This window comes from Bacteroides sp. AF29-11, from assembly GCF_003602895.1.
GTDB classification, from domain to species: Bacteria; Bacteroidota; Bacteroidia; order Bacteroidales; family Bacteroidaceae; genus Bacteroides; species Bacteroides uniformis.
In genome coordinates this window covers 288,730-346,400 of record NZ_QTLY01000006.1, presented here as the reverse complement: position 1 = coordinate 346,400, position 57,671 = coordinate 288,730, and the positions used below count along the sequence as shown (strand labels likewise).

Here is a 57,671-nt window from a genome sequence, read left to right as displayed (position 1 = left end):
TGAAAGAGAAGTACAGCAAGCCTGGAAATGTCTTTATCGGTGTCGCTCACCGGCTGGACCGCCCCGTGAGCGGTCTTGTTGTTTTTGCCAAGACCAGTAAGGCACTGTCGCGTCTGAACGAGATGTTCAAGAATAGCGAGGTGAAGAAGACTTACTGGGCAGTAGTGAAGAACTTGCCCCGCGAGGAAGAGGGGGAATTGGTGAACTATCTGGTGCGAAATGAGAAACAGAACAAGAGTTATGCATACGACAAGGAGGTGCCGGGCAGCAAGAAAGCGATTTTGCATTACCGGCTCATCGGGCGGTCGCAGAACTATTATCTGTTGGAAATAGATTTGAAAACCGGACGCCATCACCAGATACGTTGTCAGTTGGCAAAGATGGGCTGTCCCATCAAGGGAGATTTGAAGTATGGTTCGCCCCGCTCCAATCCCGACGGCAGCATCTGTCTGCATGCGCGGTATATCCGTTTTGTGCATCCGGTGTCCAAAGAACTGATAGAAGTGGAGGCGCCCGTTCCTCCCGGAAATTTATGGAATGGTTTTGAAACGATTTAATCTTACAGTAATGAAGAAAATCACAGTTTTGTCGGGTTTGCTGCTCCTTGCGGGATTGGCTGCCCAAGCTCAGGAAAGAGTTGCTGAGTATAACGTGCGTCCGGCCGTTACGGTGCGCACTCCCCTCCAGGGCGATAGTATCAACTTCAAGGGAGACAAGTTTACTACCGGCAATCTTCTGAAGACGAAGGTCAGTCTCGACTTCGACGGAGGTCGGTACGAACGTATGGTTGCTGATACGGCTGGATATGTAACTGTGGCAAAGGCGGACAAGGACAATCTGTTCTATCTGTTTGCTACCAATCTGCGTGCGGAGCGTTTCATGAAGGGCAAGCTGAATGTATATTCTCCTGCCCGTTTTGAGGTGTTTGTAAACGGTGAATCCAAGCAAGTCAAGGAGACAGCGGAGGACAGCTTGTCGCAGGTCCGTCCTACGGCTGTCAGTTTGCGTATGGACCCCGAAGCGGATTATGAGATTGTCATCAAGTTGCTTTCAAGCGCGGACGACAAGATGCAGCCGATGCTGAAATGCGAATTTGAAAAGGAAAAGGACTTTGCCGATGTAGCCTGCCGGATGGCACCGGACATGAAGAGACGTTTCTCTTTGTTCAACACCAATTTCGGCTCCCGAGCGAGCAGGGTTTCTCTTTCGCCCAACGGCAAGTATCTGCTGACCCGCTATTCGGACAATTACGACGTGAAGCGTTCCAGGACCCGTTGTGAGCTGACCGAGGTAAAGACCGGCCGGGTGATATTGCCCAATGCCAATGAAAAGATGAACTGGATGCCCAACAGCAACAAGCTCTATTATACGGTTATGGGCGAGGAGCAGAATGACCTGGTTGTGTTCGATCCTGCCACGATGCGTGAGGAAGTGCTGCTGAAGAATGTTCCCGAAGGATATTTCAGCTGGTCTCCTACAGAAGACTATCTTATTTATATGCTCACGGACGAGGGCGAAAAGGTGAGTGGCCCGTTGAAACGTCTCTTGCATCCGGACGACCGTATCCCCAATTCTCGTGACCGCTATTATCTCATGAAATACGATGTGGCGACGGGCCTTTCCGAGCGTCTGACCTACGGTAGTCACAACGTCTATCTGAATGATATTTCCCCGGATGGCAAGAAACTGTTGTGCAGCACTTCCAAGTCGGACATCACTCGATGCCCTTTCTCCCTCTCTTCTCTTTTCGAGATTGATTTGGCCACCTTGCAGGCAGATACGCTGGTCGCCTGGGATGCTTATCTGGGAAGTGCTTCTTACTCTCCGGATGGGAAGCAGCTTCTGGTGACGGGCAGTCCGTCTGCTTTCGGAGGCATTGGCAAGAATTGCGGTGAACATCCCATAGCCAATGACTTTGATACCCAAGCATTCATTATGGATTTGGCTACAAAGAAAGTGCAGGCTATCACGCGCGATTTCAATCCTACAGTGTCTCCCGTGCAGTGGAACCGTGTGAACGGATGTATCTATTTCGATACGACTGATGGGGATTGCAGGCATATATACCGTTATGTTCCGAAGACGGGCGGCTTTGAAATGCTTCCGCTTGAAGAAGATGTGATTACTTCCTTCACGCTGGCCAATGACAATCCGGTTGTGGCTGCCTATGTGGGTGGAGGAAACACCAGTACGGGCGTAGCCTATACGTACGACACGAAGAAAAAAGTTTCTACCCTGCTTGCCAACCCCATGAAGCCCGTCCTCGACAAGATTGAGCTGGGACAGATGGAAGAGTGGAACTTTACAGCTTCGGACGGTACGGAGATAAAGGGAATGATTTGCCTTCCGCCGTCTTTCGACCCGAACAAGAAGTATCCGCTTATCGTGTACTATTATGGAGGAACGACTCCTACGACTCGCGGTATAACTTCCCCGTACTGTGCACAGTTGTTTGCGTCACGTGACTATGTGGTTTATGTTATCCAGCCCAGTGGTGCCATCGGGTACGGCCAGGAGTTCTCTGCACGCCATGTCAATGCATGGGGTGAGCGTACGGCCGATGAGATCATTGAAGGTACGAAGAAATTCTGTGCAGCCCATCCGTTTGTCAACGATAAACGTATCGGATGCCTGGGTGCCTCTTATGGAGGATTCATGACGATGTATCTGCAGACTAAGACGGACATGTTTGCTGCCGCTGCCTCGCATGCTGGCATCAGCAATGTAACGAGCTATTGGGGCGAGGGTTATTGGGGATATTCCTATAACTCTGTTGCGGCAGCCGATAGCTATCCTTGGAATAATCCCGATTTGTTTACGAAGCATGGAGCATTGTTCAATGCGGACAAGATTAATACCCCTCTGTTGTTGCTGCATGGCACGGTAGATACAAACGTGCCTATCGGTGAAAGTATCCAGTTGTATAATGCGCTGAAGATATTGGGCAAGCCGGTGGAATTTATTACCGTGGACGGTGAAAACCATTTTGTACTTGATTATGCAAAACGTGAATTGTGGCACAATTCAATTATGGCTTGGTTTGCCCGCTGGCTGCAGGATAGTCCGGCATGGTGGAATGACCTTTATCCGGAAAGACATTGGTGATTTCTTAGTTGATAATTGTCAACTATCAATTTAAAAAGCCGTTTCCCAGAATAGACAAGGAGGAAACGGCTTTTTTGTTGTAGTGTGCTTACTGTTATTGGGCCACTTTTGCTGTGTCTTGGACGTTCTCGGCTTTCTGCAAAGTATCCGTTACCACAGTGTCGTTAGACAAGGTTGTTGTCTTACTCGGCTGTTCTACCGGAGCCTTAGCTTGAGCCAAGAACGTTCCGCCACAAACAAACATAAACAGGGCTGCTACTAATACTAATTTTTTCATAATTCATTTGCTTTTAGGTTGGTATATCTTATTGTTAAGTCTAAGTGCTTGCTTGTTGTAGCGCTTGTTGCTTACGTCTAATATAGGTCAAATGGTGTGCCAGAAAGAGTGTGTGTTGGATAATGTTCTGATAGTTAGTGATATATGTTTCTATGCAAAGTGTGGCATAGTGTGGAAAAGTGTGGAATGTGTGGAGGGGAGTGTGGAATAATTCCACACCTTTTAGTCGGATATGTTATAAAGCTTCAACTTGTTGTACAGCGTTTTGCGGTCAATGCCCAACAGTTGTGCAGCGCGGCTCTTGTTGTTTCCCGTCTGCCGCAAGGCTTCGATGATTTGATGCTTCTCTGCCTCCTCATTGCGGAGAGGGATACCGATGATGGCCGGTGCGGGTTCTTTCAGTTCATTCAGTTCGTTGATAGTAATGAATTTGCCTTGTGCCAGCAAGGTTGCACGGCGTACCATATTTTTCATTTGGCGTAGATTGCCGGGCCAGGGATATTCCAATAGGGCGCGGGATGCCTTGTCATCAAAGCCGGTCAGTTGCTTGTCCATTTCGCGGTTGGCCTGGTCCAGAAAGAAATTGGCAAAGAGCAGGATGTCTTCACGGCGGTCTTTGAGTTGCGGCATGCGTAGGGTGAATTCATTGATACGGTGATATAAATCTTCACGGAACGCCCCTTTTTCGATGGCTTGCTCCAGATTTTCGTTGGTGGCGGATACCAGACGTATGTCCACGCTTATCTCTTTGTTTGAACCTACCGGACGTATCTTGCGCTCTTGCAAAGCACGCAGCAACTGTATTTGCACTTCATAGCTCAGATTACCTATCTCATCCAGGAAGATGGTACCGCCGTTGGCTTCGACGAAAGCGCCCGTTTTGTCGGTCAGTGCGCCGGTAAAGGCGCCCTTTATGTGCCCGAAGAACTCCGAAGCGGCCAATTCTTTGGGAATAGAACCGCAATCGATGGCTACAAACGGCTGGTCGGCACGCTTGCTGAGCTGGTGGATGCGGTGAGCTACGTATTCTTTGCCCGTTCCGCTGGCACCATTGATGAGTACAGACATATTGGTAGGTGAAACCAGTTTCACATAATTGTAGAGTTGTTTGGCTGCGTCGCTCTCTCCCTCAAGGAAGTCGGAGGAGGACAATGAGCCTTCTGCACCCTTCAGAGGCTGATTTTTCATCTTGTCGGAATGCATCGTCTGTTTGGGTGAAACGGATGGTCTGTTTGGGGTAAACGCATCATCTGTTCGGGACGAATGCATCATCTGTTTCAAAGCGGAGGATGATGCATTCAAGGCTTCGCCTATTTTTTTCAGTAATTCGTCCGGGTTCACAGGCTTGGCAATGTAATCGCAGGCTCCCAGTTTCATGGTTTGGACGGCCGACTGTATGTCAGCGTATCCTGTCATGATGATAAGCGGTATTTGCAGGCCGTGTTCGCCCAGCCATTTCAATAAGTCAATGCCATCCTTGTCGGGCAGGCGCAGGTCAGACAATATCAAATCTACGGTTTCCGACTCAATATGTTTTTGAGCACGGGCAATGTTGCTGGCAGAGGTTACTTGGAAACCTTTTTTGCCGAGCCATGTTTTTAGCATCATGCCGTAAGTAATATCATCTTCTACAATTAATATGGATGTCATTGCTTTAGCCTTTTATCTCTTTTATGTAGGCAAAGGTAAGTGCTTTTGTCTGATTTTAGTATATTTGCAAACTTAAATTAAATAAAAAACAAAATGAAAAGAAATCTTATTGTATTATTAACTATACTGGTTTGCGGTCTGACTGCTTGCAAGCCGGGACAAAAGAAAGAGGAAGATATGGAAAAAGAAACGAAGCTGAAGATTGAAACAAGTGCGGGTGACATCACCGTGAAACTGTATAATGAAACCCCGAAACATCGTGATAACTTTATCAAGCTGGTGGAAGACGGCACGTATGAAGGTACGCTGTTCCACCGTGTCATCAAGGACTTTATGATACAAGCAGGTGACCCGGAATCGAAGAAGGCTCCGAAAGGCAAGATGCTGGGGGCAGGCGACGTGGGTTATACCGTTCCTGCCGAATTTGTTTATCCGAAGTATTTTCACAAAAAAGGTGCTTTGTCGGCTGCACGCCAGGGTGATGAGGTGAACCCTGACAAGGCATCATCCGGCTGCCAGTTCTACATTGTGACCGGAAAAGTGTATAATGACTCTACCTTGCTGGGGATGGAACAGCAGATGAATCAGATGCGCTTGAACAATGCTTTCAACGCGTTGGCGCAGAAACACATGAAGGAAATCTACAAGATGCGCAAGAATAATGACCAGGACGGTCTGATGGATTTGCAAGATTCCTTGATTGCGCAGGCAGAGGCTCAGGTTGCCAAGGAACCGGAGTTCAAGTTTACCCCCGAGCAGGTGAAGGCTTATACTACCGTGGGCGGTACTCCACATTTGGACGGTGCATATACCGTGTTCGGTGAAGTGCTGGAAGGTATGGATATTGTTGATAAAATACAGAAGGTCAAGACTGACCGTAACGACCGGCCCGAAGAGGATGTGGTTATTAAAAAAGTGACAGTGATAGATTGATGATAGATTCTGTCATTCCATTTTATGAAGATAAACAAAAAGATATTTGACAACGGTCTGCGGTTGGTGCACAATGAGGACACCAGCACGCAGATGGTTGCCTTGAATATTGTTTATGATGTGGGTGCCCGTGACGAACATCCCGAGCATACGGGTTTTGCCCATCTGTTCGAGCATCTGATGTTCGGAGGTTCGGTGCATATTCCTGATTATGACGCTCCTTTGCAATTGGCAGGCGGGGAGAATAATGCATGGACCAATAATGATATTACCAATTACTACCTGACGGTTCCAAAATCGAATGTGGAGATCGGCTTCTGGCTGGAGTCCGACCGCATGCTGGAACTGGCATTCAGTGAGCAAAGTCTTGAAGTGCAGCGTGCGGTGGTGATGGAGGAATTCAAGCAACGTTGCTTGAACCAGCCGTATGGTGATGTGGGACATCTGCTTCGTCCTTTGGCTTATCAAACGCATCCTTATCGCTGGCCTACTATCGGGAAAGACCTCTCTCACATTGCCAATGCCACGCTGGACGAGGTAAAGGAATTCTTTTTTCGTTTTTATGCACCTAATAATGCAGTGCTGGCCGTTACCGGAAATATTTCGTGGGAAGAAACGGTTAGGCTGACAGAAAAATGGTTTGCTCCCATTCCCCGTAGGAATGTGCCCGTAAGGCAATTACCGCAAGAAGTTGTACAGACGGCGGAACGCCGGCAGACGGTGGAACGGAATGTTCCTCTGGATGCTTTGTTCATGGCTTATCACATGTGCAGCCGTGAGGATGCCGATTATTATGCCTTCGATATTCTGTCGGATATTCTGAGCAATGGACGTTCCAGTCGCTTGACCCGCAGGCTGGTGCAGGAGCAGAAGCTCTTTTCCAGTCTCGATGCCTATATCTCCGGTACACGGGATGCCGGCCTGCTGCATATCAGTGGAAAACCATCTGCAGGCGTATCTTTGGAGCAAGCCGAGGCTGCTGTCCGGAAAGAGTTGGAAGAGTTGAAATCCGGGTTTGTTGGAGAACAAGAATTGGAGAAAGTAAAGAACAAGTTTGAGTCTACACAGATATTCGGCAACATCAATTATCTGAATGTTGCCACGAATCTTGCCTGGTTTGAACTGACCGGACAGGCGGAAGACATAGACCGTGAAGTGGACAATTACCGCTCTGTGACGGCAGAACAGCTTCATAGGGTCGCCCAACAGACCTTCCGCGATGAAAACGGGATTGTGCTTTATTACCAAAAAGAAAACCTTTAGTATGAAAAATTTATTTGATACGTATAAGCAGCACTACAAAGCATTGCTTCTCCTGGGGCTGCCCATTGTGGTGGGGCAGTTGGGAGTCATTGTGCTTGGTTTTGCCGATACGCTGATGATTGGGCATCACAGCACGGAGGAACTGGGTGCCGCTTCTTTCGTAAACAATCTGTTTACTCTTTGCATTATTTTCAGTACGGGCTTCAGCTACGGGCTGACACCGGTTGTAGGGGGCTTCTACGGTAACCGCCGCTTTGCCGAGGCAGGGCAGGCGTTGCGGTGTAGCCTGGTTGCCAATGTGCTGGTGGCTTTGTTGCTGACTCTTGTCATGGCTGTTCTCTATTTCAATGTGGAGCGGCTGGGACAGCCCGGAGAATTGTTGCCTCTAATCAAGCCTTACTATCTGGTGTTGCTTGCTTCACTGGTCTTTGTCATGCTGTTCAACGGTTTCAAACAGTTTACGGACGGCATCACCGATACCAAGACGGCCATGTGGATTCTGCTCGGAGGGAATGCGCTTAACATCGTAGGAAACTATATACTTATCAATGGAAAGCTGGGCTTTCCGGAGATGGGACTGCTTGGTGCGGGTATCAGCACCTTGTTCTCCCGCATTGTGATGGTGGTGGTCTTTGCGGCGATTGTGCTTCGCGGCCGCCGGTTTATCCGTTACAGGCTCGGCTTCATGCGGCTGGGGTGGTCGATGCCGATGTTCAAGAAGCTCAATGCACTGGGCTGGCCCGTGGGTATGCAGATGGGTATGGAGACCGCTTCCTTCAGTCTGAGCGTCGTCATGGTGGGCTGGCTGGGGACACTTGCCCTAGCATCGCATCAGATAATGCTTACTATCTCTCAGTTCACCTTCATGATGTATTATGGCATGGGCGCTGCGGTTGCCGTGCGTGTCAGCAACTTCAAGGGGCAGGGAGACGGGCAGAATGTGCGCCGCTCGGCGTATGCCGGCCTTCACATCATCCTGTGTATGGAGGTGGTGTTGCTGGGTATCGTCTTTGCGCTTCGCGGTCAGGTAGGGGGATGGTTTACGGACAATGCGGAAGTGTCCGGCATGGTTGCCGCTCTCTTCTTCCCGTTCTTGGTTTACCAGTTCGGCGATGGGTTGCAGATTAACTTTGCCAATGCCCTGCGCGGCATCTCGGATGTGAAACCGATGATGATTATTGCATTTATATCCTATTTTATTATATCTTTGCCCGTAGGGTACCTTTGCGGTTTCGTTTTCGGTTGGGGGCTGACGGGAGTCTGGATGGCTTTCCCGTTCGGACTGACCAGTGCGGGAGTGATGCTGTGGTTGAGGTTCCGTAAACAGACCAGGGAAAGGATTTGATAGTATGAATAATGTCTCCAAAGTAAAGATTGCCGTAGGCTACACTTTGTTGCTGGCGGTATTGTTTTTTTCCTTGTTTTTCGTACACCGGGAAATGGAGAACCTTATTCTTACTGATGACCGCGATGTACAATGGACAGACAGCGTGCTTGCTTTGATACGCGAGAAGGATACCAATACGATAAAAATGCTGCGCACGCTGAGTGAGGCGAATGACAGCATGGTATCCACCAGTGACATTGAGCAGATAATTGCCCAGCAGGACTCGGTAGTGACCCAGCAGCGTGTGCAGCACCGTATCATTACACATCGGGATACCGTCGTGACACGCCCTCGGAAGAAGGGGTTTTTCCGTCGTTTGGGTGAAGTGTTTGTCCCCCCAAAGAAAGATACGGCTATCCAGGTAAAGACCTCCCTTGAATTTGCAACGGATACGGTGATTGAACCTTATAATCCGGCCGATTCTTTGCATGAGAAACTGCGTGCCGTGGCCCAGCAGAAAAAAGCTGTAAACACTGTTATACAGCGACGTAAACGCTATCTGCAACGCTTGGACCATATGCTGACCGCTCGTATTGACAGTTTGCTGAAAGATTACGAGACGGAAACTCTGCTGCGTGCACGGACGGAAGCCGAGTATCAACAAGCGGTCCGACGCCGTTCGGCCAAAATTATCAGTGGCATTGCCGTAGGTGCGGTGTTGCTTTCCGCTTTTTTTCTTATTATCATCGGCCGCGACATAACCCGAAGCAACCGTTACCGCCGTGAGTTGGAAGAGGCCCGTCGTCGTGCCGAGGATTTACTCGCTGTCCGTGAAAAACTGATGCTTGCCATTACCCATGATTTCAAAGCTCCGCTCGGTTCTATTATGGGCTATGCCGACTTGCTTTCCCGTCTGACGGTGGATGAGCGTCAGCGGTTCTATCTGGACAATATGAAAACCTCATCGGAACATCTGCTGAAGCTGGTAGTTGATTTGCTCGACTTCCATCGTCTTGATTTGAACAAGGCCGAAATCAACCGGGTCACCTTTCATCCTTCCCGCCTGCTTGAAGAGATACACGTCAGTTTTGAACCACTTACGGCTGCCAAAGGACTGGCGCTTCATTGCGACATTGCCCCGGAGCTGGGCGGTACCTATATTTGCGACCCCTTGCGTCTGCGCCAGATTATCAACAATTTGCTGTCCAATGCCGTGAAGTTTACGGACCAAGGCAGTGTTACCATGACTGCCCGTTACGAGGACCGTCGACTGGTAGTTGCCATTGCTGATACCGGTAAAGGTATGGAACCTGCCGACCGGGAACGTATCTTCCAGGAGTTTACCCGCTTACCGGGTGCTCAGGGTAAAGAGGGGTTTGGACTTGGACTTTCCATTGTCCGTATGCTGGTACAGTTGCTTGAAGGCACGATTGATGTAGACAGTGTGCCAGGCAAGGGAAGCACTTTCACCATATATATTCCTATCTATCCCGTAAGGAGTGAAGGACGGAGAATGAAGGATGAAGAATCGGGATGTGCTGCCACGCCGAATGGCAATTCTTCATTCCCCGTTCCTCATTCTTCACTGAAGAATGTCCTCCTTATCGATGATGACCGTATTCAGCTTACCCTTACTGCCGCCATGCTTCAGCAGAGTGGTATAAATTCTGTCTCTTGTTTACAACTGGATGAACTGCTGGATGCCTTGCGCACTGCAACCTTTGATGTTCTGCTTACTGATGTGCAGATGCCTGCTATTAATGGTTTTGATTTACTGAAACTGCTTCGTGCTTCGAACATACCGCAGGCACAGTCTGTTCCGGTGATTGCTGTCACTGCCCGCAGTGACATGCAGCGTGAGGAATTTACGGTGCATGGATTTGCCGGATGCCTGCATAAGCCGTTTACCGTCAGTGAATTGCTACATGAATTGAATATGGAGGACAAAGGGATGGAGGTTATGGAAGTTTCGGAAACTTCGGCTTGCCCGGGGTATAAATTCTCTTCGCTCACTGCTTTTTCGGTCGATGACCCCGAGGCGGCAAAGTCCATTCTGGAAAGTTTTGTGGCTGAAACCCGCCTCAATGCGGAGCGTTTGCAGAAGGCTGTGGAGAATGAGGATGTGGACGAGATGGCTGCTGTCTCCCACAAAATGATTCCCCTCTTTACTTTAATTGGAGCAGCGGAACTGGTTGCATTGCTGAAACTGTTGGAAACTTCTCATGGAGTGCCTTTTACCGGAGAGTTGAAAGAACACGCCCTTGCCGCCCTCGTTTTGATAGAGGATGTCATTACTCAGGCAACAGCTTTTCCGTAATGGGGGAACAGAGAAGAATACGTGATTTTTCTCTGTCGGGAACCAAATGTCGAAAGAAATTGTTTACTTTGTAGGACTTTTAAATACGATGAAAGATTGACGTTCCGATGAGAAGAAAATGGTTGAGAACAGCACTGTGGGTGTTGCTTACTCCTATTATACTGTTTATAATATTGATGATATTGCTTTATGTGCCTCCCGTACAGAATTTGATACGGAAGCAGGCTACGGCAATTGCATCAGGTGCTACGGGTATGGACATATCCGTGGAGCGGATTGACCTTCGCTTTCCTTTGAATTTGTTGGTCCGCGGTGTATTGGTGGTACAGCCTGCCGACAGTGCTGTTGATGTGCAGCATCCCGATACCTTGCTGAATCTTGGAAGTTTGAACGTACGGGTACAGGCATGGCCTTTACTCAAAGGGAAAGTGGAGGTGGATGACATTACCTTGAAACAAGTTGCTGTCAACTCCTCCAATTTAATGGAAGGTATGTGCATCAAAGGAGTACTGGGGCATTTCTTTTTCGAAAGCCATGGCATAGACCTTACAAAAGAAGATGCCATCCTCAATAATATAGAATTGAGCGATACCCATGTGCAGGTGATGCTTGCAGATACCACTGAGACTCCCAAGGACACTACTGACACTGCGTTAAACTGGAAAGTCACACTCCATACTCTGAAGTTGAAGAACGTCTCGGTCGATTTACAGATGCCATTGGACTCCATGGGGCTGAAAGCCCATATAGGAGATGCTGAGATTGCGGACGCTGCTGCCGACCTGAAACACCAGTTCTATGGCTGGAGAAAATTCCTGCTGACTGGAACTTCTGTCAATTATGATACCGGTGGCCCGGGGAGTGCGATAGGCTTCGACCCCTCGCACATTGCTCTTCGCGACATTCGCCTGGGCATTGATTCTGTGATGTACTACGGCAGAGATATGAATGCCGTTATCCGGGAATTTTCCATGTATGAGCGTTCCGGTTTGAGTGTAACTTCCCTGACCGGGCGGTTGTTTGCCGATTCTACCGTTATCCGTATCCCTTCTTTGAAGTTGCTGACACCTCATAGTGAGATGAACCTTACGGCACAGACTTACTGGGAACTGATAAATATACCTACCACCGGCCGTCTGACAGCCCGTTTCAATGCCCGTATCGGCAAACAGGATGTACTGCTTTTTGCCGGTGGCTTGCCGGAAGCTTTCAAGGAAGCCTATCCGTTCCGTCCGTTGGTGATTCATGCCGGTACGGAAGGAAACCTGAAGCAGATGCAGATTTCCCGTTTTACGGCTGAGCTGCCCGGAGCCTTTTCGTTGAGTGGGGGAGGAGAATTCTGGAGCTTGACCGACAGTGTGAAACGTAATGGAAGCATGGACTTCGAAATGCATACGCAGAACTTGAACTTTCTGACCGGACTAGCTGACATTGCTCCCGATGGCTCCATCATTGTGCCGGACAGTATGCACCTTGCGGCACGTCTCGGTATGGAGGGGGCGCAGTGCACTGCCGCCCTGAAACTGAAGGAGAAGGAAGGCGCCTTGAATTTGGACGCCGCCTATAATCTTGCTACGGAAGCCTACCATGCCGACCTTGCCATCAACAACTTGCAGGTGCATCACTTCCTGCCCAAGGACTCTATCTATACTCTTACGGCAAAGATGTCCGCTAAGGGGCAAGGGGTGGATGTGGCATCACGAAAAACTGTGGCCGCTTTGAATGCCTCCTTGGAAAAACTACAGTATGGCCATTGGGACATTTCCGGTGTAGATGTGCATGCCGGACTCAAGTCATCCGTTGCTACCGTCCGTCTTGCCAGCGATAATGTCCTTCTCAAGATGCAGGGAAATGCGGATATGCGTCTTGACCGCAGCTATCTGGATGGCGCTTTGGATTTAAATGTGGAAGAGGTGAATCTGCATAAGCTGGGTTTGGTGCCCCGACCGTTGAAACACCCGTTTGCCTTTACAATGGGAGCGGAGGCACGTCATGATTCTCTCAAGTTGAGGCTTGATGCCGGTGACTTGAATCTGCGTTTCCGCGCTCACAGCACGTTGAAGAAGTTGATGGAACAGTCGGATAAATTTGTCTCTATCCTGACAAAGCAGATTGATGAACGGCGTTTGGACCATGCCGCTTTGCGCCAAGTCCTTCCTTCAGCGGGCATGCATCTGGAAGCCGGTAACCAGAATCCCGTCAGCTATTTCCTGGCTGCAAAGGGTATTTCCTATAATGATTTCAAACTGAGCTTCGGATTTACTCCGCAAGTCGGCATCAATGGACGTACAGCTGTTCACGGATTGCGCATGGACTCCTTGCAGCTCGATACGATATTTTTTACAGTGAAGCAGGATACTGCCCGCATGAAGTTGCAAGGTGGTGTCATAAACGGTCCCAAGAACCCGCAGTTTGTGTTCCGTAGCACACTGACGGGTGAAGTCCGTAATGAAGATGCGGAACTGACTGTGGATTATGTGAATGGAAAAGGGCAGACCGGTGTTCTATTCGGTATTAATGCCCGTCCGTTGACCGAAGGACACGGTCGCGGTAATGGTGTGCTGCTGAACCTTATTCCTGCCGAGCCGATTATCGCTTTCCGTAAATTCCACTTTGCGGACAATAGTAACTGGATTTATCTGCATAAGAATATGCGCGTCTATGCCAATATTGATATGGACAGCGACGATGGTCTGTGTTTCCGTATGCAATCCGACAAGAATGATACCCTTTCCTTGCAGAATATAAACGTAGAACTGAGCCGATTGCGCTTGGATGAACTTACGGAGGTACTTCCTTATATGCCCCGGCTTACGGGATTGTTCTCCGCCGAAGCAAATTATATACAGACTGCCACTTCCCTGCAGGTGTCCGCCGAAGCCAATGTAGAGAAACTGACCTACGAACGCCAACCGGTTGGAGACATCGGCCTGGGGGCTACCTGGTTGCCGGGCGACAAGAATACGCACTATCTGAATACCTATTTTACATATGATAATGAAGAAGTGATGACCGCCGACGGTATCTTGACGCAGAAGAACGGAAAGGATACCCTGGAAGTGTCCACCCGTTTCGAGCATTTTCCATTGAAGATGGCCAATGCATTCATCCCTGACCAAACGGTGGCCTTTACCGGAGATATTGATGGAGGGCTTTATATTTATGGTTCGCTGGACAAGCCTCAAATGCATGGTGATATTGTTTTGGACAGTGTGTCTGTCTATGCACGCCAGGCGGGAGCACGTTACTGGTTCGACAACCGTCCGGTACAGATAAAGGACAATCAGTTGATATTTGATAAGTTTGCCATTTATACCACCAGCAAGAATCCGTTTACGATTGACGGTAAGGTTGATTTCCGGAATATGGAGCGTCCTACTGCCAACCTCAATCTGCTGGCAGAGAACTATACGTTGCTGGATGCACCGCGTACTCGCGAAAGTCTGGTGTATGGAAAGGTGTTCGTCGACTTGCATGCCACGGTGAAGGGGCCGCTTGACGGGCTCACGATGCGTGGAAACATGAATTTGCTGGGCAATACCAACGTAACCTACGTGTTGACCGATTCCCCTTTAACGGTGGAAGACCGTCTCAGCGGGCTGGTTACCTTTACCTCGTTCACCGATACGACGTCGGTAAAAGCGGATGAGGTTCCTGCCATGTCTTTGGGAGGATTGGAAATGTATATGTCCGTCCATATTGACGATGCTGTCCGTCTTCGTGCTGACTTGAGTCCCGACCGCAGCAAATACATCGAACTGGAAGGTGGCGGTGATTTGAATATGCAGTATACTCCCCAAGGGGATATGAGCCTTACCGGACGCTATACCCTTTCGGGTGGCGTCATGAAATATTCGCTGCCTATCATCCCGTTGAAGGAGTTCCAGTTCAATCCCGGCAGTTATGTGGATTGGCGGGGGAATATTATGAATCCTACGCTGAGTCTGAAGGCTACGGAACGTATGCGTGCTTCTGTGGCCGATGGTGACGGGGACGGTTCGCGCATGGTGAACTTCGATGTTTCCATTTCCATCAAGAACAGGCTTGACGCTCCCGATTTGATATTCGATATTTCGGCGCCCGAAGATGCCGCAGTAGAGAATGAGCTGCAGGCAATGGGTGCAGAAGAGCGTAGCAAGCAGGCCATTGCCATGCTTGCCACGGGTATTTACTTGAACAGTGGTGCCAAAGGAGGAGGTTTGTCAATGGGAGCTGCCTTGAACTCAGTGCTTCAGAGCCAGATAAACTCCTTGGCGGGAGGTATAAAAGGTGCCAATATCAGTGTAGGTGTGGAAGACCGTACCTCTGCTGAAACGGGCGACACGCAAAAAGACTTCAGTTTCCGTTATTCCCAGCGTTTCTTCAACGACCGTGTACAGATAGTCATCGGTGGAAAAGTGTCCACCGGGGCCAATGCCACGAACGATGCGGAATCATTCATTGACAATATATCGCTGGAATACCGTCTTGATGCGTCGGGTACTCGATATGTCCGTGTATTCCATAATAAAAACTACGAAAGCATACTCGACGGTGAGATAACCGAAACGGGTGTCGGCCTTGTGCTGCGCCGGAAGATGGACCGATTGAGTGAACTCTTCATCTTCAGGAAGAAAAAGATAAAACCGGAGGCTGAAAACAGCGATATGAAAAAGTAGGAATGTGATATGAAACGACTGATATTATATATTGCAGGATTGATATTTCTGGCAGGTTGCTCCACCACGAAGCACTTGCCCGAGGGGGAGATACTCTATACCGGCCAAAAGCCGATGATTGTATTGAACCGCAGTGAAACGTCTGTTGGTGAGATTGCTATGGAAGAGGTGGAAGCCGCCCTTGCTACGGCACCGAACAATTCGTTGCTGGGAAGCTCTACTATCCGCTATCCCTTTCCTTTCGGACTGTGGATTTACAATGGTTTCCAGAAGTATGAGAAGGGATTCGGAAAGTGGATATTCAATAAATTTGCCGCCACTCCGGTGCTTATGTCTACGGTGAATCCCGATATACGCCAGAAGGCGGCGGTTAACTTGCTGCGCGATTATGGCTATTTCAACGGAAGCGTCAGCTACAAGACATTTATCGACCCGAAGGACTCGCTGAAGGCAAAGTTGCAATATACGGTGAACATGCGTAACCCCTACTTTATAGATACGGTATATTATCGTGGTTTCAGCGAGCGTACCACTCGCATTATGGAGCTGGGACGCCGACGTTCCCTTATCAGTTCGGGAGAACAATTCAATGTGGCTGATTTGGATGGGGAGCGTACCCGTATCAGTACCCTGCTGCGTAATGTGGGCTGTTATTATTTCCGTCCCGACTACCTGACCTATCAGGCCGATACCATGATAGTTCCCAATGGGCATGTCCAGATGCGCTTGATTCCCGTTCCCGGTATGCCAAAGGTAGCCGAGAAGCAGTTCCGTGTGGGGCGTAAATCCGTCTATCTTCTTGGAAAGCAGGGGCAGGAACCCAATGACAGCATGGATTACAAAGGCTTGACCATACATTACTACAACAAACCTCCGGTACGTCCCAACATGCTTTACCGTTGGTTGAACTATCAAGGTTATCGGCGGAAACGTCAGATACAGGACAGCGCAGGTATTGCCCGCCAGCGTTCTATGCAGAGTTTGTATAGTTTGTACCGTCAGACCCGTATTCAGGAGCGTCTGGCAAGCGTCGGTATTTTCCGTTATGCGGAGATGCAGTATATACCGCGTGATACGGCGTTTGTGTCTGATACATTGGATGTGAGGGTCATTGCCGCGCTCGATAAACCCTACGATGCGGAGTTGGATTTTAATGTCACCATGAAGAGCAATAACCAGACGGGACCGGGTGCCGCTTTTACGGTGACGAAGAACAATGTCTTCGGTGGCGGTGAAAGCTGGAATGTGAAGTTGAACGGTTCGTACGAATGGCAGACGGGCAAGGCAAGTTCTTCCTTGATGAACAGTTATGAACTGGGTATCTCCACTTCGCTTATCTTTCCGCGCGTGGTGTTTCCTAGGATGGGCGACCGTGAGTATGACTTCCCGGCTACAACGACTTTCCGTTTATATGCCGACCAGATGAACCGTGCCAAGTATTATAAGCTGTTGGCTTTTGGCGGTAATGTCACTTATGACTTCCAGCCCAAATCGACTTCCAGGCACAGTATAACTCCTTTCCGGTTGACATTCAATGTACTGCGCAATCCTACTGCCGCTTTCGATACGTTGCGTGCCGAGAATCCGGCACTCTACGTTAGTTTGCGCGACCAGTTCATTCCTGCCATGGAGTACACCTATACTTATGACAACGCTTCCGTGCGCGGCAAGCGTAACCCCATCTGGTGGCAGACCACCGTTGCGTCGGCCGGTAACCTGACTTCTGCCGTCTACCGTATTTTCGGCAAGCCGTTCAGTGAGGAAGGAAAGAAGCTTTTCGGGGTACCTTTTGCACAGTTCTTGAAGCTGAACTCGGAATTCAGGTACCATTACCGGATAGACAAGAACCAGATGATAGCCTCGCGTATTGCCGGAGGGGTGATATGGTCGTATGGCAACGCTACGACCGCACCTTATACGGAACAGTTCTATATCGGCGGTGCCAACAGTGTGCGCGCCTTTTCTGCACGCAGTATAGGTCCGGGCGGCTATCCTCCCGAGACGGATAGGAAATATACCTATATCAACCACGTGGGTGATATTCGCATAGAAGCCAATATCGAGTATCGCTTCCGTATGATTGCCGACTTGCATGGAGCGGTGTTTCTGGATGCCGGCAATGTATGGCTGATGCGTAAGGACGAAAATCGCCCGAACGGTGAGTTCACCTTGAAGAATTTCCCGAAACAGATTGCTTTGGGTACGGGATTCGGCTTACGCTATGACCTGGACTTCCTTGTTTTCCGTCTGGATTTGGGTATCGGGCTTCACGACCCGTATGATACCGGAAAGTCGGGATATTACAATATTCCTAAGTTCAAGGATAGTATGGCACTGCATTTTGCCATCGGTTATCCGTTCTAAATGTACGTTTTTGAACGGATAGTGGTAAAGAATGAACTAAAACTCCCTTCTGTCAGCCATAAATTTTTGTACATTTGCAACCGTTATCAACTGTGATACACTAACCTTTTTAAATAATAACTAATATGAAACCAACTTTATTCTTATTGGCAGCCGGTATGGGCAGCCGTTATGGTGGCTTGAAACAATTGGACGGATTGGGACCGAATGGCGAAACTATCATGGATTATTCTATTTACGATGCCATCAATGCCGGTTTTGGCAAGCTCGTTTTCGTAATCCGTAAAGATTTTGAACAGGACTTCCGCGACAAGATTATTTCCAAATACGAAGGCCATATTCCCTGCGAACTGGTATTCCAGTCCATAGATGACCTTCCTGAAGGCTTCACCTGCCCCGAAGGCCGTACCAAACCTTGGGGAACCAACCATGCTGTAATGATGGGTGCCGATGTAATAAAGGAACCGTTTGCTGTTATCAACTGCGACGATTTCTACGGTCGTGATTCCTTCCAGGTGATGGGTAAATTCCTTGCAGCCCTTCCCGAAGGCTCCAAAAACGTATATTCCATGGTAGGCTTCCGCATCGGCAATACGTTGAGCGAGAGCGGTACCGTATCCCGTGGATTATGTGGAACGGATGCGAACAACCTGCTGACTTCCGTAGTGGAACGTACCAAGATTCAGCGCATGGACGGTGAGGTGAAGTACATCGACGATAACGGTGAATGGACTGCCACTCCCGAGACGACTCCGGTCAGCATGAACTTCTGGGGTTTCACTCCCGATTATTTTGCTTACAGTGCAGAGTTTTTCAAGAGTTTCTTGAGCGACCCGAAGAATATGGAGAACCTGAAAAGCGAATTCTTCATCCCGCTGATGGTAGATAAGTTGATTAACGATGGCACTGCTACCTGCGAAGTGCTTGATACAACCAGCAAGTGGTTCGGTGTGACTTATCCCGAAGACCGTCAGAGTGTAGTCGACAAGATTCAGGCTTTGGTGGATGCGGGCGAGTATCCTGCGAAGCTGTTCTGAGTTTGTTAACCAAAGGCAGATACCCGTTGGGGCTTATTCTCTGATTATAATCGGACAATAGATTCGCATGCCTCCGCTACTGCCGGATGGTGGGTGACGAAGATACATGTTTTGCCTGCGCAGTCTCTGCGCAGGTTTTTTATTAACAGCCGTTCCGTGTCGGGGTCGAGGGCAGAAGTGGCTTCATCTAAAAGAAGAATGTTTCCGGGGCGTAGCAGAGCGCGGGCAATGGCGATGCGTTGGGCTTGTCCTTCACTGAGTCCACCACCTCGTTCGCTGAGTGGGGAGTCTACGCCGTCGGGAAGGTGGAAGACGAAGTCGGCGGTGGCGGTTTGCAGGGCTTGATATATGGCTTCTTGAGAAGCTTGTGGGTTTCCCATCAGCAGGTTGTCACGGATAGTTCCGCTGAAAAGGGTATTGCCTTGCGGGACATATACGAAGTTCTTGCGGGTTTGCGGAGAGACGGTATGACTGGTTTCAAGTGGATGTTTGGCGGGTATCAAGAGTATCTGTCCCTCTTGTGGCGTTGCCAGTGCCAACAATAGCCGGATGAGCGTTGTCTTTCCTTTTCCTGTTTCTCCGACTATAGCTATGCAGCTACCGGCGGGGAAACGGCAGGAGAAGCGGCTGAATACCGGACGGTCATCGGGAGTGTAGCGAAAAGTCACGTCTTTCAGTTCCAGTTCCGGGGTAGAGGCGAGGAATATGCTGTCACCATCCGCTTCTGCCGGCAGTCTTTCCAATTCCAATAGCCGGTCTATGGCGGTAAGGGCATTGACTACGGAAGGTATCAGGCGTGAGAGGTCGAACACGGGACGCTGGACTTTTCCTACCAATTGCAAAAAGGCGGTCATCGTTCCGAAGGTGATACAGCCTGCGCTGAGGTGAACGGCTCCCCAAAGAAAAGCCGTGAGGTATCCGCCGGAAAAGGCAAGGGCCACTAACATGTGGGCAGAAAGCGAGAAACGGGTACGTCCCATGACTTGGCTGTGGAGCATGTCTTGCAAGTCATCGAGTTTGTCCAGATGCCGTTCGCCTTGTTCCAATGTTTTAATCACTATGCGATGTTGCAGGCTCTCTTGTATGACGGACTGGATGCGACCGTCACTGTTCCGAATATCATGTGTATAGCGTTTCATTCGTCGCATATAGAAACGGCTGCCTGATAGAAAGACGGGCAGGATGGCAACAATCAGCCATGGCAGTGAAGGGTCTAAAAAGTAGAAGAATAGAAAGGCTGCCAGCAGTTGTATACTCGTGACGATGAATGCCGGGACAGAAGAGGTGAGCAATGTGACGATGGCGGTGGTGTCTTGTTCTACCCGGTTCACTACGTCTCCGGTATGGAAACGCTCCAATTCGTTCCAGCGGCTTTGCAGTAAGCGCGAGAAGAGGCGGTGGCGAAGGGCGTTGCCCGTCTCTATCTGCATACGGGTACTTATCCAAGTGTCAGCAGCTCCGCACAGTAATTGGGCAGTCAGCAGGACAACGGTGAGAACGGCGATATGCGTCAGGTTGTCGTCTGTTATTCCGGTAGCGGTGTCTATCACCCGTTTGGTTGCATAGATAAAGGCTAGGGCAAAGGCCACGCCCAGAATGCCGGTGAGGCAACTTAGCAGGATACGTCCGCGTTGTTCGGCAGATACCTCTCGAATATACCTAAGTTTTTCACGTCTGTCCTTTTTCACTTTTTTGTCCTTCTGTTGCTTTTTCATTCCTTTTATTTTCCGGGTTCTTTTATTTCTTTGTCCTTGCTTTCTTGTCTTTTACTCCTTTTGATCGGTTTATTTGTATAGCTATCGTTCCCCCTATCAGAGTCACGGGATACCAGAGTGCTTCGTACGGTGCAAATTGACGCAGTTCGTTGCAGCGTCGGGTGGCGCGGCAGAAGGTGTACCACTTTCCTGCCCAATATCCTTTGGGGCGTGGCTTGATGCGGTTATCATGTTGCCCGAAGTTACCGGTAGACAGGATGTCTTCCAATAATTGTTCTCCTATCTGCTTGGTGCCTTCCAAGGGGAAAGGAAGCCGGTTGGCGGGCAATCCCAGTCGGGTGACGGCAATGTAGCCGAATGCTTGTGCGGCATGCAATAGTCCGAGGTCCTGCAACTGGCGAAGCAGGGTGGTGGCATCTATTTCTTTGTGGCGATTGGCAAGCAGACAAGTCCAGTCGCATAGCTGGCGCAGGCCGATTCCGCTGTTCAGGAAATGTACAAAGGCATGCAGGAAGATATAAAGTGCATTGAAGCTGGCCGGAGGTATGGCGATACTGACGGCCTTCGAGTCCTCTTTCCCGGTTTCGGAGAATAGGGCATAGTCTGTTTCCTGCGGGTACCATTTTCTGATAATCTGCTGAAAGTACCGGTTGGCAAGCGGACTGTTCAGCCGGAGGATGATGCGGTGGTTCTCGATGTGTACTCCTTTCAAACTGTAGCTGGCATGCTTGTCGGACGCTTCTCCCTCGACTATGGCGCCTTGTTGCAGCAGGAGGCGGTTGGCTATGGGTTGTCCTTGTTTTCCTAAATAGATGTCGATGTCTCCGCATTGCCGGTGCAAGGGAGTGCGGTAGTTGGTGCCGATGCCTTGCCCTTTCAGCAGTACGGGATGCAGCCCGGCTTCCCGGTAAAGGGTATTGAGTTCGGGCAGAAGCTGGTTGAGGCGTTTGTTGGCTTGTTCTATCTGTGCAGTCCGGGCAGCCCATTTCAGATAGAGGGCGCGTGGAGGGCGCAGTTCGGCCGGTAGACTGCTTATGCCGTCAAAAGTCAGTGCAAGCAGGGCTTGTGAGTTTGCCATGCGGTACACGGTTTCCCAGTCGTCCGGCGAGACCGACCGGAAGAGTTGTCGGTCTGCCGGAGTGCCCCACAGGCCGGAGCGTACCAATGAAAAGAAAGCGTGTTGCATATCCGTCCTTATTCTATGATTCCTTCGCGGTCAAGGGAGTCGATAAACTTCTGCGCATCGCGACGGGCCGATTCGTTATCTACATCATAGCGGCTGGTCAGGGCTTCTGTCACGCTGTCTGTATCGAACTCTTTGTTTTCTATCTCTTGCCAAAGCATGGCGGAAGTTTGGTTCAGGCTGATGACTTTGCTGAAGTCCACGTTCGACGAGCCGTCTTGCATGATGATGTAGTCATCGCCTATCCGGTGCAGGATAAATCCTTGTTTGATTTTCATGGTTATTTTGTTTTATATTCTTCTGAACAGGGCGAGCAGCCAGCGGCGAGCAGGGTTTAGCTTCATCCACCAGTAGGAGTAGAGCTTCCAGACTTTGCCGTCGGCGGTGTACCGTTTGTCTTTTCGCATGGCTTCGGTCATGACGCCCATTACCCGTCCGATGTCGGTTTCTTCGGTCTGGGCGAGGTTGCCGTCGCCTTGCAGGATGAGTATATTTCCGTTCCGACGGATGATGCGGTGAAAGACGATGCGTTCCGTCAGGTCGCGTGCCAGTACGGCGACGCCCGGTTGCAGCTGTTCTGTGGTGAAATCGCCCAGTGTCACCCGGTCACGGCGGTCCACTAAGAAAGGATTCATGCTGTTGCCCCGCACGGTGATGGTTACGGTATGCCCCTCTTTGATGAGACGCGCCACTTCGGGAAGCAATATCTCGTTGGGAATGCTTTTCTTCATCGGCTGTTCAGTTCATCATTCATAACTTATCCTTCTACCGTCTTTCTGCAAAGCTCCGTCGCTTCACGGTCGGGCAGGCATTTCAGATGATAGACGGGTGCCAGCGTGGCAAGTTCCGTCACAGTGGTGACAATGGCGTTATAGATTTCCTTGTTCTGCTTCAGGCAAGAGCAGGAGGGGAGGAGGGTGGCGAAAGCATGTGCTGCTCTCTCTTGCTCTATTTCATTCTGCGGTGCTTGTTCCAAGCGGACGAAGGCGCCTACGGTCATGGATTCTTTCCGATAGCATGGTGTCTTTCCGCTCCACGGAGAACCGAAAACAGTGGCTTGCTTGCCGAGGCTGTCCACATGTACTATCGGATTGTCATCGTTCAGTAGATGGCAGTCCGAGAACTGTTGCAGCCAGAGCCCGGTGTGCGTACTTTTGCCCGTGCCGCTTTTCCCTAAGAAGAGGTAGCCTTTGCCTGTTTCAGTAGCGACAACCGAGGCATGCATCAGCAGTGTATGGTGGCGGGCGGCATTGAAGGCATAGAGCATCATCAAGAAGTTGTTCAGTACGAAGTTCGTTTCGTTTTCCGGAGCCGGTGTTTCTGTCCTGCAGGCCGGTAGGTGGATGAAGCATTGCCTGAAGTTATCGTTGCACTCCATCCAATAGTTTTTCCCGCTTTTCCGTGGGGTGATGGATACAAGGTGTGAGCTGTGGGGCAAAGGGCGAATGATGCAATCGGCATCTTCCCAGTTGAAACATATATCATCGGGAGTTTTCGCTATGGTTCGTTTTGTCGCTGTTTCGTCATCGTCTATCTCTGTTTCAAAGATTACTTTTTGCGTCGTGTCTATTGTCGTGATGAACGGAATCAGTGAAGGCAACGCCTTGAATATATTGAAGTCGGAAGGTTTCACCATGCGGAAGGTGTGCGGTCCTACTTGATAATCCAATATCTGTATTCTCATATGTTTTGATTGTTAGTTGTTATTCATGATACTTTGGGCTACTCAGAAAAATAATGAATGTTTGTGTGAATGAGGAAGATTTGAGAGATTTTTCAACTGTCTTGTTGTCATTTTTTAGACGCGGAGGACGCAGATTTATAAAAGAAAATCCGCTGTCCGCCGCATCTAAAAGATAGTAATAAGGCGATTCCGATACCTCTTCGTTTGGTCTGCGAGGATATATTGCTTCCTTTCTTAGAATTTGGCTTATCGGTTCTCCTGACTTGTTGGGCCAACAATATATTCTTTCCTCCCATCGTTGACTTTGTGGGCTGCTGTATATACACTGCCGTCACGGGTAACCTCGTAACCTGTTACCAAATAGGATTCATTGTCGTCCATATTCGGATTTGCCGGGTTGAAATTGATGAACGTTCCACCGGACACCTGGATGCTGGCAGTGTTCTTGTCTGTATTCTTTAAGTTCAGTACCCAGTATCTGCCATCCGTGTCGTTGTTGGGTGTACCATATTTGCCGGATTCAAATGTTCCTCCATAGATATTGATTTTCCCATTCTCTCTTGCATAAATCAGGTCTATCTGGGTGTTCAGTTTCTGGGTGTTATAGTAAGAACCGCCATGAATATTTACTGTCCCGTATCCTCGGGCTTCAATTACCATGCGATAACCATCGTCTTTCGCTGTAGCAGATGCATCGCACTTCACATTGCCGTTGCCTGAAATGTTTAGTGTTCCGTTCTGTACAGTAAAGATTTGTGTGAAAGGAGTGGCATCAGCTGTTTCTGAGGAATTGATGATGTCGTGGCCATTCAGGTTTAAGTTTGCCGTTGCGTTTGCAGCATTCAATATGTAGCCTGTGGCAAGCTCCGTCTTGGCGATGTTGATATTTGAGAGAAGTTTTATATCCACAGTTGCGTTGGTTGCCATGTACTTCAGTACGCTTGGGTCGGAGAATGTACCGCCGGTAACGTTGATGACCGGTGTATAAGTGGTGCCTTCTGTGATGAGTGACTTTGCTTCGGCAATCAGTGTACCGCCTTTGATGTTTACTGTGGCAATGCCATATGCTCCACTTACGTTGATGGCGGCGCAGTCCAGTCCTCCGGTACCGTCGCCCCAGTTGCCGGTGCTACCTGTGCCTTTACTGGTAATCAAGGCTGTACCTTCCACATTCAGAGTGCCTCGTTGGATGCATACACCTCCTGCGGCACCATAAACCTTGCCGCCACTGATGGTCGTTGTGCCGGATTGGGGCAGATAGACTGCATAGTCAGCAGTAGAAATGAGTTCTCCGTCTGTGATGTTGATGATGGAGTTCTGCGTCTTGTAATTGCCGTTGCCTGCCACTGCAAACCATCCGGCTTCTATCTTGCCGCCTGTCATGGTGAAGTCTCCACCGTCCGTCACTCCGACGCCATATTGGCCGTTACTGTTCGGAGTCTTTCTGACTGCACTGATGTTGCCGCTTTCCATGGTCATGGAGGCATCTTCACCGGCTATTTCAATCAGACTGCCATTATAAGAAGCCGCTGTATAATCCTGGCTGGCAACTATCTTGCCTTTCTTCTCGGTAGAGCTGTCCTTCAGTGTCATCTTGCCCAAGACGATGATTTTGCCTGTTGCGCTGTTGTCGGCAGTCAGTGTATATCCGTTCAAGTCAAGAACCACGGACTTTCCGGCGGGTACACTGACGCTTTGCCCTGTGATGTCGGCATCGGCGGACAATTTAAAATCTTCGCCGTTGGCGAAAGCGGCCTTTAGGACTGCCACGTCGGATTGAACTACAAATTTGCTGTCGATTGTTGCCGGAAGTGATGCTTCGGTTCCTTTTATTATATAGATTGTGGTATCGCCGGCATCGTGTACCAATTGTTCTACCTTTCCATATATCTTCAAGTTACCGCCTTTTACGGTCAGCTTCTTTACGGTGACGCCTGCATTGATAATCAATGTCTGCTGGGCGGTAGTGGCAGTCACTTCATTGTAAGTGGCTTTATTGCCTACTGCTGCCAATGTAACGGTGGTGCTTGGCATGGTGATGGCTACAGAAGGAGCTTCTTGCTCTGCATTGGTTTCCGGCACAGCCAAGGATACACTGTTGGTGGCAGTGGCGGCGGGAGCACCTATGCTGGTATTGGTCTTGTCGGTCAGCGTCAACGGAGCGGCAGTACTGGTCGTTGGGGCTGTATTGAACGCCAGGTTGATGTCCGAGTTCTGTAAAACCGGGATGGCGATGCCGTCGTTGCTGCCGGAAGTGGTATTGAAGCTGCCGCTGACTGCAATGTCGGTTACGGTTGCTGCTGTCGGTGCTTCTTGTGGGAGATTTTTTGAATCAGCTAAAGCTGTACTAAGCGCACTGGGGGTTGTAGCCTCTACCACAACGCAATCCAAAGGAGGTACTACCAATATGTCTCTTCTGCCTAGGATTTTGTCATTAAGCGTCTTGGTAAAATATACCTTGTCGCTTCCATTCGTCAGTTGGGCAGTGATGGAACTATAAGTACCTGTGGGCAAAGGAATGTAGAAGTTGCGAGACTTTATATCAGCTGAGGCTGTGAAGGAGGCGGTGATTTCCTTGCTTTCATCGCTCGTTACTGCCAGTATCGGGTCTGCTGCGGTTAAGTCTACCGTACAAGTACCTGCAATGTTATTGGAGGCAATAATCTTGAAAGTAGTGGCCTCTGCCGGAATCTTGTTGACGGTCAGTTTTATCATGGCTGCCATGTGCTTGAAGGACAGAGCGCTCAGATTGTCGGGATTTGTCACCTTGGCATACATCGGGCCATTGCTGCTGCCGTTATAATTTGTAAGCGTGGCAGGTAGAGTCATGGTCAATGTATTGCCGCTTACGCTCATGTTTTGTTGGTAAGGATAGATGGAGAATACAGCCGTTTCTCCGCTTGGCTTGCTGCCGTTGAAAGTGGCGGAAGTTTGACCAGCACCGCTTGCATATTCTAATTTTGTATTGCTATAATTACTTTCTGCATTACTACAGAACAACCCTAGGGCATCGGTATCTTGCCATAGAATCTTGTATTCATCGTTTACGGTAGTACGGGTGTCGGTACCTGCGCCTTCAAACGTTGCGTTAACGGTGATGTTTCCTTTCCGCCCGCTGTTTTCAAATTCCTCTTGGCTGCAACTGAATGCGGTCAAGGCAGCAGTTGCCATGCAGGCAACTTGCATAAGGTTTCTTAATTTCATCATAATGAAGTCCCCCTTAGTTTTCTACGGTTAAGATGTCATTGATTAGGTCTTCCAAGTCGCTGCTGGATGCCGAATTGTAGCTATGGGTAGAGGTGCTGCCCGAATAGGAGCGCGTAATGGGATGGTAAGGTTCGCCGCTTGTTGCAATGACTCCTTCATTCTCCATTTTGATAACTTCGATAGACGGAGTGATGTATGCTTCTCTACCGTCTGGTTTGTTCTGTTTCATATACACAAATTATTTAAAGGTTAAACAATAAAAAAAAACGTGAGTAACTATGTTTGTATATCCTTTATTCAGGCCTTCGCATTGCCCTTTCCCTGGATATACAACAGTCACTCACGTCGTTTGTGTATATACCATCCCCCTGATGGGAGAAAACCATATAAACATAGACGTGAGCATCCTTGTTGTTATCTTCAGGGAAATTTTCAAAGTTGCGAAGTTTGAATAAAGAAGATAATTTCAATAATGCTCTTACTAATATGTAAATAAACCCACTACGCTATAGCGAATTTGTGACAAAGATAATTGTTTTTTGTTTAAGTGTATCTATGTTTCTCTATTTTTTTTGGGAAAGGCTCACGTCTCTTTCATTTATAGGAGTTAGGAGAGTTATCACTTCTAACTCCCGATAACTCCTTCAAATATTTAGTAACTGTCTGCATTGTCTTTGAGGATGTTTTTCTGAGGAGCATAGCGGCTATGTGGCGAATAAAGAGAGGAAGACAGACCGAAAAGAAGCTGAATAAAATCTTTTTAAGCAAAATTAAAACAGAGATTTGATATACTTTAAACAGAACACCCTGCAAACTCCGGCTTACTCTGTCCGGCAGTTTGCAGGGTGTCTGCTTGGTTTTCTCACGTGTACGTAGCTCTTTACGCCACGAACGGAAGTCGATGCCATAGCAATTTTTCATAATAAGACTTTCCATATTTTTGCAAATGTCCATACTGCCTTTGGCTGAAACAATTTATATAAGTAATTGAAGTTTCGTAAGTGAGTATGCCTGCTGATAAATGGGAATTTATCGCACAGAGCGCGAAGCCTGCTCTCATAACCTATGGAGAGCACGAGTGAAAGCTTGTGGATTTTTATCTAAAACATAGGTATTCCTTTGCTCTTCTCCCTTTGTTTGTCTGCTGTGGCATAGGGAATTTATGACGCCTAACGGCCATGAACAACCCTGCTTTCGACCATAAAGCGATCGCTTGACGACCGTAAGCAGAGTTGTTCATGGCCGTTAGGCGTCACTAACTCCAGAGCTATTACGGATGAAGTACGTAGCCCGAACCTATTGCGCACAAGGCGCAAACGTATTATACAACGGTGTAAAAGACATTAGAGTGCATTATTCATAGTCGGCCTTTGATTCCCGATAACTCCTACTATGCCCCTACAGTCCAACTCCATATCCGTTGACTTCACAGTAAGGACAAGCCCGAAAATGCAGGAAAACCGAACCTGCCGATTCATGTAATCTGCATGCTGTATTATGGTAGGGGATAGCAGCTTACTGCAAAACTCAAGCGTTTCAGGCAGGTGGAAGCAAATTTTGCTTCCACCTTTTCAGGTTGCTTCCACCGCAGGGCAAATGCCGATGGACAGGGGGATGCAGGAGGTGGGTGGAAGTGTGGAAGCAAAGTGATGGAAAATTAATTTGGCATTCACACAATAATAACCGTATATTTGTAGCATGGCTGTCTGCCTCCTCTTAAATTCAGATAAAGAGGAGGTAGACAAATGCTTGCTATGAGAAACACATAAATGGTTATAACCAAGTGATGAAACAATTAATTGCATGTTGCGGACTGGATTGCGAAAATTGCGCCGCCCGTATAGCCACTGTCAATAATGACGATGAGCTGAGAGAGAAAACCGCCAAAGAGTGGAGTGTGCTGAACAATACGCCGGAAATTACGGCAGAAACCATCCATTGTATGGGGTGCCGTGCAGACGGGGTGAAGTTTGCCTATTGCAGCGATTATTGTGCTATCCGCAAATGTGTGTACGAAAAAGGTTTCAATACTTGCGGTGACTGTAAGGAACTGGATACTTGCCAGGTGGTAGGTGCCGTTCTTCAGCATGCACCCGGTGCAAAGGAAAATCTTTATTAACCGTAAATTCTTTGATTAAATAAAATATTGCTTATCTTTGCAGTATGACAAAGACATTTAAATCGGATTTGGTTTTGTAAACAATCTGTGTTCCTTGCACAGATTGTCCCTTTCGTTTACTCTCGGATAACTTCTTTCGAGAGTGTTTCTCTATTGTTATAATTAAAGTTTAATCCGCGTATTATGCTGAAGGTATTGTGATACTTTCCGTATATGCAAAATATAGTAAGAAAATGAGTAACGAAAATAAAACCATCCACGATTTCGAACTTAGTTTAATCTGTGACTTTTTCTCCAATATGGAACGGCAAGGCCCTGGCAGTCCCGAAGCGACGTTGAAGGCATTGAGCTTTGTAGACGGCCTTACTGATAAATCCCTTATTGCCGATATAGGTTGTGGAACGGGTGGTCAGACAATAGTAGTAGCCGGGCATGTGCCGGGGCGGATTACCGGAATTGACCTTTTCCCCGGCTTTATTGACATCTTCAACCGTAATGCAAGGCAGTTGGGCCTGCAGGACAGAGTAAAAGGAATTGTCGGTTCAATGGATGCCCTCCCTTTCGGTGAGGAGGAGCTGGATATGATTTGGTGTGAAGGTGCTATCTATAACATCGGCTTTGAACGTGGCTTGAAGGAGTGGCGTAAATATCTGAAACCGGGAGGGTATATTGCCGTATCCGAGAGTTCATGGTTTACGGACGAACGTCCTGCGGAAATCAATGACTTCTGGATGGACGCCTATTCTGAAATGGATACACTTCCCAATCAGGTAGCCAAGTTGTACAAGGCGGGTTATCTCCCCGTTGCTACATTCATTCTGCCGGAGAATTGCTGGACAGAGCATTACTTTGCTTCAAAGGTTGCGGCTCAGGAGATTTTCCGTAAGAAATATGCCGGTAATAAAATTGCCGAAGAGTTCAGCTCACTCCAAATGATTGAGGATGAACTATACGGCAAATATAAGGAATTCTACGGTTATGTGTTTTTTATTGCTAAGAAGGTAGATTGATGGCAGACTTCTCTTATTGAGGAATGCGGGTATTCTCATGGCAGAATATCCGCATTTTGTGTTTTGAGTGGATTTTATTGTTTTGAGGATGTACGGAACTTCTGAGGAGGTATTCCCGTATGACGTTTAAAGAATTTGTTGAAGAAGGCCGCATTATTAAAACCTAGACTCACGGCTATATCCTTTATCGGAGTGTTGGCGGTACAAAGTTGTGCTTTGGCATCCATGATGATAGTATTGTTGATGATTTCCATGGCTGTATATCCTGATTCCTTTTTGACAAGGCGGCAAAGAGCTGCCGGTCTCATATTCATTTTCAATGCATAATAGGACACTTGATGCTCCCGGACATAGTCTGTGTGTACCAATCGGATAAAAATGCGGTATTGGTTGAAATGCCTGCTGCCCGGAGTCTCTTTTATTCTAGGGCGTTCCGGACAGAGTTCGGATATACCTTGTAACAGATATGCCAGTAGAGTTTGCAATGAAACTAGACTTGAGGGGCTTTCTGTTCTTTGGTAGAGGTGTGACAAATAGGTCATGAACTCGGCATAAAGCTGGAAGTCCGTTTTCGATAGAGGAAAAATATAGTGTTTGCCTATAATGTGAAACTTATCCATCATGACCTTGCCGGCCCCTGAACTCTGGATAAGTTGTTGGGAAAATATGACGACATATATTTCAGCATCGTCTGACGTGTGTAGCAATTGTACGAAGGTCTCGGGAGGAATAACTAGGAGGGCGTTAGCTTCAACCCTGAATTGAGTATGGTTTATGATAGTTTTCAGAACTCCTTTGGTGCATAGAGCGAAGATACTGGCCTTGGTGTGGTATGGCTTTTCCACTAGCGGATTCAGTTCATTGGTTGTGATATGATTGCAGGCAATGAACTCGGCATTTATATTGAATTCGGATATATTCATGTTGGAGATTTTAAGACACAAAAATGGGGGATAATAATGTATAAATGACAGAGATAACAGTTAAAATCAATATTACGCTCAATTTGTCTCTGTTAAATAAGGTAAAGTTGTGAATAATAGAATATATACATGCTAAAACGGAATATTGATTTATAAGGGTTTGTTTGTGGCATAAGCATTTTAGCCCGAACTTTGCTCCTTGTATGATAAAACAATTCTGATGAATCCGAATGTTCCTCAAGAAGTACGTATAATAAATGCCATCTCCGAGCAGTTGTTCAACTCATGGCCCGTCAGCATTATTATGATTGATTTGGAAGATTGTATCTGGCGTCTGAATCAGCAGGTGATGAATGAACTCCATTTGAATGAGTATGTGATAGGGCGGCGTATCACTGACTTATTGGAAGTGGTATGTGATAAAAAGAATGTGTTAGAAGACCTTTTGCTGCAACTTCGGGAGAGGGATGTGCGGATTATTCCCTTAGATATCAATTGCTTTATACGTGAATTGAAGAGTGGTATCAGTTTTCTGATACAAGGTGCTATGGTGGGAATTCATGAAGATGGACAATTGGTGAGGATTGTACTCTATTTTAGGAATGTGTTGGAAGAACGGACACAGAAGCATTTGCTGAATATTGCGCTGAGCCGCACCCAGATATTTCAATGGTCTTTCGACATGGAACATAATCTGATGATTATAGAACCGCGTTATTTTGAATATTTGGGGATTCCTACGCGTGACTATACGCTGACGCCTGAGGAATTCGCATTTCTGATTCATCCGGACGACCGGAAGGGAGTGTTTGATGCTTTGGCTTTACAGTTGCGTGGTAATTTGTACGAACGCCCAGTGGAATACCGTCTACGGAGGGGAGACGGCAAGTGGGAGTGGTTTGAGGCGCAATCTACCTATGTGGGACAATTGACGGATTTGCCGTTCCGTATCATCGGTATTTGCATGAGTACGCAGAAATACAAGGATACGGAGAATAAATTGAACGAGGCTTTGCAGAAAGCGCAACGTAGCGATGAGTTGAAGAGCGTATTTCTTGCTAATATGAGCCACGAGATACGTACGCCACTAAATGCCATTGTGGGCTTCTCTACACTACTGGCTTGTGGGGATGCCGACTTGTCGCGGCAGGAGATTATGGAATTTACGTCTTTGATTGAAAAGAACAGCCAGTTGTTAATGGTGTTGATTTCAGATATTCTGGATTTGTCCAAGATAGAATCGAACACGATGGAATTCCATTTTGAGAAGGTTTCTTTAAATGGCATATTGGAAAGCATTTACAGTGCGCAGAAGATGAATCTTCGGAAAGGAGTGGAGCTACTGCTAGACCTTCCGGACCGGGCGGCAGTTATCTATACAGATCCTACGCGTTTGGGGCAAGTTGTCAACAATCTTATCAATAATGCGGTGAAGTTCACTGCTGAAGGACGCATAACCATAGGGTATAGGCTGAAGGACTTTGCTACATTGGAAGTCTTTGTGGAAGATACGGGAACTGGCATGTCGGAAGAAGTTCTGGCGCACATTTTTGAACGTTTCTATAAGGGAGATGCTTTTGTGCAGGGCACGGGATTGGGATTGGCCATTTGCAGGACTATCGTTGAAAGGTTTCATGGAAAAATAGAAGTGGCTTCAACTCTTGGCAAGGGGAGCCGCTTTGCAATTGTCCTTCCGCAGGAAATGCGGGAGTAGTGTTCTCTTTCTTGGATATTTGATGTAATTATGTGAGCGTATGATATTGTATAACGTTGAAAATCGCTACCTTTGCAGTCTTGAACGATAAATTCATTGACACTATGATATCTGTAGAAGGACTGAAGGTAGAATTTAATGCCACTCCTCTGTTCGAAGACGTCTCTTATGTTATCAATAAGAAAGACCGTATAGCTCTTGTCGGCAAGAATGGTGCCGGTAAGTCCACCATGCTCAAGATATTGGCTGGCATTCAGCAGCCCACTGCCGGCATTGTTGCCGTTCCTCGCGAATGTACTATCGGGTATTTGCCCCAAGTGATGATACTCAGTGACAAGCGCACCGTAATGCAGGAGGCTGAACTTGCCTTCGAGCATATTTTTGAGATGCAGGCGGGCATCGAACGCATGAATCGGCAACTTGCCGAACGTACCGATTACGACAGCGAGGATTACCAGAAACTGATTGACCGCTTCACTCACGAAAACGAACGTTTTCTGATGATGGGCGGCACCAACTACCGTGCCGAAATAGAGCGCACGCTCCAAGGGCTGGGCTTCAGCCGCGAGGACTTTGACCGCTCTACAAGCGAGTTTTCCGGTGGTTGGCGTATGCGTATAGAGCTTGCCAAGCTGTTGCTTCGCCGTCCGGATGTGTTGCTGCTCGACGAGCCTACCAACCACCTTGACATCGAGAGTATCCAGTGGTTGGAGAACTTCCTTTCCACCCGTGCCAATGCGGTGGTGCTTGTCAGCCACGACCGCGCCTTTTTGAACAATGTCACTACGCGTACCATCGAAATAACTTGTGGACGCATTTACGACTATAAAGTGAAATACGATGAGTTCGTGGTGCTTCGCAAGGAGCGCCGGGAGCAGCAACTACGTGCTTACGAGAATCAGCAGAAGCAGATACAAGATACGGAAGATTTCATCGAACGTTTCCGGTACAAAGCTACCAAGGCTGTGCAAGTGCAGAGCCGCATCAAGCAGCTCGAAAAGATAGAGCGCATCGAAGTGGATGAGGAAGACAACTCCTCTTTGCGCCTGAAGTTTGTTTGCAGTAGCCGTAGCGGTAATTATCCCGTTATCTGCGAGGATATGGAGAAATCCTACGGTGGGCACGTTGTTTTCCACGATGTGAATTTGACTATCAACCGAGGAGAGAAGGTTGCTTTTGTCGGTAAGAACGGCGAAGGTAAGTCTACGCTTGTAAAGTGTATTATGGGTGAGATTACGGATTATACCGGTAAGCTTACACTGGGACATAATGTGCAGATTGGATATTTTGCCCAGAACCAGGCACAGCTTTTGGATGAGAGCCTGACTGTATTCGATACGATTGACCGCGTGGCCGTAGGGGATATCAGCCTCAAAATCCGTGATATTCTAGGTGCTTTCATGTTCGGCGGTGAGGCTTCGGATAAAAAGGTGAAGGTGCTCAGCGGTGGAGAGCGTACCCGGCTTGCCATGATAAAACTGCTGTTGGAGCCGGTGAATTTTCTGATTCTCGACGAACCTACGAATCATCTTGACATGCGTTCCAAAGATGTGCTGAAGGAGGCTATCCGCGATTTTGACGGAACGGTGATAATAGTCAGTCATGACCGTGATTTTTTGGACGGACTTGCGACTAAAGTATACGAGTTTGGTGGCGGACTGGTGAAGGAACATTTGGGAGGAATTTATGATTTCCTGCAAAAGAAGCAGATAGAGAGCCTGAATGAGTTACAGAAATCTCCTTCACTTTCCGCTTCGCCCACTGCCGGTAAGGCGGCATCAGGAAATGCTGGTGCAGAACCGGCTCAGCCCTCGGCTGCCAAACTCTCCTATGAGGAGCAGAAGGAGCTTAACAAGAAACTTAAGAAGCTGGAACGCCGCGTTGCCGATTGTGAAGCGGAGATAGAGCAGACGGAGGCTGCCATTGCCATTCTTGAGGCTAGGATGGCTACACCGGAGGGTGCTTCGGACATGTCGCTTTATGAGCAGCACCAAAAACTGAAAGAGCAGCTTGACCGTGTGATGGAAGAGTGGGACGCGGCTACTGTAGAGTTGGAGAATCACTAACTATTATATTTTATGTATTTATGAAAGCAAATCATTTGTTACCCATTGCAGCATTCTGTCTGATGACGGCATCCTGCAACACCGGCAAGCAGCAGGCTGAACTTACAGCAGGCATCCAGCTCGCCAATCTTGACACAACGGCTCTACCCGGAACTGACTTTTACCAATACGCATGTGGCGGTTGGATGAAGAACAATCCGATTCCTGCTGAATACTCACAGTACGGTTCTTTTACTATCCTTGCAGAAAACAACCGCAAGCAGATTCAAGGACTGATTGAAGAACTTGCCGCTACCCAGCACGAAGCCGGCAGCGTGGCACAAAAAATCGGTGACTTGTACAAAATCGTAATGGACAGCGTGAAGCTGAACAAAGATGGTGTAGCTCCCATCAAGGCTGAACTCGACCAGCTGGCTGCTTTGAAGGACAAGAAAGAGCTTTATGCCTTGCTGGGCGATATGCAGAAGAAAGGCATCATCGCCTACAACGTGCTGTATGTTGGCGCTGACGAAATGAACAGTAGCATGAATGCTGTACAGACCTATCAGACCGGGCTGAGCATGGGCGAACGTGAATACTATCTGGAGAATGATGAGGCTACTGCCAAAATTCGTGATGCTTTCCGTACACATGTACAGAAGATGTATAAGTTGGCTGGTTTCGACGAGGCTACTGCCAAGAAAGGTATGGAGGTGGTGATGGATGTGGAAACACGTCTTGCCAAGGCTTTCCGCTCTCGTACGGAGTTGCGTGACCCGCATGCCAATTATAACAAGATGAGCATGGAAGAGTTGAAGAAGAATTATCCTACTTTCGATTGGGATGCTTATTTGTCTGCCATGGGCTTGAAGGATGTGAAGGAAATCATCGTAGGCCAGCCCGCTTCACTGAAAGCTGCCGCCGATATTCTGGATACGCTGCCCATTGAACAGCAGAGCCTTTATCTGCAATGGAAATTGATTGATTCTGCCGCAAGCTTGTTGAACGATGCTATGGCAGAACAGAACTTCGACTTCTACAGCCGCACCATGAGCGGTACACAAGAAATGCAGCCTCGCTGGAAGAGAGCGGTAAGCACTGTAAGCAGCGCGCTGGGCGAAGCTGTAGGTCAGATGTACGTGGAGAAATATTTCCCTGCTGCTGCCAAGGAGCGTATGGTGACTTTGGTGAAGAACTTGCAGGAAAGCCTGGGCGAACGTATCCAGAATCTTGCCTGGATGGGTGATTCCACTAAGGTGAAAGCTCTGGAGAAACTGGCTACCTTCCATGTGAAGATTGGTTATCCCGACACTTGGAAAGACTACTCCACACTGGAAATCAAAAACGACTCTTACTGGGCAAACATGGAACGTGCCAACGAGTGGAGCCATGCCGAAATGATAGCCAAGGCCGGCAAGCCGGTGGATAAGGACGAATGGCTGATGACTCCGCAGACCGTCAACGCTTACTATAACCCGACCACCAACGAAATCTGTTTCCCCGCCGGTATCCTGCAATATCCTTTCTTCGATATGAATGCGGATGACGCCTTCAACTACGGTGCCATCGGTGTGGTAATCGGTCATGAAATGACTCACGGATTCGACGACCAGGGTCGCCAGTACGACAAGGACGGTAACCTGAAAGACTGGTGGACTGCTGAAGATGCCAAGAACTTTGACGAGCGTGCCCAGGTGATGGTAAACTTCTTTGATAGCATCGAGGTTGCTCCGGGTGTATATGCCAACGGACGCATGACATTGGGTGAGAATATTGCCGACCACGGTGGTCTGCAGGTTTCTTATCAGGCATTCAAGAAAGCTACGGCTGCCAATCCGCTGCCGGTGCTGGACGGTCTTACTCCCGAACAACGTTTCTTCCTGGCATACGCAGGTGTATGGGCTAATGATATCCGTCCCGAAGAAGTGCTGAACCGCACAAAAAGTGATGTGCACTCATTGGGCGAATGGCGCGTAAACGGTGCATTGCCGCAAATCGGTGCTTGGTATGAGGCATTCAACGTGACAGAAAAAGACCCGATGTTCTTGCCGGTAGAAAAACGTGTATCTATTTGGTAAACCAACAAAATAACCCTTAAAAAAAGGCGGCAGACTGGAAACAGATGCCGCCTTTTTTAATTATACCTAATTTATTGTGTATGAATGTATGTATGAATAAACAAAATTTGTAACTTTGCGCATCAAATACTAATATACGCATACTTTAATACGCAAATCCATGTCTGAAACAAAAAGAATCAAAACAGCTCTGGTATCTGTTTACCATAAGGAAGGTTTGGACGAAATCATTACCAAACTGCATGAAGAAGGTGTAGAGTTCCTCTCAACCGGTGGAACACGTCAGTTTATAGAATCCCTGGGTTATCCCTGCAAGGCAGTGGAAGACCTCACTACATACCCTTCCATCCTGGGCGGACGCGTGAAGACTTTGCATCCGAAGGTTTTTGGAGGTATTCTTTGCCGCCGCGGATTGGAGCAAGACATGCAACAGATTGAAAAATATGAAATCCCCGAAATAGACCTCGTCATTGTTGACCTCTATCCGTTTGAGGCTACCGTTGCCAGTGGTGCCGAAGAACCTGCCATCATCGAAAAGATTGACATAGGCGGTATCTCCCTAATTCGTGCCGCAGCCAAGAACTATAACGACGTGGTTATCATCGCTTCGCAAGCACAATATCAGCCGTTCCGCGACATGCTGATGGAACACGGAGCCACTACTACCATCGAAGAACGCCGTTGGTTTGCCAAAGAGGCTTTCGGAGTGTCTTCACACTATGATTCTGCCATCTTCAACTATTTCGATGGTGAGGAAGGTTCCGCTTTCCGTTGCTCTGCCAACAGCCAGAAGACTTTACGCTATGGTGAGAATCCGCATCAGAAAGGTTATTTCTATGGCAATCTGGATGCTATGTTCGACCAGATTCACGGTAAGGAAATCTCTTATAACAACCTGCTCGACATCAATGCTGCCGTTGACTTGATTGATGAATTTAAGGATACTACTTTCGCTATCCTGAAACATAACAATGCTTGTGGATTGGCCTCACGTCCCACTGTACTCGAAGCATGGAACGATGCGCTTGCCGGTGACCCGGTTTCTGCTTTCGGTGGTGTGCTCATCACGAATGCCGTGGTTGACAAGGCTGCTGCCGAAGAAATCAATAAGATATTCTTTGAGGTAATTATCGCTCCCGATTATGATGTGGATGCGTTGGAAATCCTCGGTCAGAAGAAGAACCGTATTATCCTGGTTCGCAAGCCGGCAGCTTTGCCTAAGAAGCAGTTCCGTTCTTTGCTGAATGGCGTATTGGTTCAGGACCGCGACCTTAAGGTGGAAACTCCAGAAGAATTGAAGACTGTAACTACGAAGGCTCCCACTGCACAGGAAATTGAGGATATGCTCTTTGCAAACAAGATTGTGAAGAACAGTAAGTCGAATGCCATTGTGCTGGCAAAAGGAAAGCAGTTGTTGGCAAGTGGTGTAGGTCAGACCAGCCGTGTGGATGCTTTGAAGCAGGCTATCGAGAAAGCCAAAAACTTCGGTTTCGACTTGAATGGCGCTGTAATGGCAAGTGACGCATTCTTCCCTTTCCCCGACTGCGTGGAAATTGCCGGCAATGAAGGCGTAACAGCCGTCATCCAGCCGGGTGGAAGCATCAAGGATGAACTCTCGTTTGAATATTGCAACGAGCATGGCATTGCCATGGTGACTACGGGATTCCGTCACTTTAAACACTAATTCGGATTTACGATTTGACGATTTACGATTTACGATTTACGATTGAAGTTACATCGTAAGTCTGAATCTCAAATTGTAAAGAAGAGGAATATCAATCGTAAATCGTAAATAGTTAAATCGTAAATATTAATGGGATTATTCTCCTTTACACAAGAAATAGCGATGGACCTTGGCACAGCCAATACCATCATCACCACGAATGGCAAGATTGTGGTGGATGAGCCTTCGGTGGTGGCTTTGGACCGTCGTACCGATAAGATGATTGCCGTGGGTGACAAGGCAAAGATGATGCACGAAAAGACCCACGAAAACATACGTACCATCCGTCCGTTGCGCGACGGTGTGATTGCCGACTTCTATGCCTGCGAGCAGATGATACGCGGACTTATCAAGATGGTGAACAACCGTAACCGTCTCTTCTCTCCGTCACTCCGCATGGTAATCGGGGTTCCTTCGGGCAGTACCGAAGTGGAGCTGCGTGCCGTGCGCGACTCTGCCGAGCATGCCGGCGGGCGCGACGTTTATTTGATTTTCGAGCCGATGGCTGCTGCCATCGGTATCGGTATCGATGTAGAGGCTCCCGAAGGCAACATGATTGTTGACATAGGTGGTGGTTCTACGGAAATTGCCGTTATCTCTTTGGGAGGTATCGTAAGTAACAACTCCATCCGCATTGCCGGTGACGACTTGACTGCCGATATTCAGGAATACATGAGCCGCCAGCACAACGTGAAGGTCAGCGAGCGTATGGCTGAGCGTATTAAGATTAATGTGGGTGCTGCCTTGACGGAACTCGGTGAGGATGCTCCTGAAGACTATATCGTTCATGGTCCGAACCGCATCACGGCATTGCCCATGGAAGTGCCGGTATGCTATCAGGAAGTGGCGCATTGCTTGGAGAAGTCTATCTCTAAGATTGAGACAGCCATCTTGAGCGCATTGGAAAATACGCCTCCCGAATTGTATGCCGACATCGTTCACAACGGTATCTATCTTGCCGGTGGCGGTGCATTGCTTCGTGGACTGGATAAGCGTCTGACTGATAAAATAAACATACCGTTCCACATTGCGGAAGACCCCTTGCATGCCGTTGCCAAAGGTACGGGCGTGGCATTGAAGAACGTTGACCGCTTCTCATTCTTGATGCGGTAATGCGAAATTTATTAAACTTTCTCATTAAATATAATTACTGGTTCCTCTTTCTTCTGTTAGAGGTTGCCAGTTTTATTTTATTATTTCGCTTTAATCATTACCAGCAGAGTGTGTATTTCACCTCTGCCAATGGCGTGGCGGGGAAGGTTTATGAAATATCGGGTGGCATCACTTCCTATTTCCACTTGAAGACGGCCAACGAAGACCTGCTCGACCGCAACATGTGGCTGGAGCAGCGGCTTTCGTTTCTGGAAAATGTCTTGAAGGAGAAAGGATTGGACTCCGCCAGGTTGTACAGCATGGAACGGCTTGCTCCTACGGAGTATCAGATATTCAAGGCGAATGTCATAAAGAACAGCTTGAACAAGGCTGACAATTATATCACTTTAGACCGTGGAACAACAGAAGGTATCCGTCCTGAGATGGGAGTTGTAGATGCCAATGGCGTGGTGGGTATTGTGTATAAGACCTCTCCCCATTACTCGTTGGTTATTCCGTTGCTGAACAGCAAGTCGAGCATCAGCTGTAAGATTGTGGGCAGTGATTATTTCGGTTATTTGAAGTGGGAGGGAGGTAATTCCCGTTTTGCCTATCTGAAGGATTTGCCCCGGCATGCCGAATTCAATCTGGGAGATACAGTAGTGACCAGCGGCTATTCCACCGTGTTTCCAGAAGGTGTCATGGTGGGGACGGTGGATGACATGTCTGACTCGCACGACGGGCTTTCGTATCTGTTGAAGATAAAGCTGGCTACGGACTTTGGAAAGGTGAGCAATGTGCGCGTCATTTCCCGCAACGGGCAGGATGAACAAAAGGCATTGGAGTCGAGGGCGGACGAGAAGTGACTAAGAAATTAGGGATTAGGGGTTAAGGATTAGGGATTAATCATCTTTATATCTTATAACTTATACACTCAATAACTTGTAACTCGTAACTTATAACTCATTAGCGTTGTTAATTAATTATCTGCATAAAATAGGATGGTTCATAGGCTTGGTACTGTTGCAGGTGCTGATATTGAACAATGTGCATATTGCAGGATATGCCACTCCATTTCTGTATATCTACTTGATACTGAAGTTTGAGTCGGACACTCCCCGCAATGCGTTGATGTTGTGGGCATTCTTTTTAGGGCTGGCTGTCGACGTCTTTTCCGACACACCGGGGATGAACGCTGCCGCTACGGTGTTGCTGGCTTTCTTGCGCCCCACTTTCCTGCGGCTGTTCGTGCCTCGTGACACGCTGGATACACTGGTTCCGGCCATCCGTACAATGGGGATTCTTCCTTTCCTGAAATATCTGGTTGTGAGTGTGCTGATACATCACGGCTTGTTGCTTACCCTCGAATTCTTCTCTTTTGCCCATATTGGTACGCTGTTGTTGAGAATTGCGGCAAGTACCCTGCTTACTGTGACCTGCATTATGGCTGTTGAGGGAATAAGAAAGAAAGGATAAAGGGATTAAGGATTAGGAATTGATGAAAGACTATACACTGGAAAAGCGGAAATATGTAATTGGAGCGGCGGCTATTGTCATCGTTCTTATTTACGTGTTCCGGCTGTTCGACCTGCAAATCATGACTGATGACTACAAGAAGAACGCGGACAGTAACGCTTTTCTGAACAAGATACAATATCCATCACGGGGGGCTATCTACGACCGTAACGGTAAGTTGCTCGTGTTTAACCAGCCTGCCTATGATATTACGTTTGTGCCTCGGGAGGTGACGCAGCTGGATACACTCGACCTTTGCAGTGCCTTGAACATTACCCGTGAGCAGTTTGACAAACGGATGAAGGACGTCAAGAACCGCTGGATGAATCCCGGTTATTCCAAATACACCCATCAGGTGTTCATGACGCAGCTTTCTGCCGAAGAGTGCGGTGTGTTTCAGGAGAAGCTGTTCAAATTTCCAGGTTTCTATATTCAGCGGCGTACTATCCGTCAATATACCTATAACTCTGCCGGCCATTTGCTGGGAGACATCGGCGAAGTGTCCAAGAAAGACATTGAGAACGATGACTATTATATTCGCGGAGACTATATAGGCAAGCAAGGCATCGAGAAATCCTATGAAAAGTATCTGCGTGGAGAGAAGGGGGTGGAGATTCTGCTTCGTGACGCTCACGGGCGCATCCAGGGACACTACATGGACGGACAGTTGGACCGTTCCTCCGTACCCGGCAAGAACCTGACGTTGGGCATCGACATTGACCTTCAGATGTTGGGAGAACGACTGCTCCAACACAAAATCGGTGCCATTGTGGCCATCGAACCGGCTACGGGTGAGATTCTGTGCATGGTTTCCTCGCCTACCTTTGACCCTCATCTGATGATAGGGCGCCAGCGGGGAAAGAACCACCGCCTGCTGCAGATGGACAAGCGGAAGCCTTTGTTGAACCGTGCCATCATGGGAGCTTATCCGCCGGGCTCCACCTTCAAGACGGCGCAGGCACTGACTTTCCTTCAGGAAGAGATTATCCACGAAGATTATCCGACTTTCCCTTGTGCGCATGGTTTCAATCATAAAGGCCTTCATGTGGGATGTCACGGACATGGTTCGCCTCTGTCGCTGATTCCTGCCATCGCTACCTCTTGTAATTCCTATTTCTGTTGGGGATTGTATCGCATGTTCGGTGATAAAAAATACGGTTCGCCGCAGAATGCCATTACCGTATGGAAAGACCACATGGTATCGCAGGGCTTCGGCTATCGGCTCGGTACCGACCTCCCCGGCGAACAGCGTGGACTGATACCGAATGCAAAGTTCTACGACAAGCCCTATCGGGGTTCGTGGAACGGTCTGACGGTGATTAGTATCTCCATCGGGCAGGGAGAGATTCTCGCCACCCCGTTGCAGATAGCCAATCTGGGTGCCACCATTGCCAACCGGGGGCATTTCATTACTCCGCACATCGTGAAGGAGATAGAAGACAATGAACTGGACAGCATCTATCGCAATCCCCGTTATCCCACCATCGACCGCGAATATTATGAAATGGTGGTGAAAGGCATGCGTGCCGCTGTAGACGGAAGTACGGGTAGCGCCACTTGCCGCATGGCGGGAGCCATCCTGCCGGGTGTGGAGGTCTGCGGAAAGACGGGCACGGCACAGAACCGCGGCAAGGACCATTCTGTCTTTATGGGCTTTGCCCCGATGGACAACCCTAAGATAGCCATTGCCGTCTATGTGGAGAACGGTGGTTTCGGTGCCACGTATGGCGTACCTATCGGTGCCATGATGATGGACCAGTATCTGCATGGAAAGCTGTCGCCCGAGAATGAGATACGGGCGGAAGAATTCAGTAACCGGGTGATACTTTACGGAGATGAGGAGAGATGATGATTAGGGATTAAGGATTAGGGGTTAGGGATGAACGGTGAGTGACTTCAATAGTAAATAGTAAATAGTAAATAGTAAAATCGTAAATAAATTGGTGACAAGGAGAGATAGCATATGGAAATCATTGGACTGGGTGACGATTGTCGTTTACCTGCTGCTGATTGTATTCGGCTGGTTCAGTGTCTGTGGGGCGAGTTATGATTATGGTGACCGTGACTTTCTGGACTTCTCTACGCGTGCCGGCAAGCAGTTTGTCTGGATTATATGTTCCTTCGGGCTGGGGTTTGTGCTGCTGATGCTGGATGATTCCCTCTATGACATGTTCTCCTACCTTATATATATAGGGCTGATGCTGTTGCTGATTGTCACGATATTCATTGCGCCCGACACGAAAGGGTCGCGGTCGTGGCTCATTCTGGGGCCGGTCAGTTTGCAGCCGGCGGAGTTTGCCAAGTTTGCCACGGCGCTGGCGCTTGCCAAGTATATGAGCGCCTACTCGTTTACGATGAAGAATTGGAAAAGCTCCCTTATGCTGGCTTTCTTGATTCTTTTCCCCATGTTGCTGATTATCCTGCAGCGGGAGACGGGTTCGGCATTGGTGTATTCTGCATTTTTCCTGATGCTTTATCGGGAGGGAATGCCGGGCGTGGTACTGTTCTCGGGTATATGTGCAGTGGCCTACTTTGTGGTGGGCATCCGTTTTGATGCGGTGATGATTGCCGATACACCGACGCCTATCGGAGAATTTGCCGTACTGCTGATGGTACTGCTCTTTGCCGGAGGTATGGTGTGGGTTTATAAAAAGCGCTGGGAACCCACACGGAATATTATCGGCGGTTCGCTGGGAGTGCTGCTCGTGGCTTATCTGATTTCGGAATACGTGGTACCCTTCAACTTGGTGTGGGTGCAGTGGGGGCTTTGTGCACTTGTTGTCGGGTATCTTGTCTTTCTTTCTTTAAGCGAGCGCCATTTATCTTATTTTCTGATTGGGCTGTTTGCTTTGGGTTCGATAGGTTTCCTCTACTCCAGCGACTACTTCTTCAATAAAGTGCTGGAGCCCCATCAACAGATACGTATCAAGGTGGTGCTCGGTATGGAAGAGGACCTTGCTGGTGCCGGCTATAACGTGAACCAGTCGAAGATAGCCATCGGCTCCGGGGGGCTGACCGGCAAAGGTTTCTTGAATGGTACGCAGACAAAGCTGAAGTATGTGCCGGAGCAAGATACGGACTTCATTTTTTGCACCGTGGGTGAGGAGGAAGGATTCGTAGGGTCCACGGCTGTACTGTTACTGTTCCTTATTCTTATTTTACGGCTGATTGCCGTGGCCGAGCGGCAGCAATCTCCCTTTGGCCGGGTGTATGGTTATTCTGTGCTTAGTATATTCTTGTTCCATCTATTCATCAATATAGGCATGGTGCTGGGGCTGACCCCCGTCATCGGTATCCCGTTGCCTTTCTTCAGTTACGGAGGTTCTTCTCTCTGGGGATTCACAATCCTGCTGTTTATCTTTCTGCGGATTGATGCGGGACGTAATCGCCGAATTTAGTTGTGACCGTTTCCTTGTGGAACATACGAATGGACTTGATTATCATTACATTGCATTTACACATTGTTTACATCGTAATGTAACGTCCGTTACACCGCATTGTAACGTCCTTTACGCTGTATCGTAACGACTTTTACGCTATATTGTAACGCCCTTTACATGCTGGTGTAACGGTCGTCGTTACATCCTGGCGTAAAAGACGTAACGCTATGAGGTAAGAGGGCAAGTTATGATACCCCGCCCGTTTCCGCTTCAAGGAGACGTGAGTGGGAGACTGAGGTGGTTGTTAGAAGAAGGTGATAAAGAACAATAGGGAGTTCCTATCTCTTCAGTTTGATGCCGATGTCATTGATTCCTTGCAGCCTTTCGTCCGGTAGCGTATAGGCCACTTTAAAGAGGTAGATGCCGGGTTTGCCGATTCGAACGCTTCCTGCGGAGACGGCAGTCTGATAGAGGCCTCCCCAGCCGTCACCTTTCCAGATTCCTTCTTTGTCCGCGAGGATTAGCTGTATGGTGTCCGTGGGTGACGGAATGGAATCTGCGGTGGTGTAGCAGATGGATAGAGGTAGATTCTGATAGGGGTAGTTGCTTCGGTTACGAACTTCCAAAGACAGTTTGTAGTAGGTCAGTGAGTCGGTGACCTTCACGTCGAAAGAGAGCGTGTCTTCGCGCAGCCAGCCTTCGGTGGGAAGGGATTGGAAGGAATGGTATACAGTCTGTTTGTCGCAAGCGCTCAGCAGGCTTGCGACAAACAGTAGTATGATACCTTTCAGGCAGAGATTCCTATTCTTGAGCCGGTTTGTCATTTTGGGCAGGTCTTTCACCTTGAGGTTTGGGCTTATTGTTACGGGGCGGACGACGGTTGTTATTGTTCCGTTGTTGACGTTCGCCTTGTTGCTGTTCACCTTGTTTGGGTGCTTGCCGGTCTTGTTTCTGTCTCGGTTGCCGGTCTTGCCTGGATTGTTCTCTCTGGTTGTTGGATTGCGGAGCACCCTGCTGCTCACCTCCTTGCGGACGACCGTTTCCACTCTTTTTCTTTCTCTTGTTACGGCTGTTGTTGCTGTTCTCGCCACCGTTGCCGTCACCGCCACTCTTGCCTTTCCGGCTGCGGTCAAAGCGGGTGAGGCTCTCTTGTTCCAGCAAGTCCACCGGCTTTTTGGGCTCGGAGCGATGGGTTTCTTCTATCAGGCTGTCGGGCTTGATGCCACGTTTGTTCAAACCGATAATCTCGAAGGCGCGTCTGCCGCTGATGGTCACCAGGTTGGCAGGGATGTTCTTGTCACTTGAGTAGGTTATCTGGTTGCTCAGAATGTCGGCTTTGAAGAAGAAGAACTCGCCGTCTTTGGTTTCCAGGGTAATCTCGCGTGAGGGCAGGCGTTTCTGTGCTTCCACGTAGCAGTCCACTTCGTAGTTGAGGCAGCACTTCAGCTTGGCGCATTGTCCGGCAAGTTTCTGCGGATTCAGTGATATGTCCTGGAAGCGTGCAGCGCTGGTAGATACCGACACGAAGGAGGTCATCCAGGTGGCGCAGCAGAGTTCGCGTCCGCAGGGACCGATGCCACCAATGCGTCCGGCTTCCTGGCGGGCGCCAATCTGTTTCATCTCGATGCGCACGCGGAAGGCGTCGGCAAGGACCTTGATGAGCTGGCGGAAGTCCACACGCTCGTCGGCGATGTAGTAGAAGATGGCTTTGTTGCCGTCTCCCTGGTATTCCACGTCACCAATCTTCATGTTGAGGTTGAGGTCCAGGGCAATCTGGCGCGAGCGTATCATGGTGGCGTGCTCGCGGGCTTTTGCCTCGTTGTACTTCTCCATATCTACGGGCTTCGCCTTGCGGTAGATGCGTTTGATGTCTGCCTCAGACTTGATATTGGCTTTCTTCATTTGCAGCGGCACGAGACGTCCGGTCAGGGTCACCACGCCGATGTCATGTCCGGGGGTGGCTTCTACGGCTACGATGTCGCCTTTCTCCAGGGGTATCTTGTTGCTGTTGCGGAAATATCCCTTGCGGGTATTCTTGAACTGAACCTCTACCAGCTCGCTTTCATCGGCATTGCCCGGTATGTCGGCCAGCCAGTCGTAGGTGTTCAGTTGCTTGTCCTGCCTGCCGCAACTCTTGCAGCAGAGACCTCCGCTTCCGTTATGTAGTTTAAATTCCATCATCTATTTATTTACTATTTGACTATTTACGATTTGATACTTTGCATTTCATTATTTTGCCACTTTTCATTGTTTCAATAAAACAATCATTTTGAGAGAGAAGTCGAAAAACACCATGCGGGCGTTTACGTTCTGCTCGATGTGGCGTTGCGCTTCACTTAGTTCGTCCATGATACCCATGACGTTCCGTTCGTTGACAAAGGGGGCGAAACGGGTGGCGAAGTTCTGTTCGGGCAGCGTCATGTAGTTCATCTCCTTGCGGTGCAGGTTGTAGATGAAGTTCTCGCGGGTCATGCGCTGGCAGTAGTCCAGGAAGTTCTTCTGCCGTTCGCGTCCCATGGCAGCAAGCTGCTCGCTCCATTGTTTCATTTCCCGTATCTTGCGCTGGTAGGAGAGTCGCATCAGGCTGACAAAGAGGTTGAAGAACAGTTCGTTCTCTTCGTTCAGATGGATGGTCTCCAATACTTTGATGAAGTCTCCGTTTGCCAGGTGGGCTATCGTCTCGCTGTCGCGGGGCTGCACTCCGTACTTCTGCTGCAGGGCTTCGGCTATGTCGGCTTCTTCAATCTTAGGAATGTTGAAGCGCTGCGTGCGGCTGAGGATGGTGGGCAGTATCATTTCCGGAGCTTCGGAGATGAGGAGGAATATCGTTTTCTCGGGTGGCTCTTCCAGCAGTTTCAGCAGCTTGTTGGCGCATACTTCATGCAGCTTTTCGGGTAGCCATACGATGGTGACTTTGTAACCTCCTTCACTGGATTTCAGACTCAGCTTGCGGGTTATCTCGTCGCTTTCTTTGGCATAGATAATAGCTTGTCCGTTTTCGGCATCCATCTCGTTCAGCCAGTGGTTCAGCCCGAAGTAGGGGCTGTTCAGCAACAGGTGCCGCCAGTTGGCGATATAGTCGTCGCAGACTTCCTTTTTCCCTTTGGCGCTCTTGACGATAGGGTATACGAAGTGTACGTCCGGGTGCACCAGCTTATTCCATTTTACGCAGGAGGGACAAGTACCGCAGGCATCGGTTTCCGTCCGGTTGGGACAGCAGATGTAGCGGGCATAGGCAAGTGCCAATGGGAGTTTTCCTACTCCGGCAGGGCCACAGAAGAGTTGTGCGTGGGGGATACGTCCTTCCTGCACTTCTTGTATCAGCCTTTGCTTGGCTGCCTCTTGGCCTATTATGTCCTTGAAACTGAACACGGGTTAATTAGTTATAAGTTATTACTTGTGACACTGCCTATTGTCAATTGTCAACTGTTGATTGTCCATTGTTTAGTAGATTTGTTTGGCTACTTCCTTGATGCTGTCTGTAGCTCCTACCGAGTAGAAGTGGAGGCTTGGGACGCCATGGGCTATCAGCTCTTTGCACTGCTGCACGCACCATTCGATACCCACTTGCTGAGCTTCCGCATCGGTGTTGCACTTCAGAACCTCTTGGGTCAGTTCCTCGGGCAAATCTACTTTGAACGTCTTGGGTATCATGCTGAGTTGTGACAACTTCTTGAAGGGCTTGATGCCCGGGATAATCGGGATGGTGACACCGGCTTGACGGGCACGTTCCACGAAGTCGAAATATTTCCGGTTGTCGTAGAAGAGCTGGGTCACGGCATACTCTGCACCCATTTCCATTTTCTTCTTTAGCCAGTAGATGTCTGTATCCATGTTGGGGGCTTCTTCATGCTTTTCCGGATAGCACGCCACACCGTATGAAAACGGGGTATTGGTAACTTTCATCTCGGAGCCGTCCACAAAAATACCTTTATTGAAGTTGTTGATTTGCTCTTGTAGTTCGACGGCGTGGTGGTAACCGTTGCCCACGGGGATAAAAGAGGATTCGTGCTTTGCCTTGTCGCCACGAAGCACCAGCAGGTCGGTGATGCCGAGGAATTGCAGGTCGAGCAGCACGTACTCCGTCTCTTCGCGGGTGAAGCCGCTGCAAAGGATGTGCGGCACCATGGTGATGTTGTACTTGTTCTGGATGGCAGCAGCTACGGCTACGGTGCCGGGGCGGCGGCGCAGGCGGTTTCGCTGGAACAATCCGTTGCCGAGGTCTTTGTACACGTACTCGCTGCGGTGCGTGGTGATGTTGATGTATTTGGGGTCGAATTCCCGTAACGTATCTATGGTTTGATACAGCTTTTCGATGCCCGTACCTTTCAGTGGTGGCAATATTTCAAAGGAAAAAGCTGTTTTTTCGTTACTGTTTATCAGGTCGATTACTCTCATTTCTCTTTCGTTATCTTTGTCCGATTGGCAAAAATCTTGCACATTGGGAACAAAAATACAAAAAAGAAATGAGAAATGCTGAAATTGCCGGCTATTCTTTTATACAGCGGATGGAAAGAGCTTTATAGTAGGGCTTACCGGTGACATGGGCAGTGCTTGATACAAACTCGTCGCTTTCGCCGAGAAAATAAATGGTGCTTTCCGAAAGGGTATGCTTTGTATGATCCCAACTCCAAAAGGCGGTCATTTTATTGGGGCTGTTGTGTCCTTTGTTGTACCACATTCCTACCGGGAAAGCATTGAACCGGGTATGGTTGTTGACGGGGGCAACTTCACCGGATACCATTGCCTGCCATTCTCCTGCTTTTAGTATGGAGGCATCGTTGCCGGTGTAGTTTTTCAGCTGTTCCCAGTCTGCATCCGATGGAATTTTCCAGCCCTCGGGAGCCAGCTCTCCTGCCAGTATGGATTCTCCATTGTAAAAATAAATGTCATATTTGTCCGGCTTGTAATATCCGGCTTTGTCTGTTCCCAAGTCACTCTGTTTTTTCAAGGGAGCTCCGTCACGGTAGGTGGTGGCATGGAGCTCTTTACCCATCCAGTATTGGGCTCCAATCTTGACAATGGGGTATTCGGTAGACACTCCTTTTCTGATGTCTCGAAGGGTGTAGCATGCCACATTCACTTTGATGGCGTTTTCCGGTTTATCCAGAAGTAGCTTATGGTTATTGTCTATATAGAGCTTGTCTATGCCGGTATATTCCCCTTTAGTGTAGGTAAATCCATAGTCGTCTGTATTCCAGCTTATTCTTCCTCCGCAGATGGTGTCTTTACGGTCTGCAAGCTGTAGGATGACTCCATTGCTCAGGTCGGTCTTTTCATTTTCGCCTATGGGATAGGCTATAACGGCTCTGGAAGTCAATGACGCTGATTTGAGATATTCCTTGCAGACTTCTGCAATGGGTATCCCTTCGTGATAAATTCTGTACACATTTGAAAGAGAAAAGGAGAGAGCGGAGATATGTATGGCAGTGTAATCTTCCATATTGTCGGTGTCGATGGGAGGGAGGCTGCTCCATTCCTTGATTTTTCCGGCAAAACTGCTCAGTACGTTGCTGTTGCTCTGCATGGCTGATATGTTAATGATACATTGCGTGCTGCTACTCATTTCCACTTCGGGTATTGCACAACTGTATATACGTCCGCTCCACTCCATAATGAAGGATTGCTTGCCATCATTTATCGTTTGGGGTATGATGATGAATTCCTTGCCGGTAAGTTTGTTGTCTTTGACGCTCCATTCGCCGGAGGCTATGATGTCTTGTGTCCCCGTAAGATTACTGAAAGTCCCGTCTTCCAGATTATAATCGGCCGAGGTCTTGAGCCCGGTTGCGATGATACGCGGATTGGCTTTCAGCAAATCATTGGCAGAGTTGCTTGCGTCGGGTGTCAGAGAGATTGCCAGTTTGGACAGCTTGTGTTGGAACTCCAGGGTTACAGATTTGGTTTTACTGGTGATTCCTTGCGCTTTAGCTACCAAGAAGTCACTTTGTGCGCGGTTTTTCTCATTACTCTGGTCTATCTGCACAGATACGGGAAGAACGGGTGTACCGGCAGCTACCCCTTCGGTTTGGTAAGGGTGGTAACTGATAAAGTCCAGTGACACATCTCCTTCCGGATAGAATACTGTCTTTTTGGGAACCAGTGTGGAGCCTTCCGTATATTCCAGGGCCAGATTGTCAATATACCGTTTTCCCTTGATGGAGCCGGAGGAAGTGGTTGCAAACAAGCCCATTCTGTCTCCTTTTTCAAAGGCGGTGTTTGTGACCTTGGTACTGGCCTTTTCCATTTTGATAGAGAACGTGATAGGTGTCGTCCCTTCCTCGATTTCCGCTTCTGATTCTTCGTCAATCCGGTTCACACAAGCTGTATTCCCTAAGGACATGCAGCAGAATAAAGAGGCAGCCAAGACTCCTCTTGCAAGAATAAGTTTCTTCATTATATTATTATTGTGGGGCAACGGTTTTTCCGCTTTCCCAATTATACTCAATGAACCTTGTCTTAAAAATATGGATTTAGCAGAGCTATAACCGGTATGGAAAAGTCTTTTACGCTTTTGGATGCTAATTATCAGTATCACGCTTGATGCCGCAGTGCTTTTTAATCTTATTTTTTAATAACTTTTAATAGGTTTCGGGTACAAATGTAATTAAACGTGTTAAATGAAGAGGGATAAATCAATAAAACTTTTATAATTTATTTATCACACTCTGATTTTTTGCCTAACTTTACACGCTAAAATCGTAGACAATAATAAGTTAAACCATAGATATAAACTCATGCCTTTAAATTTACCCGATAAACTACCCGCTATCGAGTTGCTGAAAGAGGAGAATATATTTGTCATTGACAATTCCCGGGCAACCCAGCAGGATATCCGTCCGCTGCGTATCGTGATTCTGAACTTGATGCCGCTAAAGATTACAACGGAAACGGACCTGGTGCGTCTGCTTTCCAATACTCCGCTTCAGGTGGAAATCTCGTTCATGAAGATAAAAAGCCATACTTCCAAGAACACTCCGATAGAACACATGAAAACATTTTATACGGATTTCGACAAGATGCGCGGTGAAAAGTACGATGGCATGATTATCACCGGTGCTCCGGTAGAGCAGATGGATTTTGAGGAGGTGACTTATTGGGATGAGATTACTGAAATCTTCGACTGGGCGCGTACGCATGTCACCTCTACGCTCTACATCTGCTGGGCGGCGCAGGCAGGGCTCTATCATCATTATGGAGTGCCGAAGTATGCACTGGATAAGAAGATGTTCGGTATCTTTGAACATCGTACCTTGCAACCGTTGCATCCCATTTTCCGTGGATTTGATGATATGTTCTATGTGCCGCATAGCCGCCACACGGAAGTGCGCCGGGAAGATATACAGAAGGTTCCGGAATTGACGCTGCTTTCCGAGTCGGAGGATGCTGGTGTATATATGGCGGTGGCCCGTGGAGGGCGTGAGTTCTTCGTGACCGGCCATTCGGAATACTCCCCGCTGACATTGGATACAGAGTATCGCCGTGACTTGAATAAGGGCCTGCCCATTGAGATACCCCGTAACTACTATGTGGACGATGACCCGGACAAAGGAGTGCTGGTGCGTTGGCGTGCCCATGCCAATCTGTTGTTCTCCAATTGGCTGAATTATTTTGTATATCAGGAGACGCCGTATAATATTAATGAAATAGGGTGAGTTACTCGTAACTAAACGATGATAAAGCAACGTAAAATAGAGCTGCTGGCTCCTGCCAAGAATTTGGAGTGTGGCATAGAAGCAGTGAATCATGGGGCAGATGCGGTATACATCGGTGCACCCAAGTTCGGTGCGCGTGCGGCTGCTGTCAACTCTTTGGAGGATATTGCCGCTTTGGTGGAGCATGCCCATCTGTATAATGCCCGTATCTATGTGACGGTCAATACCATTCTGAAAGAAGAAGAGCTGAAAGAGACGGAGAGGATGATTTGGGAGCTGTACCGCATCGGTGTGGATGCACTGATTGTACAGGATATGGGGATTACGCGGTTGAATTTGCCGCCCATTCCGTTGCATGGCAGTACGCAGATGGATAACCGTACGCCGGAGAAAGTACGTTTCCTTGCCGATGCCGGTTTCCGTCAGGTGGTGTTGGCACGCGAACTTTCTTTGCAGGAGATACGCGGTATCCATGAGGCGTGTCCCGACGTGCCGCTCGAAGTCTTTGTACACGGGGCTCTTTGCGTCAGTTATAGCGGGCAGTGCTATGTCAGCCAGGCTTGTTTCGGACGGAGTGCCAACCGGGGGGAATGTGCGCAATTCTGCCGTTTACCCTTCAGTCTGGTAGATGCCGATGGCAAGACCATTGTGCGTAATAAGCATCTGCTTTCTTTGAAGGACCTCAACCAAAGCGAGGTGTTGGAAGAACTGCTGGATGCCGGAGCCACTTCGCTGAAGATAGAAGGCCGCTTGAAGGATGTGACCTATGTGAAGAATGTGACGGCGGCTTACCGTAGGAAGCTCGATGCCATTTTTGCCCGTCGCAAGGAATATGCCCGTGCTTCTTCGGGCACCTGCCGTTTCGATTTCCAGCCACAGTTGGACAAGAGTTTCAGCCGCGGTTTCACCCATTATTTCCTGCAAGGAAGGGGAGGGGAGATCACTTCGTTCGATACGCCCAAATCTTTGGGAGAGGAGATGGGCACTTTGAAGGAACAGCGCGGGGGATATCTCACGGTGGCAGGCGTAAAGCCTTTCCACAACGGAGACGGTGTCTGTTTTCTTGATGAGCAGGGACGTTTGCAAGGTTTCCGCATCAACCGGGTGGATGGTAACAAACTCTATCCGGCAGGGGAAGTGCCTCGTATCAAACCCCGTACCCGACTTTATCGTAACTTCGACCAGGAGTTTGAACGTATTCTTACCCGTAAATCCTCCGAACGCAAAATCGGTGTTTGTTGGGAGTTGTCAGATACTTCTTTCGGGTTTAGCCTGACGGCTGCGGACGAGGATGATAACCGCGTGACGCTCTCTTTCCCTTATCCGAAAGAGTTGGCACGTACACCGCAGGTGGATAATCTGCGTAATCAGCTGGGCAAGTTGGGGAATACTCCTTTTGAGATAGCAGGATATTTGTCTGAAGATGCTTCGGGCATCAGGCTCAATCTTTCTGCTAACTGGTTCCTTCCTGCTTCTGCGGTGGCGGACTGGCGCCGGCAGGTGATAGATAAGCTGATTGCGGCTCGGCGTGTTACTTATCGTCGTGAGCTGGCTGTTTGGAAACCGACCAGCCATGCTTTCCCGGCTACTTCGCTGACCTATCTGGGTAATGTGATGAACGGTGCTGCCCGGAGTTTCTACCGTGAGCACGGGTTGTCGTCCATAGCACCTGCTTACGAGGCACAAGCGGTTCCGGATGCTGTACTCATGTTCTGCAAACATTGCCTGCGTTTCAGTATGGGATGGTGTCCCACCTATCAGAAAGGACATTCTCCTTATAGGGAACCTTATTATTTGGTTGGGACGGACGGCAAGCGTTTCCGCTTGTCTTTTGATTGCAAGAATTGCCAGATGAAAGTCATTGCTCATGAAGAGCCGCTTTAATGAAGGATGAAGAATGAGGAATTACTAATAAAGACTTGAAAATGAGGAGTGAGGAACGGGCACATAATGAAAGGCTGGCAAATGACCGGTACCGGGAAGCGGGCAGGGATAAACATCCTTTGCGTTCACTGCGTTCCCTCCTATTCTGCATTCTTTATTTTTCATGCTTCATTGCTTTAGTTTCCTGCCATTATTCCCGTCCTAATCTTGAAGATGAACATCTGTCTAAGGAGACGCGTGATTCGCTGGCCTATCTTTTTGAGCGGCATTATACTTGGAATACCAATCTGGAAGTGCTGGCAGATTCTGTGAATTTGGCTTGTCTGCCCGTGAAGGACTGCTATAATATGCTTTATCGGGGAGACCGCGTGGTGGTTGCCGAGTTCGCCATCCATCCTGCCGACAGTGTGGATAGTGTATGGGTGAAGCTTGCCCATTCGCAGGAAGTGCAGGGTTGGTTGCGGGAGTCCGAAATGATGCATGCCTTTGTTCCTACAGACAGCATTTCGCAGGCCATCTACTTGTTCAGTGATACCCATGCCTCTTATTTTATCATTATTTTTGCCTTGTTTGTGGCAGTCTGGCTGTTCCGGGCTTTTCGGCGCAAGCAGTTGAGGATGGTGTACTTTAATGATATAGACAGTCTCTATCCGTTGTTGCTATGTCTGCTGATGGCGTTCTGTGCCACTATTTACGAATCTATACAAGTGTTTGCGCCGGAGACGTGGCAACACTTCTATTTTAATCCTACCTTGTCGCCGTTCAAGGTACCGCTTGTGCTTTCTGCTTTTCTGATGGGTATCTGGCTGTTTATAGTGGTGTTGCTGGCGGTACTCGACGATTTGTTTCGCCAGTTAAGTCCGGCGGCGGCCGTATTCTATCTGTTGGGGCTGGCCTCCTGCTGCATCTTCTGTTATTTTTTCTTTATCCTGACTACATCTATCTACGTCGGATACTTGTTTTTGACCGCTTTTGTATGGGTATTCCTCAAAAGGCTTCGCATTTCGCTGCTGGCTTCACGCTATCGTTGCGGCAGATGCGGGCAGAAACTGAGGGAGAAGGGAGTCTGCCCACATTGCGGAGCTATCAATGAATAAAAAAGCTTTGTAACTTTTCCATATTCAGTAGGAAAATGTAACTTTGTAGTTGAACTTTTAAAAGGAGGAATTGATTATGAGTAGTTTGGAGTTGGAAGCCGGAAAATTGGAGTTGATTCGTGAGATAGTCAATATCAATAGCAGTACTGCATTGGAGAGCCTCAGAAAATATATGAAGGAGGTTTTGAATAAGAATAGTCATTCCATTCCGACAGCGGCAGATAGCAAATTGCTGACTAAGCGTATGCTTGCAAAGTATGCCGGTAGTTGGAAGGACAATCGTGATTCTGATGAAATCAATGATGATATATATGCATCACGCCTTTCTCGAAAAGAAGAAAACTTTAGCCCCTTTGACGAATGAAACGATATTTGCTTGATCTAATATTTGTGTTCACTTCATGCGTCAGAAATTTGGAGTAGACGAACATATTGAAAAGGTGGGCTGGGAACATTGTTGCATTTCGGAGGTTACGGTAGCAGAGTTGTTGTTCGGTGCAGAGCGAAGTAATAATGTGGAGAGAAACTTGCAGCTTGTTACTGATTTCTGCCAAGATATCAAGGTAATACCTTTGTCCTCGGCTTTATGTTGTTATGCCTGGAGTAAGGCTGCCTTATATAGTCAAGGAACTCCCATTGAGGATTTGGACTTATTTATAGGATGTACAGCGGTGGCTAACCAAATGATAATGGTTACTGAAAACAAGAAACATCTGGAAAGAATACCTAATATTGAAATTGAAAACTGGGTACATAGAGGATAACTTCTCCTCTGTCAGATAGAAACATAGAAACGGTCGTTCGGGTATGCAATGTGTAAGTACCCGAACGACCGTTTCTATTTTCCTTTACTTTCGGAGGGACAAAGCTCTCCAATCAGAACCTGCACCTCAACTCTATTCCCGCCTGCACAGGCCGTCCTTTCTGCATAAATCCGTTCCCCATACTCTCAAAATAGAACGAAGCATACTCTTTGTCCAGTGCATTGCGCACCCAGAAATCAATCTGTCCATGTCCTTTCTGGAAGCTGATACGTCCGTTCAGCGTGCCGTAGAAGGCTTGGCTCACGGTATTCTTCTCGGTCCAGTAGATGCGCCCGGCACCGGTGTAGTTAGCGTTCAGCTGGATGCGGTCCAGCCAGTGTCCCGGACGGATGCGGAAGATGTACTGACCGCCCACGTTCATGGTATGCTTGGGAACAAAGGGTACGTGCTTGCCGTTGTAGCTGATTTCCTGAAGCTCCCCATTCACTTTCTCGTTGGTGATGTAATCCTTAAAGGTGGCATAGGTATAACCATAACTTGCATTCAGCGTGAAGTCCGTAGCAACGGCAGCCGTCAAGGCAACCTCTGCCCCCTGGCTGCGGCTTTTGCCGGCATTTGCCGTTTCGCGTCCCAGTCCGCTTGGGGCGAAGCGTGAAATCTGCTGGTCGCGGGTTTCCAGCCAGAAGATGGCGGCGTCGGCATGCAGACGTCCGTCCAGCAGATTCAAGTGTGTTCCTATTTCGTAGTTCCAGGTCTGTTCGGGCTTGTAGACGGTGGCGGATTTTGCATCCGGATTCTCTCCCGCATCGGGGAAGTATTTGCCCACCAGCTCTTTGTAGGCATCCGGCACGTTGGGCATAATCGCCTCTTTGCTTTGCCGCATCATGTCATTCTTCAAACTGGATTGCAGCAGGTCGGAGAACATCTGCACGTTGTAGCCTCCCGAACGGTAACCTTTGCTGACCGTTGCATACACATTTCCTCTGTTTCGCGCAAAGTCATACTGCAAAGCAAACTTGGGCAACAGCTGAAGATAATCCTTATCAATGTTTCCTTGGTAGCGCGACTCTACGGTCAGCGCCGTCTCCGGCATCATCTCTATTTCGCGGATGACGACGTCGCCCCGCTTCATTTCTCCCTTGATGCCCACCTTGTAGTCCAGGCTGGTGCCGGAGTTGTAATCCATCTTCATACGCTCATAATCCAGGCGTAACCCGGCAGTGAACGACACTCCTTTCAGCCCGAATAAATCTCTGAAGGTGGATTGATGAAAGAGTGCCCCATTCAGCAGCGGAGTGTCGAAACTGCCCCCGATGGGCATGGTCCGGCTGCTGATGCCCAGTGAGGGCAGGATATTCATGCTCATGGACGGTCCCATCTCTACTTGTATTTGCGATGGGATGACACTGCCCAACATCTGGTTCAGCATCCCCATTCCGGCTTCCCTGAAAGTGACGGGAGCTTCCGTATTCAGCCATTGGTAGAAGCCGAAGGCGCCGGTGGTCCATTGCCAGCGGCTGCCGCTTTTACTCTTCAAGATGATTTCCTCGCTCAGTGCGTGGGAGCGTTGTTTCTGTTGCAGGGTATAGATGTCGTTGGCGGTGAAGTCTTGGTCTATGTCCATGCAGTCCTTTAGAAACTGGTAGCCGGTGACCATGCTCAACGTGAAGTGCTGTGTCTGGTATTCCAGGTTCAGACCCGTGTTCAGCAGGTTGCGGTAGTAGTTGCTGCGGGCGTTATTGGAGATTTTTCCGATGTAGGGCTTCAGCGGCTCGCTCTGTGCTTCGGGGGCCAGGCTGCCTTGGTAGAAATACGGGTAGCCACCCTGGTCGCTGTATTCGTAGTTGATGTTTAGGTCCACCTTCCAGTTGTCCGAGGGGAGGTAGATGGCGCGGATGCGTCCGCCTGCCGATTGCCCCTTGTCCGCTTTCTCGTCCCTCACCGTGTTGCGG

General features: G+C 48.6%; 41 protein-coding genes (2 of these 41 only partly in view). 25 read left to right on the top strand and 16 right to left on the bottom strand.

Features of this window, described 5'->3' with window-relative positions:
* Positions 1–557: the 3' portion of an RluA family pseudouridine synthase gene (locus DWZ03_RS12310; RefSeq protein WP_005828600.1), read on the top strand. The gene continues 115 nt to the left of window position 1, outside the view; 557 of the gene's 672 nt are visible here — the last part of the coding sequence; its start codon lies off the left edge, out of view; it ends in the stop codon at positions 555–557.
* 10 nt (positions 558–567) lie between these two features.
* Positions 568–3,105 carry a prolyl oligopeptidase family serine peptidase gene (locus DWZ03_RS12305; RefSeq protein ID WP_057256648.1) on the top strand — a complete coding sequence of 846 codons (2,538 nt, stop codon included), beginning with the start codon at positions 568–570 and terminating at the stop codon, positions 3,103–3,105.
* A 94-nt stretch (positions 3,106–3,199) separates the two neighbouring features.
* Here DWZ03_RS12305 and DWZ03_RS12300 read toward each other — a convergent pair whose 3' ends face one another.
* Both DWZ03_RS12300 and DWZ03_RS12295 read right to left on the bottom strand, forming a co-directional pair.
* Entirely contained in the window at positions 3,200–3,382 is a 183-nt protein-coding gene (locus DWZ03_RS12300) for a hypothetical protein (protein WP_005828596.1), read from the bottom strand.
* A gap of 222 nt (positions 3,383–3,604) precedes the next feature.
* The gene (locus tag DWZ03_RS12295; RefSeq protein ID WP_008665943.1) at positions 3,605–5,032 is read right to left on the bottom strand and encodes a sigma-54-dependent transcriptional regulator; all 1,428 of its coding nucleotides are present in this window, start codon (positions 5,030–5,032) and stop codon (positions 3,605–3,607) included.
* 93 nt (positions 5,033–5,125) lie between these two features.
* On the opposite strand from DWZ03_RS12295, the gene DWZ03_RS12290 reads away from it, so the two are divergent.
* The 7 genes from DWZ03_RS12290 (at position 5,126) to DWZ03_RS12260 (ending at position 18,931) form a co-directional block, all read left to right on the top strand.
* Positions 5,126–5,965: a peptidylprolyl isomerase gene (locus DWZ03_RS12290; RefSeq protein WP_009037268.1), complete on the top strand. Its 840-nt coding sequence runs from the start codon at positions 5,126–5,128 to the stop codon at positions 5,963–5,965.
* Between the two features lie 24 nt (positions 5,966–5,989).
* Complete coding sequence (locus DWZ03_RS12285) at positions 5,990–7,228, top strand: M16 family metallopeptidase (protein WP_005828590.1); 1,239 nt, start codon at positions 5,990–5,992, stop codon at positions 7,226–7,228.
* A gap of 1 nt (position 7,229) precedes the next feature.
* On the top strand, positions 7,230–8,573 hold the full coding sequence (locus DWZ03_RS12280; protein WP_120130155.1) for an MATE family efflux transporter: 1,344 nt from the start codon (positions 7,230–7,232) through the stop codon (positions 8,571–8,573).
* A gap of 4 nt (positions 8,574–8,577) precedes the next feature.
* Positions 8,578–10,872: a hybrid sensor histidine kinase/response regulator gene (locus DWZ03_RS12275; protein WP_005828587.1), complete on the top strand. Its 2,295-nt coding sequence runs from the start codon at positions 8,578–8,580 to the stop codon at positions 10,870–10,872.
* A 107-nt stretch (positions 10,873–10,979) separates the two neighbouring features.
* Positions 10,980–15,530 (top strand): translocation/assembly module TamB domain-containing protein, encoded by a 4,551-nt coding sequence (locus DWZ03_RS12270; protein ID WP_009037265.1) that lies wholly within the window; start codon positions 10,980–10,982, stop codon positions 15,528–15,530.
* Positions 15,531–15,539: 9 nt separating this feature from the next.
* Positions 15,540–17,894, top strand: coding sequence for a BamA/TamA family outer membrane protein (locus tag DWZ03_RS12265; protein ID WP_016274230.1), 2,355 nt, complete (start codon positions 15,540–15,542; stop codon positions 17,892–17,894).
* A gap of 125 nt (positions 17,895–18,019) precedes the next feature.
* Positions 18,020–18,931, top strand: coding sequence for an NDP-sugar synthase (locus DWZ03_RS12260; RefSeq protein ID WP_005834919.1), 912 nt, complete (start codon positions 18,020–18,022; stop codon positions 18,929–18,931).
* Positions 18,932–18,975: 44 nt separating this feature from the next.
* On the opposite strand, the gene DWZ03_RS12255 is transcribed toward DWZ03_RS12260, so the two are convergent.
* The 7 genes from DWZ03_RS12255 to DWZ03_RS12225 all read right to left on the bottom strand — a co-directional run bounded on the left by DWZ03_RS12255 (position 18,976) and on the right by DWZ03_RS12225 (position 26,949).
* Positions 18,976–20,646, bottom strand: a complete 1,671-nt coding sequence (locus tag DWZ03_RS12255) for an ABC transporter ATP-binding protein (RefSeq protein WP_022402241.1) — start codon at positions 20,644–20,646, stop codon at positions 18,976–18,978.
* Positions 20,647–20,668: 22 nt separating this feature from the next.
* On the bottom strand, positions 20,669–21,832 hold the full coding sequence (locus DWZ03_RS12250) for a nucleotidyltransferase family protein (protein ID WP_120130152.1): 1,164 nt from the start codon (positions 21,830–21,832) through the stop codon (positions 20,669–20,671).
* 8 nt (positions 21,833–21,840) lie between these two features.
* Positions 21,841–22,107 (bottom strand): PqqD family protein, encoded by a 267-nt coding sequence (locus DWZ03_RS12245; RefSeq protein ID WP_005834925.1) that lies wholly within the window; start codon positions 22,105–22,107, stop codon positions 21,841–21,843.
* Positions 22,108–22,119: 12 nt separating this feature from the next.
* Entirely contained in the window at positions 22,120–22,560 is a 441-nt protein-coding gene (locus DWZ03_RS12240) for a S24/S26 family peptidase (protein WP_005834927.1), read from the bottom strand.
* A 26-nt stretch (positions 22,561–22,586) separates the two neighbouring features.
* The gene (locus tag DWZ03_RS12235; protein ID WP_022402243.1) at positions 22,587–23,513 is read right to left on the bottom strand and encodes a hypothetical protein; all 927 of its coding nucleotides are present in this window, start codon (positions 23,511–23,513) and stop codon (positions 22,587–22,589) included.
* A gap of 246 nt (positions 23,514–23,759) precedes the next feature.
* Positions 23,760–26,720 (bottom strand): fimbrillin family protein, encoded by a 2,961-nt coding sequence (locus DWZ03_RS12230; RefSeq protein ID WP_120130149.1) that lies wholly within the window; start codon positions 26,718–26,720, stop codon positions 23,760–23,762.
* A 13-nt stretch (positions 26,721–26,733) separates the two neighbouring features.
* A complete protein-coding gene (locus DWZ03_RS12225) occupies positions 26,734–26,949 on the bottom strand; it encodes a hypothetical protein (RefSeq protein ID WP_005834933.1) in 216 nt (71 codons plus the stop codon).
* A gap of 1,557 nt (positions 26,950–28,506) precedes the next feature.
* Here DWZ03_RS12225 and DWZ03_RS12215 point away from each other — a divergent pair.
* Together DWZ03_RS12215 and DWZ03_RS12210 are read left to right on the top strand one after the other, a co-directional pair.
* Positions 28,507–28,839: a DUF3795 domain-containing protein gene (locus DWZ03_RS12215; RefSeq protein ID WP_118264519.1), complete on the top strand. Its 333-nt coding sequence runs from the start codon at positions 28,507–28,509 to the stop codon at positions 28,837–28,839.
* A gap of 233 nt (positions 28,840–29,072) precedes the next feature.
* Complete coding sequence (locus tag DWZ03_RS12210; protein ID WP_057097267.1) at positions 29,073–29,849, top strand: class I SAM-dependent methyltransferase; 777 nt, start codon at positions 29,073–29,075, stop codon at positions 29,847–29,849.
* A gap of 74 nt (positions 29,850–29,923) precedes the next feature.
* On the opposite strand, the gene DWZ03_RS12205 is transcribed toward DWZ03_RS12210, so the two are convergent.
* Positions 29,924–30,772 carry a helix-turn-helix domain-containing protein gene (locus tag DWZ03_RS12205; protein ID WP_087333261.1) on the bottom strand — a complete coding sequence of 283 codons (849 nt, stop codon included), beginning with the start codon at positions 30,770–30,772 and terminating at the stop codon, positions 29,924–29,926.
* A 220-nt stretch (positions 30,773–30,992) separates the two neighbouring features.
* Here DWZ03_RS12205 and DWZ03_RS12200 point away from each other — a divergent pair, with 220 nt between their 5' ends.
* The 9 genes from DWZ03_RS12200 to rodA all read left to right on the top strand — a co-directional run bounded on the left by DWZ03_RS12200 (position 30,993) and on the right by rodA (position 44,337).
* Positions 30,993–32,486, top strand: coding sequence for an ATP-binding protein (locus DWZ03_RS12200; RefSeq protein WP_120130146.1), 1,494 nt, complete (start codon positions 30,993–30,995; stop codon positions 32,484–32,486).
* Positions 32,487–32,590: 104 nt separating this feature from the next.
* Positions 32,591–34,552, top strand: coding sequence for an ABC-F family ATP-binding cassette domain-containing protein (locus DWZ03_RS12195; RefSeq protein WP_120130176.1), 1,962 nt, complete (start codon positions 32,591–32,593; stop codon positions 34,550–34,552).
* 20 nt (positions 34,553–34,572) lie between these two features.
* On the top strand, positions 34,573–36,609 hold the full coding sequence (locus tag DWZ03_RS12190; protein ID WP_120130144.1) for a M13 family metallopeptidase: 2,037 nt from the start codon (positions 34,573–34,575) through the stop codon (positions 36,607–36,609).
* Between the two features lie 160 nt (positions 36,610–36,769).
* Positions 36,770–38,293 (top strand): bifunctional phosphoribosylaminoimidazolecarboxamide formyltransferase/IMP cyclohydrolase, encoded by a 1,524-nt coding sequence (gene purH / locus DWZ03_RS12185; RefSeq protein WP_117681358.1) that lies wholly within the window; start codon positions 36,770–36,772, stop codon positions 38,291–38,293.
* 129 nt (positions 38,294–38,422) lie between these two features.
* Complete coding sequence (locus DWZ03_RS12180; RefSeq protein WP_005828544.1) at positions 38,423–39,445, top strand: rod shape-determining protein; 1,023 nt, start codon at positions 38,423–38,425, stop codon at positions 39,443–39,445.
* Positions 39,445–40,290, top strand: a complete 846-nt coding sequence (gene mreC, locus DWZ03_RS12175) for a rod shape-determining protein MreC (RefSeq protein WP_005828542.1) — start codon at positions 39,445–39,447, stop codon at positions 40,288–40,290. The genes DWZ03_RS12180 and mreC overlap by 1 nt, the downstream gene beginning before the upstream one ends.
* Positions 40,291–40,396: 106 nt before the next feature.
* A complete protein-coding gene (mreD, locus tag DWZ03_RS12170; RefSeq protein ID WP_005828540.1) occupies positions 40,397–40,900 on the top strand; it encodes a rod shape-determining protein MreD in 504 nt (167 codons plus the stop codon).
* 19 nt (positions 40,901–40,919) lie between these two features.
* Positions 40,920–42,788, top strand: a complete 1,869-nt coding sequence (gene mrdA / locus DWZ03_RS12165) for a penicillin-binding protein 2 (protein WP_034523063.1) — start codon at positions 40,920–40,922, stop codon at positions 42,786–42,788.
* Positions 42,789–42,879: 91 nt separating this feature from the next.
* Entirely contained in the window at positions 42,880–44,337 is a 1,458-nt protein-coding gene (gene rodA, locus DWZ03_RS12160) for a rod shape-determining protein RodA (protein WP_117720909.1), read from the top strand.
* 320 nt (positions 44,338–44,657) lie between these two features.
* Here rodA and DWZ03_RS12155 read toward each other — a convergent pair whose 3' ends face one another.
* The 5 genes from DWZ03_RS12155 to DWZ03_RS12135 all read right to left on the bottom strand — a co-directional run bounded on the left by DWZ03_RS12155 (position 44,658) and on the right by DWZ03_RS12135 (position 50,716).
* On the bottom strand, positions 44,658–45,143 hold the full coding sequence (locus DWZ03_RS12155) for a gliding motility lipoprotein GldH (protein WP_057097264.1): 486 nt from the start codon (positions 45,141–45,143) through the stop codon (positions 44,658–44,660).
* A complete protein-coding gene (ricT, locus tag DWZ03_RS12150; RefSeq protein ID WP_175331172.1) occupies positions 45,121–46,497 on the bottom strand; it encodes a regulatory iron-sulfur-containing complex subunit RicT in 1,377 nt (458 codons plus the stop codon). Before ricT ends, DWZ03_RS12155 begins: the two co-directional genes overlap by 23 nt.
* A 66-nt stretch (positions 46,498–46,563) precedes the next feature.
* The gene (gene holB, locus DWZ03_RS12145) at positions 46,564–47,691 is read right to left on the bottom strand and encodes a DNA polymerase III subunit delta' (protein WP_117689258.1); all 1,128 of its coding nucleotides are present in this window, start codon (positions 47,689–47,691) and stop codon (positions 46,564–46,566) included.
* Between the two features lie 72 nt (positions 47,692–47,763).
* Positions 47,764–48,717, bottom strand: coding sequence for a methylenetetrahydrofolate reductase [NAD(P)H] (gene metF, locus DWZ03_RS12140; RefSeq protein WP_016274213.1), 954 nt, complete (start codon positions 48,715–48,717; stop codon positions 47,764–47,766).
* A 91-nt stretch (positions 48,718–48,808) separates the two neighbouring features.
* Complete coding sequence (locus DWZ03_RS12135; RefSeq protein ID WP_022402253.1) at positions 48,809–50,716, bottom strand: fimbrillin family protein; 1,908 nt, start codon at positions 50,714–50,716, stop codon at positions 48,809–48,811.
* Between the two features lie 340 nt (positions 50,717–51,056).
* Between DWZ03_RS12135 and metA the strand changes: the two genes are divergently transcribed.
* From metA to DWZ03_RS12110, 5 genes are all read left to right on the top strand, one after another.
* A complete protein-coding gene (gene metA, locus DWZ03_RS12130; RefSeq protein ID WP_005828529.1) occupies positions 51,057–51,974 on the top strand; it encodes a homoserine O-succinyltransferase in 918 nt (305 codons plus the stop codon).
* A gap of 18 nt (positions 51,975–51,992) precedes the next feature.
* On the top strand, positions 51,993–53,858 hold the full coding sequence (locus tag DWZ03_RS12125; RefSeq protein ID WP_057097262.1) for a peptidase U32 family protein: 1,866 nt from the start codon (positions 51,993–51,995) through the stop codon (positions 53,856–53,858).
* 41 nt (positions 53,859–53,899) lie between these two features.
* Positions 53,900–54,955: a hypothetical protein gene (locus tag DWZ03_RS12120; protein WP_005828525.1), complete on the top strand. Its 1,056-nt coding sequence runs from the start codon at positions 53,900–53,902 to the stop codon at positions 54,953–54,955.
* A gap of 76 nt (positions 54,956–55,031) precedes the next feature.
* Positions 55,032–55,319, top strand: a complete 288-nt coding sequence (locus DWZ03_RS12115; protein ID WP_005828523.1) for a hypothetical protein — start codon at positions 55,032–55,034, stop codon at positions 55,317–55,319.
* A gap of 37 nt (positions 55,320–55,356) precedes the next feature.
* On the top strand, positions 55,357–55,719 hold the full coding sequence (locus tag DWZ03_RS12110; RefSeq protein ID WP_005834963.1) for a type II toxin-antitoxin system VapC family toxin: 363 nt from the start codon (positions 55,357–55,359) through the stop codon (positions 55,717–55,719).
* 112 nt (positions 55,720–55,831) lie between these two features.
* Here the strand turns inward: DWZ03_RS12110 and DWZ03_RS12105 are convergent, their stop codons facing one another.
* Positions 55,832–57,671: the 3' portion of a TonB-dependent receptor gene (locus tag DWZ03_RS12105; protein WP_061412073.1), read on the bottom strand. It continues 617 nt past the right edge of the window; only the last 1,840 of its 2,457 coding nucleotides appear in the window; its start codon lies beyond the right edge, outside the window — the gene reads right to left on this strand; it ends in the stop codon at positions 55,832–55,834.

Excerpts from the sequence above, each read along its gene's own strand:
- mreC (WP_005828542.1), top strand. The coding sequence starts at position 39,445 with ATGCGAAATTTATTAAACTTTCTCATTAAATATAATTACTGGTTCCTC.
- DWZ03_RS12155 (WP_057097264.1), bottom strand. The coding sequence starts at position 45,143 with ATGACAAACCGGCTCAAGAATAGGAATCTCTGCCTGAAAGGTATCATA.
- DWZ03_RS12115 (WP_005828523.1), top strand. The coding sequence starts at position 55,032 with ATGAGTAGTTTGGAGTTGGAAGCCGGAAAATTGGAGTTGATTCGTGAG.
- DWZ03_RS12290 (WP_009037268.1), top strand. The coding sequence starts at position 5,126 with ATGAAAAGAAATCTTATTGTATTATTAACTATACTGGTTTGCGGTCTG.
- DWZ03_RS12250 (WP_120130152.1), bottom strand. The coding sequence starts at position 21,832 with ATGCAACACGCTTTCTTTTCATTGGTACGCTCCGGCCTGTGGGGCACT.
- DWZ03_RS12270 (WP_009037265.1), top strand. The coding sequence starts at position 10,980 with ATGAGAAGAAAATGGTTGAGAACAGCACTGTGGGTGTTGCTTACTCCT.
- DWZ03_RS12275 (WP_005828587.1), top strand. The coding sequence starts at position 8,578 with ATGAATAATGTCTCCAAAGTAAAGATTGCCGTAGGCTACACTTTGTTG.
- metA (WP_005828529.1), top strand. The coding sequence starts at position 51,057 with ATGCCTTTAAATTTACCCGATAAACTACCCGCTATCGAGTTGCTGAAA.
- DWZ03_RS12120 (WP_005828525.1), top strand. The coding sequence starts at position 53,900 with ATGAGGAGTGAGGAACGGGCACATAATGAAAGGCTGGCAAATGACCGG.
- DWZ03_RS12230 (WP_120130149.1), bottom strand. The coding sequence starts at position 26,720 with ATGATGAAATTAAGAAACCTTATGCAAGTTGCCTGCATGGCAACTGCT.
- DWZ03_RS12200 (WP_120130146.1), top strand. The coding sequence starts at position 30,993 with ATGAATCCGAATGTTCCTCAAGAAGTACGTATAATAAATGCCATCTCC.
- DWZ03_RS12245 (WP_005834925.1), bottom strand. The coding sequence starts at position 22,107 with ATGAAAATCAAACAAGGATTTATCCTGCACCGGATAGGCGATGACTAC.
- DWZ03_RS12295 (WP_008665943.1), bottom strand. The coding sequence starts at position 5,032 with ATGACATCCATATTAATTGTAGAAGATGATATTACTTACGGCATGATG.
- DWZ03_RS12180 (WP_005828544.1), top strand. The coding sequence starts at position 38,423 with ATGGGATTATTCTCCTTTACACAAGAAATAGCGATGGACCTTGGCACA.
- DWZ03_RS12125 (WP_057097262.1), top strand. The coding sequence starts at position 51,993 with ATGATAAAGCAACGTAAAATAGAGCTGCTGGCTCCTGCCAAGAATTTG.
- DWZ03_RS12205 (WP_087333261.1), bottom strand. The coding sequence starts at position 30,772 with ATGAATATATCCGAATTCAATATAAATGCCGAGTTCATTGCCTGCAAT.
- DWZ03_RS12190 (WP_120130144.1), top strand. The coding sequence starts at position 34,573 with ATGAAAGCAAATCATTTGTTACCCATTGCAGCATTCTGTCTGATGACG.
- metF (WP_016274213.1), bottom strand. The coding sequence starts at position 48,717 with ATGAGAGTAATCGACCTGATAAACAGTAACGAAAAAACAGCTTTTTCC.
- DWZ03_RS12305 (WP_057256648.1), top strand. The coding sequence starts at position 568 with ATGAAGAAAATCACAGTTTTGTCGGGTTTGCTGCTCCTTGCGGGATTG.
- DWZ03_RS12210 (WP_057097267.1), top strand. The coding sequence starts at position 29,073 with ATGAGTAACGAAAATAAAACCATCCACGATTTCGAACTTAGTTTAATC.
- DWZ03_RS12280 (WP_120130155.1), top strand. The coding sequence starts at position 7,230 with ATGAAAAATTTATTTGATACGTATAAGCAGCACTACAAAGCATTGCTT.
- DWZ03_RS12225 (WP_005834933.1), bottom strand. The coding sequence starts at position 26,949 with ATGAAACAGAACAAACCAGACGGTAGAGAAGCATACATCACTCCGTCT.
- DWZ03_RS12235 (WP_022402243.1), bottom strand. The coding sequence starts at position 23,513 with ATGAGAATACAGATATTGGATTATCAAGTAGGACCGCACACCTTCCGC.
- DWZ03_RS12300 (WP_005828596.1), bottom strand. The coding sequence starts at position 3,382 with ATGAAAAAATTAGTATTAGTAGCAGCCCTGTTTATGTTTGTTTGTGGC.
- DWZ03_RS12195 (WP_120130176.1), top strand. The coding sequence starts at position 32,591 with ATGATATCTGTAGAAGGACTGAAGGTAGAATTTAATGCCACTCCTCTG.
- DWZ03_RS12215 (WP_118264519.1), top strand. The coding sequence starts at position 28,507 with ATGAAACAATTAATTGCATGTTGCGGACTGGATTGCGAAAATTGCGCC.
- DWZ03_RS12240 (WP_005834927.1), bottom strand. The coding sequence starts at position 22,560 with ATGAAGAAAAGCATTCCCAACGAGATATTGCTTCCCGAAGTGGCGCGT.
- DWZ03_RS12110 (WP_005834963.1), top strand. The coding sequence starts at position 55,357 with ATGCGTCAGAAATTTGGAGTAGACGAACATATTGAAAAGGTGGGCTGG.
- ricT (WP_175331172.1), bottom strand. The coding sequence starts at position 46,497 with ATGGAATTTAAACTACATAACGGAAGCGGAGGTCTCTGCTGCAAGAGT.
- DWZ03_RS12135 (WP_022402253.1), bottom strand. The coding sequence starts at position 50,716 with ATGAAGAAACTTATTCTTGCAAGAGGAGTCTTGGCTGCCTCTTTATTC.
- DWZ03_RS12255 (WP_022402241.1), bottom strand. The coding sequence starts at position 20,646 with ATGAAAAAGCAACAGAAGGACAAAAAAGTGAAAAAGGACAGACGTGAA.
- purH (WP_117681358.1), top strand. The coding sequence starts at position 36,770 with ATGTCTGAAACAAAAAGAATCAAAACAGCTCTGGTATCTGTTTACCAT.
- DWZ03_RS12265 (WP_016274230.1), top strand. The coding sequence starts at position 15,540 with ATGAAACGACTGATATTATATATTGCAGGATTGATATTTCTGGCAGGT.
- DWZ03_RS12260 (WP_005834919.1), top strand. The coding sequence starts at position 18,020 with ATGAAACCAACTTTATTCTTATTGGCAGCCGGTATGGGCAGCCGTTAT.
- DWZ03_RS12285 (WP_005828590.1), top strand. The coding sequence starts at position 5,990 with ATGAAGATAAACAAAAAGATATTTGACAACGGTCTGCGGTTGGTGCAC.